General features: G+C 65.2%; 30 protein-coding genes and 5 tRNA genes (1 of these 35 only partly in view). 13 read left to right on the forward strand and 22 right to left on the reverse strand.

Features of this window, described 5'->3' with window-relative positions; genetic code table 11:
* From QZ294_RS02545 to QZ294_RS02555, 3 genes are all read left to right on the forward strand, one after another.
* Positions 1–706: the 3' portion of a tetratricopeptide repeat protein gene (locus tag QZ294_RS02545; protein WP_297046313.1), read on the forward strand. It extends 215 nt beyond the left edge of the window; the window shows 706 of its 921 coding nt (coding positions 216–921); the start codon falls outside the window, past its left edge; the stop codon is at positions 704–706.
* Positions 690–1,226: a DUF4125 family protein gene (locus tag QZ294_RS02550; protein ID WP_297046316.1), complete on the forward strand. Its 537-nt coding sequence runs from the start codon at positions 690–692 to the stop codon at positions 1,224–1,226. The genes QZ294_RS02545 and QZ294_RS02550 overlap by 17 nt, the downstream gene beginning before the upstream one ends.
* A 628-nt stretch (positions 1,227–1,854) precedes the next feature.
* Positions 1,855–3,336 (forward strand): SLC13 family permease, encoded by a 1,482-nt coding sequence (locus QZ294_RS02555; RefSeq protein WP_297046318.1) that lies wholly within the window; start codon positions 1,855–1,857, stop codon positions 3,334–3,336.
* Here QZ294_RS02555 and QZ294_RS02560 read toward each other — a convergent pair.
* A complete protein-coding gene (locus QZ294_RS02560) occupies positions 3,333–4,385 on the reverse strand; it encodes a LysR family transcriptional regulator (protein ID WP_297046321.1) in 1,053 nt (350 codons plus the stop codon). The genes QZ294_RS02555 and QZ294_RS02560 overlap by 4 nt on opposite strands.
* 170 nt (positions 4,386–4,555) lie before the next feature.
* Between QZ294_RS02560 and QZ294_RS02565 the strand changes: the two genes are divergently transcribed.
* The 5 genes from QZ294_RS02565 to QZ294_RS02585 all read left to right on the forward strand — a co-directional run bounded on the left by QZ294_RS02565 (position 4,556) and on the right by QZ294_RS02585 (position 11,694).
* On the forward strand, positions 4,556–6,229 hold the full coding sequence (locus QZ294_RS02565) for an FAD-binding protein (RefSeq protein WP_297046325.1): 1,674 nt from the start codon (positions 4,556–4,558) through the stop codon (positions 6,227–6,229).
* Positions 6,230–6,252: 23 nt separating this feature from the next.
* Positions 6,253–7,920, forward strand: coding sequence for an FAD-dependent oxidoreductase (locus QZ294_RS02570; protein WP_297046328.1), 1,668 nt, complete (start codon positions 6,253–6,255; stop codon positions 7,918–7,920).
* Positions 7,921–8,048: 128 nt separating this feature from the next.
* Positions 8,049–9,623, forward strand: coding sequence for an outer membrane homotrimeric porin (locus QZ294_RS02575; protein WP_297046331.1), 1,575 nt, complete (start codon positions 8,049–8,051; stop codon positions 9,621–9,623).
* 83 nt (positions 9,624–9,706) lie between these two features.
* The gene (locus QZ294_RS02580; protein WP_297046333.1) at positions 9,707–9,952 is read left to right on the forward strand and encodes a ferredoxin family protein; all 246 of its coding nucleotides are present in this window, start codon (positions 9,707–9,709) and stop codon (positions 9,950–9,952) included.
* Positions 9,949–11,694, forward strand: coding sequence for an FAD-binding protein (locus tag QZ294_RS02585; protein ID WP_297046336.1), 1,746 nt, complete (start codon positions 9,949–9,951; stop codon positions 11,692–11,694). Before QZ294_RS02580 ends, QZ294_RS02585 begins: the two co-directional genes overlap by 4 nt.
* Before the next feature lie 144 nt (positions 11,695–11,838).
* Here QZ294_RS02585 and QZ294_RS02590 read toward each other — a convergent pair.
* Positions 11,839–11,925, reverse strand: a tRNA-Leu gene (locus QZ294_RS02590).
* A gap of 361 nt (positions 11,926–12,286) precedes the next feature.
* Here QZ294_RS02590 and QZ294_RS02595 point away from each other — a divergent pair.
* The 5 genes from QZ294_RS02595 (at position 12,287) to QZ294_RS02615 (ending at position 17,817) form a co-directional block, all read left to right on the forward strand.
* Complete coding sequence (locus tag QZ294_RS02595; RefSeq protein ID WP_297046339.1) at positions 12,287–13,300, forward strand: TRAP transporter substrate-binding protein; 1,014 nt, start codon at positions 12,287–12,289, stop codon at positions 13,298–13,300.
* 350 nt (positions 13,301–13,650) lie between these two features.
* Positions 13,651–14,229, forward strand: a complete 579-nt coding sequence (locus QZ294_RS02600; RefSeq protein WP_297046342.1) for a TRAP transporter small permease — start codon at positions 13,651–13,653, stop codon at positions 14,227–14,229.
* Positions 14,230–14,238: 9 nt separating this feature from the next.
* Positions 14,239–15,525, forward strand: coding sequence for a TRAP transporter large permease subunit (locus QZ294_RS02605; RefSeq protein WP_297046345.1), 1,287 nt, complete (start codon positions 14,239–14,241; stop codon positions 15,523–15,525).
* Positions 15,526–15,691: 166 nt separating this feature from the next.
* Complete coding sequence (gene trmFO, locus QZ294_RS02610) at positions 15,692–17,050, forward strand: methylenetetrahydrofolate--tRNA-(uracil(54)-C(5))-methyltransferase (FADH(2)-oxidizing) TrmFO (RefSeq protein ID WP_297046347.1); 1,359 nt, start codon at positions 15,692–15,694, stop codon at positions 17,048–17,050.
* Between the two features lie 23 nt (positions 17,051–17,073).
* Positions 17,074–17,817, forward strand: coding sequence for a trans-aconitate 2-methyltransferase (locus QZ294_RS02615; RefSeq protein WP_297046349.1), 744 nt, complete (start codon positions 17,074–17,076; stop codon positions 17,815–17,817).
* A gap of 78 nt (positions 17,818–17,895) precedes the next feature.
* Here QZ294_RS02615 and rpoC read toward each other — a convergent pair whose 3' ends face one another.
* The 20 genes from rpoC to leuS all read right to left on the reverse strand — a co-directional run.
* Entirely contained in the window at positions 17,896–22,065 is a 4,170-nt protein-coding gene (rpoC, locus tag QZ294_RS02620; protein WP_297046352.1) for a DNA-directed RNA polymerase subunit beta', read from the reverse strand.
* Between the two features lie 103 nt (positions 22,066–22,168).
* Positions 22,169–26,305 carry a DNA-directed RNA polymerase subunit beta gene (rpoB, locus tag QZ294_RS02625; protein ID WP_297046355.1) on the reverse strand — a complete coding sequence of 1,379 codons (4,137 nt, stop codon included), beginning with the start codon at positions 26,303–26,305 and terminating at the stop codon, positions 22,169–22,171.
* A gap of 430 nt (positions 26,306–26,735) precedes the next feature.
* Entirely contained in the window at positions 26,736–27,743 is a 1,008-nt protein-coding gene (locus tag QZ294_RS02630; protein ID WP_297046358.1) for a glycosyltransferase, read from the reverse strand.
* 119 nt (positions 27,744–27,862) lie between these two features.
* Positions 27,863–28,252, reverse strand: a complete 390-nt coding sequence (gene rplL / locus QZ294_RS02635; RefSeq protein WP_297046361.1) for a 50S ribosomal protein L7/L12 — start codon at positions 28,250–28,252, stop codon at positions 27,863–27,865.
* Between the two features lie 48 nt (positions 28,253–28,300).
* Positions 28,301–28,828 carry a 50S ribosomal protein L10 gene (gene rplJ, locus QZ294_RS02640; RefSeq protein ID WP_297046364.1) on the reverse strand — a complete coding sequence of 176 codons (528 nt, stop codon included), beginning with the start codon at positions 28,826–28,828 and terminating at the stop codon, positions 28,301–28,303.
* Between the two features lie 190 nt (positions 28,829–29,018).
* On the reverse strand, positions 29,019–29,726 hold the full coding sequence (gene rplA, locus QZ294_RS02645; RefSeq protein WP_297046367.1) for a 50S ribosomal protein L1: 708 nt from the start codon (positions 29,724–29,726) through the stop codon (positions 29,019–29,021).
* A 141-nt stretch (positions 29,727–29,867) separates the two neighbouring features.
* Positions 29,868–30,290, reverse strand: coding sequence for a 50S ribosomal protein L11 (gene rplK, locus QZ294_RS02650; protein ID WP_297046371.1), 423 nt, complete (start codon positions 30,288–30,290; stop codon positions 29,868–29,870).
* Positions 30,291–30,343: 53 nt separating this feature from the next.
* On the reverse strand, positions 30,344–30,940 hold the full coding sequence (nusG, locus tag QZ294_RS02655; RefSeq protein WP_297046374.1) for a transcription termination/antitermination protein NusG: 597 nt from the start codon (positions 30,938–30,940) through the stop codon (positions 30,344–30,346).
* An 8-nt stretch (positions 30,941–30,948) separates the two neighbouring features.
* Positions 30,949–31,188: a preprotein translocase subunit SecE gene (gene secE / locus QZ294_RS02660; protein ID WP_297046377.1), complete on the reverse strand. Its 240-nt coding sequence runs from the start codon at positions 31,186–31,188 to the stop codon at positions 30,949–30,951.
* Positions 31,189–31,213: 25 nt separating this feature from the next.
* Positions 31,214–31,290, reverse strand: a tRNA-Trp gene (locus QZ294_RS02665).
* A gap of 45 nt (positions 31,291–31,335) precedes the next feature.
* Positions 31,336–31,485, reverse strand: coding sequence for a 50S ribosomal protein L33 (rpmG, locus tag QZ294_RS02670; protein WP_297046380.1), 150 nt, complete (start codon positions 31,483–31,485; stop codon positions 31,336–31,338).
* A 4-nt stretch (positions 31,486–31,489) separates the two neighbouring features.
* The gene (gene tuf, locus QZ294_RS02675; RefSeq protein ID WP_297046383.1) at positions 31,490–32,683 is read right to left on the reverse strand and encodes an elongation factor Tu; all 1,194 of its coding nucleotides are present in this window, start codon (positions 32,681–32,683) and stop codon (positions 31,490–31,492) included.
* Positions 32,684–32,846: 163 nt separating this feature from the next.
* A tRNA-Gly gene (locus QZ294_RS02680) sits at positions 32,847–32,922 on the reverse strand.
* 168 nt (positions 32,923–33,090) lie between these two features.
* Positions 33,091–33,176: transfer RNA gene (locus QZ294_RS02685), tRNA-Tyr, on the reverse strand.
* Between the two features lie 44 nt (positions 33,177–33,220).
* Positions 33,221–33,296: transfer RNA gene (locus tag QZ294_RS02690), tRNA-Thr, on the reverse strand.
* 77 nt (positions 33,297–33,373) lie between these two features.
* Positions 33,374–34,228: a peptide chain release factor N(5)-glutamine methyltransferase gene (prmC, locus tag QZ294_RS02695; protein ID WP_297046386.1), complete on the reverse strand. Its 855-nt coding sequence runs from the start codon at positions 34,226–34,228 to the stop codon at positions 33,374–33,376.
* A gap of 17 nt (positions 34,229–34,245) precedes the next feature.
* Complete coding sequence (gene lon, locus QZ294_RS02700) at positions 34,246–36,783, reverse strand: endopeptidase La (RefSeq protein ID WP_297046406.1); 2,538 nt, start codon at positions 36,781–36,783, stop codon at positions 34,246–34,248.
* An 80-nt stretch (positions 36,784–36,863) separates the two neighbouring features.
* Positions 36,864–37,556, reverse strand: coding sequence for a RadC family protein (locus QZ294_RS02705; RefSeq protein WP_297046388.1), 693 nt, complete (start codon positions 37,554–37,556; stop codon positions 36,864–36,866).
* 473 nt (positions 37,557–38,029) lie between these two features.
* Positions 38,030–38,953 (reverse strand): DNA polymerase III subunit delta, encoded by a 924-nt coding sequence (gene holA, locus QZ294_RS02710; protein WP_297046391.1) that lies wholly within the window; start codon positions 38,951–38,953, stop codon positions 38,030–38,032.
* Between the two features lie 103 nt (positions 38,954–39,056).
* A partial coding sequence (gene leuS, locus QZ294_RS02715) for a leucine--tRNA ligase (protein ID WP_297046396.1) occupies positions 39,057–41,392 on the reverse strand: 2,336 nt, incomplete at its 5' end.

The following is a 41,392-nucleotide window of genomic DNA, read 5'->3' on the forward strand; positions in this document are numbered from 1 at the left end:
CGCGGCCCTGCGCGCGGCTGTGGACACGCTGGCGGCCGCCACCGGCGCCCGCCTCCCGCAGGCCGGCGCGGCCCGTGCAGGCGGCGATGCCGGGGCCGCGCTCGTTCCCCTCCGCTGCCGGGCGCTCCAGAACCTGTGCTTTGCTCTGGCCGAGACCGGCGCCGTGGAGGAAAGCGCGGCCGTGGGCGAGGAGGCGGCCCGGCTCGCCGAAGCCCTCTTCGGTCCCCAATCGCCCGAGCTTGCGGGCGCGCTGCTGCGGCTCTCCTCGGCCCCCTACCGCGCCCGCGACCTTGACGCCGCCGAGGCGCTCATCCGGCGCGCCAGGGACATATGGGAGGCGCAGCCAGGACCCACGCCCCAGGAAGTGGGCACCTGCCTGAACAATCTCGGTCGCATCCATGAAGAGCGCGGCGACATGGCGGCGGGCATCGCCTTCCACCGGCAGGCGGTGGCCTTTCGCCGCACCCTGCCGGACCGGGAGGATCTGGCCTTTTCGCTGGGCAATCTCGGCGTCGCGCTGGCGCAGGACGGCCAATGGCGCGCGGCGTGCGCGGCGCTGGAGGAAGCACTGGAACTGTATGCCGCCCTCGGCAAGGGGAGCGGACCCGAAGCGCGGGGCTATGCGGACAATCTGGCCGTCTGCCGCCGCGCCCTGCTTGCGGAAACCGCGGAAACCACAGGAGACACCCATGAACAGCAGCACTGAGCGCGACGCGCTCCTGGACGAGATCATCGACCGCGAACTTGCCATGTTTCTGGAAACGCCCAATGAAGGCGGCGTCGCCTCCTGCCAGCAGCGGCCGGAGACCTTCCGCGTCATGCGGCGCATGGCCCATGTGACGCACGATGACGAGACGCTCCGGTCCTATCTTGAGGACCTGCGCGCGGCGGAGTCCAGCGGCCGCAACTTCATGCTGGAAAAATATGCGCGCATGGACGACAGGCTGCCTCCCCTTTCCGACAGCCCGCTCCTGGACGAGATCGCCGATGCGGAAAACGCGTTTTTGGAAGAGGCGGCGCGCCTGCGCCCGGACCGCGTCAAGCGCAACGGCTCCGGCATGTTCCGCCGCTACCTGCGTTGCGAGCTGGAGACCCTTTCGCCCAGGACCCTTGCCCTCTACGCGCGGGAAGTCCGCCGCGCGCGGGAGGAAGGCCGCAATCCGGTGCTGGAGCGGCACGACTGGCTGGCCGGCTACCTGGCCTCCACCCCCCGCACCGGAATGTGACGCCACGGCGGCGAAAGTTCCCGCTCCGCGGCCTTGCGCCCATGCCCACCCGACGGTCGCCCCCTCGCGGGGCGCCGGTTTTCGCCGTCCGCATGCGCGGCCGGCGGCGGCGTTCTTTCGCCAGAGCGGTTTGGATGCTTTCCTTGTCAAACAGCTCTAATAAGGCGGAAAATCTCGCTTTTCCCTCGGAGTGACGGCAACGGGACCTGATGCGGCCCTCTGTCTTGCGGAGCGTTGCATCAGAAAAATGTCCTCGTGAACGACGCCGCCGTTTTCGCCGCCCCGTTTCAGGCCGGAACGCCGTCAGGACTCCATCCCCGCCACGTTCCTCCGCCATCCCGAACATCCCGCGTTTTTACGGCACGATACGTCCGCGCTCGGCATCGCAGCCGCGCATGGCCGGCCGCCCGAACTGGCGGCGGGACAGGGCGGAACACGGACGGCGCTATTTGATTTAATCGAACACTATTGCTTTTTTTTCAATTTGACAGAACAGCCTCCTCGCCATGATACCATTTTCACAAAAATGGTGACCGACTGGGCAGCGGTCAGCCGAAACCCCGGCGACAGCCTCCCCCCATGCGGACAGGGGAAGCCGCCGGAGACAGACGCAACGAGGATGCTCGTCATGACGCAGAGTTCCGCTTCCGCAGCGGGCGCCGCGGCGCCCAAAAAGGCCGTTTCGCCGCTTTATCTGGTGCATGCGGCCGTCTGCCTGATCATCATGTTCGGCTTTGGTCAGCTTCCGCCCTTTGAGCCGCTCACGCCCCTGGGCATGAACCTCATCGGCATCTTTCTCGGCGTGCTCTATGGCTGGATCTTCATCGAGATCGTCTGGCCGAGCCTGCTCGGCCTGCTGGCGCTCATGCTCATTGGCGGCATGAAGCCCGTCCAGCTGCTCAACAAGAGCTTCGGCGACCCCATGGTGCAGATGATGTTCTTCATTTTCGTTTTCTGCGCCACCATCAACTATTACGGCCTTTCCCGGTTCATTTCGCTGTGGTTCATCACGCGCAAGTGCCTGGCCGGGCGCCCGTGGCTGTTCACCTATGTGTTCATGGGTTCCATCTTCATCCTCGGCGCGCTGACCTCGGCCTCGCCGGCGGCCATCATCGGCTGGTCCATCCTCTACGGGGTGTGCGACGCCTGCGGCTACAAGAAGGGCGAGGGCTATCCCACCATGATGGTCTTCGGCATCGTCTTCGCGGCGCAGGTGGGCATGTCCATCATCCCCTTCAAGCAGGTGCCGCTCACCGTGCTCGGCGCCTATGAGAACATGAGCGGCGTGAGCATTGACTACGCCAGCTACATGATCCTCGCCGTCGCCATCTGCGCCCTCTGTTCCGGGGCCTTCATCCTGCTTGGCAAGTACATCTTCCGGCCGGACATGAGCAAGCTGCTCAAGCTCGAGGCCGAAAAGCTGGATACCGAGGGCAGCCTCAACCTGAACAAGGTCCAGAAGACGGTGCTCGTTTTCCTGTTCCTGCTCGTCCTGCTCCTGCTGGCGCCCAATTTCCTGCCCAAGGGCTTTTTCGTGACAAAGTTCCTGCGCTCCATCGGCAATACGGGCATCGTCATCCTGCTGGTCACCGTCATGGCGGCCATCAAGGTGGATGGCAAGCCCCTGCTCAACTTCAAGGCCATGGTGGATTCGGGCGTGACCTGGGGCATCATCCTCCTGCTCGCCATCGTCCAGCCGCTGGCGGCGGCCATGGCCCACACGGACAGCGGCATCACGGCCTTTCTCATGAATGCCATGGAACCCATCTTCAGCGGCAGCACGCCCATGACCTTCGCCATCATCATCGGCTTCGTAGCCACGGCCCTGACCCAGGTGATGAACAACGGCGCCACGGGCATCGCGCTCATGCCCATCGTGCTCAGCTACTGCCAGGCCTCGGGCGCCTCGCCGGACCTGGCGCTGGTGATGGTCGTCATGGGCTGCCACTTCGCCTTCCTCACCCCGGCGGCCAGCGCCAGCGCGGCCCTGCTGCACGGCAACGAGTGGGCCAGCGCCAGCTCCATCTGGCGCACGGCGCCGGTGGTGGTCCTGGTCTCCTGGCTGGCGACGGCTCTGGTGGTCGTCACTCTCGGGGCGGTCGTGTTTTAACCTTCGACAGGACGCGCGCGTTCCTTTCCGGGCCGGGCCTTGCGCCCGGCCTTTTCCTTTTTCTCCTCCCGGCCTTCCGGGATCTGGCGGGCGCTTTGCCACACGGTTTCCGCATCCAGCGAGGGGAGCGAAAGGAAAAACTCGCGCAACGCCTGCATGAGGGCGGCCGCCTGGGGACTGACGCGCTTGTTGCGGCGCAGGAGCAGGCCGTAGAGCCGGTTGGGAAAAAGGTGGTCCAGCGGGCGCGCGCCGATCTGCTCCCACTCCGCCCCGAAATTGGTGGCCTGGAGGCACAGCTCGTCCATGATGCTCACGCCGAGCCTGTGCCACACGAAGCGCATGATCAGGTGGTAATTGTTGACCCGGATGGCCGCGTTCTTCTGGATGAAATCGCCCATGCCCGAATTCCGGCACCAGCAGCCGAGGTCGTCCGGGTCCTCGTCATTGGCGAAGGCCACATAGGGCAGACGGCGCAGGTCCTCGAGGTCCGGCACCAGGGGGATGTTCCAGGGATTGTCGCGGCGCATGACCAGAAGGGGCCGCGCCTTGAAGACCACGTCCAGCCGGTCGTCCTCGGGCCTGCTGATCACCGGCAGCAGGCCGAAATCCACGCGGGATTCGGCCACCGCCTTGCGGACGTCCGAGGAGGGGCCGCGCTCCACCGCCAGTTCCACGCCGGGATGCTGCCGCAGAAAATCCACGGTGGTCGGCACGGAAAGCGTGGCGATGGGCAGCGTGGCCGCCACGGTGACCGCCCCCTTGAGCGCGCCGTCCGCGCTTCCCACCGAGGAGCGCATGCTCTGCAGGGCCTCAAAGGTGGTGATGGCCCAGTCCAGAAGCTTTGTCCCCTCCGGCGTGATGCGGAGGGATTTTTTGTAGCGGTCGAAGAGGACGGTATCCAGCTCCTCCTCCAGCGAGCGGAGCTGGTAGCTGATGGTGGAGGGGTTGCGGTGCATGCGCTCCGCGGCGCGGCGCACGCTGCCCGTCTTGGCGACCCAGTAAAACCCGCGCAGCCACTGGAGAAAATCACCATTCAGCTCATCGATCATGGCCCGGCGCTCCTGTTGGGTTTTTTTGTACAATGCGTGATTTTTATTTATTTGACAATACAGCGCCGCCATATGATTTTTCCTTCACAAAGTCCGGACGGCCCCGGTGGGGGGCATGCCCACGCCCGGACGAACGCAGTGTCCGCACACCTTCATCCCAGGATATCGGCATGAGAACGACCAGGCACAGTCTGGGCACGCTCGTGGAAACCGACGTGCTCGTCATCGGCTCCGGGGCATCCGGCTGCGGCGCGGCGCTGGGCGCACGCGACCAGGGCCAGGATGTCGTCATCATCGACAAGGGCAAGCTTGAGAGTTCGGGCTGCATCGGCGGCGGGAACGACCATTACATGGCCGTTCTCGACGAGCCTGGCGAACCCTTCGACACGGCTGACGACCTTGTGAAATTCTACGCCAAGCCGCTCAACGGCTGGACGCGGAACATGCTCGTCAACGGCTGGTACAACCACATGCGCCATTTTCTCGATATCCTCGGCGCGGCGGGCGTGGACTTCGGCCGCAAGAGCGACGGCACCTATGTCCGCACGCAGGGCTTCGGCCAGCCGGGGCGCTGGTGGGTCCACATCTCCAACGGCATGACCATCAAGCGGGTCATGGCGCGCCTGGTGCACGAGAGCGGCGTCCATGTGCTCGACCGCATCATGGCTATGCGCATCCTCACGGATCACGGCAAGGCCTGCGGCTGTCTCGGCTGGAACGTCCGCACCGGCGAGTATGTCATCATCCGCGCCAAGACCGTGGTCTCCACCCAGGGGCGTTCGGCCACGCGCGGCACGGACAATTCCACGCACAACGCCTTCAACGTCTGGATGTACCCGTACAACACCAGCGCGGGCGTCGTCCTCGGCTACCAGGCGGGCGCCGCCGTCACCGAGCTGGACACCTACCAGCGCGCCACCCTGCTGCCCAAGGGCTTCGGCTGCCCGGGCATGAACGGCATCAACAGCTCCGGCGCGCACGAACTCAACGCCCTGGGCGAGCGCTTCATGTGCAAGTACGACCCCATGTGCGAGAACGGCGTGCGCAACAACCAGATCCAGGGCACCTTCCAGGAACAGATGGAGGGCGCAGGCCCGCCGTTCTACATGGACATGCGCCATGTGGACCCGGAGGTCGTGCGGGAACTCCAGTACGTCCTCATGCCCGGCGACAAGGCCACCTTCGGCGACTGGGCGGACTGCACGGGCACGGACTTCCAGCACAAGCTGCTGGAAGTGGAGATCGGCGAGCTGATCTTCGGCGGCGCCATCGCCGTCAATGACGCGTTCGAGTCCAGCCTGCCCAACCTCTTCAGCGGCAGCGTCTTCCTCTACTGCTCCGGCGCCATGTGCGGCGGCTACGAGTCCGGCCGCCAGGCCGCCATGCGCGCCTCGGGCATGACCGAGGCCGGACAGGTGGACGAAGACATGGCCCGCGACGTCAAAAACGAGATTTTCGCGCCCATGGCCGAACCCGTGGGCGACCCCGTGAGCTACGAGGAGCTGGAACAGGCCACCCGCAACGTCATGGACTACTACATGGGCTTCCGCCGTTCCATGGCGGGCATGGAGCGGGCGCTGGAGAAGATCCGCTTCCTCTCCGGACAGGCGGGGCGGCTGCATGCCACGACCCTGCGCGAGCTTATGCGCTGCCACGAAAGCCGCGACATCCTCGCCGTCTGCGAGCTTGCCATCCAGGCCACCATGGAGCGCAAGGAATCGGGCCGCTGCGTTTACCGCGTGCGCGAGTTCCCGGATCTCAATCCGGAAATGGCGAAACCGCTCCTCCTCATCCGGAGCGAGAACGGCCCCCGGTTCCAGTGGGGCAAGGCGCCGCTGCTGTAATCATTGCCGCAAGGAGTTCACATATGCCTCCCAAGTACAGCCGAGAATTGCGCCAGCCCGTGGCCCACGGGCCGCGCCTGAAGGAACAGTTCCGCACCTCGCCCTGCGAGGCCGCCTGCCCGGCGGGGACCTCCATCCAGAAGATGCAGGCCCTGGCGGAAAAAGGCGAGTTCACCGAGGCCCTGCGCTACCTGCGGGCCAAAAACCCCTTCCCCGGCATCACGGGCCGGGTCTGTCCGCACTTCTGCATGGGCGCCTGCAACCGCAACCATATGGAAGGCTGCGTCAATACCCGCGCCCTTGAGCGCGCGTGCGCCGACCTGGCCGAACGCGGCGCCGTGCTGTTCCGCAACCGGCCGTCCACCGGCAAAAAGGTGGCGGTCATCGGCGGCGGACCCGCCGGACTTACCAGCGCCTACTTTCTCGCCCTGCTCGGCCATGCCGTCACGGTGTACGAGGCCGAGCCGATGCTCGGCGGCGTGCCGCGCTATGGCGTGCCCAATTTCCGCCTGCCCCGCCATGTGGTGGACCGCGAGGTGGGCCTCGTGCTGGAGACCGGCGTGCGCGCCCATGTGAACACCCGCGTGGGCGTGGACATCAGCATGGACGAGATCCGCGCCCGCTTTGACGCCGTCATCATCGCCACGGGCGTGCCCGCCGAGAACAGCCTGCCCATCCCCGGGGCGGACAAAGCCGTGCGCGCGGTGGAGTTTCTCCGCGAGGCCGCCATGGGCCGCGCCGCCGGCAAGGTGGGCAAGAAGGTGGTCGTCATGGGCGGCGGCGGCGTGGGCTTTGACTGCGCCTTCACGGCCAGACGCCTGGGCGCGGAGGAAATCCACGTCATCTGCCTGGAAAAGCCCGGCGAGATGCGCGCCCCGGCCGAAGACCTGGAACTGGCCGCCAGAGAGGGCATCCAGATCCACAACTGCTGCACCATGTCCGGCATCCGCACGGACAACGACGCCGTGACCGGCGTGGACTTTTACGAGGTCAAGGAATTCCGCTTCGACGACGCGGGCCGCCCGGTCTTCGACCCCGTGCCCGGCGGCAGCCACACCCTTGACTGCGACACGGTCATCTTCGCCGTGGGCATGAAGACCGACCTGGGCTTCCTCGGCGAAAACGCGGGCGGCCTCGCGCTCACCCCGCGCCGCTGGATCGTGGTGGACGAACGCCAGGCCACGAGCTGCGAAAAGCACTACGCCGCCGGCGACGTGGGCAACGGGCGGCGGGCGGCCTTTGCCGTCCACGCCTTCCTGACCGGCGAGGACGCGCGCGTCTGGGTCATCAACGAGGAAAACATGCTCGAGCCGCGCGACGACATGGCAGGCACGGCCGACCCCTATGTGGTGCCGTTTGAGGAGATCTACGGCATCAGCCAGTACGCGCCCGCCCAGCCGGAAAAGGAAGCCGTCAACGACTGCGCCAAGCCCTTCGCCGAACTCAACCTGGGCCTCACGCGCGAACAGGCCATGACCGAGGCGGCGCGCTGCCTGCACTGCGGCCACTGCAAGGCCTGCGGCACCTGCGTGGACGACTGCCCCGGCTATGTGCTGGAGATGGTGCCGTGCGGCGGCCTTGAACGCCCGCAGGTGGAACACGGGGACGAATGCTGGCATTGCGCCAACTGCCGCACCAGCTGCCCCACCGGCGCCATCGGCTTCGCATTCCCGCTCAGGATGCAGGTCTAGGCATTTCTTCCGCCGTCCGGGGGAGGACGGCGGGACCGCCGCCGGGATGCCCGACCGGGCATCCCCGGCGCATCGGACGGCACGAGACTGTTTTCAACGCCCCGCAGGGGCGCACAAGGGGGATATGCATGCTTTCCTGTTTCTGTGCATCGCGCAAACTGGTTCTGGGTTTTCTGGCGGCGGCCCTTGCCTCGGCCGCCCTGCTCGGCGCGCCGCTCAAGGCCGAAGCCATCGACTTCAAGGCGCACGGCTGGTGGCTGTTCAGCGCCCAGTACGGCCAGAACGGCAACTTCAGCAACAAGGGACACACCGGCTATGACAGCCTGGAAGACGACTTCGAGGCCCGCTCGCGCGTGCGCCTCCAGTTGGACGCCGTGGCTTCCGAAAGCCTGAGCGGCCAGGTCTATTTCGAGATCGGCAAGTTCATCTGGGGCAAGGCCAGCGGCGCCCAGAGCGGCGGCGCGCTGGGCGCGGACGCCACCAACATGATCAAGCTCAAGCGGGCCTTCATCGACTGGATGGTGCCCAATACCGACCTTTCCGTGCGTATGGGCATCCAGGCCTTCCGCTCGCCGTTCTTCGCCCTGGACGGTCCCACGGTGCTCACGGCCGACGGCGCGGGCATCACGGCCAGCTACAAGGTCAACGACAATCTCTCGCTCACCGGCTTCTGGATGCGGCCCTACAACGACAACTATACTTCCGAAAACGGCTCTCAGGACGGCTTCCTCGACAATGTGGACTTCGGCGGCCTCTTCGTGCCCCTGCGCTTTGACGGCGTCGCCATGACGCCCTGGGGCATTTACGGCGCCATCGGACCCAATGCCTTCCGCAGCGGGAAAAACTTCTTCCGCCCGGCCTTCGGCAACAAGGTGGACACCACCTATTTCTACAGCGGCATGTTCCCGCTCCTGGCCGACAAGAAGGCCATCAACCGCAAGACGCCCAGCGAGTACGGCAACGCCTGGTGGGCGGGACTCACCGGCGAGCTGACCCTGTGGGACCCCTTCCGCATCGCCTGGGAATTCACCTACGGCGGCGTGAACTGGATGGACGACCCGGCCATGGACCGCAAGGGCTGGATGGGCGCCCTGCTCTTCGAATACAAGACGGACTGGGGCGTTCCCGGCATCTACGGGTGGTACGCCTCGGGCGATGACGACGACCTGGGCAACGGCTCCGAGCGCATGCCCTATATCGTCAACGACTTTGGCGTGTCCGGCTTTTCCGACACCTTCGCCGGGCCGGACATCAACGGCCTGGAGCGCGACCGCGTGCTCGCCAATACGCTCATCGGCACCTGGGGCGTGGGCGCGCGCCTGAAGAACGTGAGCTTTTTCCACAATCTCCGACACACCCTCCATGTGAGCCTGTGGGGCGGCACCAACAGCTCGGGCATCCTGGAGAAGATCCATGACCGCACCGGCAAGTGGATGTCGCCCAACGTCAATGATTCCACCAACTTCACGGTGCCCGTGGGCCGCGACAACATCTACCTCACGGACAAGGACTATGCCCTGGAGATGGGCCTGCTCAACCAGTACAAGATTTACGAGAACCTCTCGGTCAATCTTGAGGCGAGCTATGTCCACCTCATGCTGGACAAGTCCGACGACACCTGGGGCCTTGCCACCACCGGCGGCGGCAAGCGCGGCATCCGCGACGCCTGGAACGTGAGTGCCCTCTTCATCTATTCCTTCTAATCAGGCAGCCCTCCCTCCAGCCTGTGCGGCGCGGGTGGCCCTTTCCCCGGAAAAGGCGCCATCCGCGCCGGGAGAAACCACGCATGATCAAGAGCATCGACCCTGAAACCTGCATCGGCTGCGGCGCCTGCGTGCGGATCTGCCCGCTGGACGCGCTGCGCATGGGCGAGGACAAGAAGGCGTTCATCGCCTATCCCGAGGACTGCATGACCTGTTTCCTCTGCGAGCGGGCCTGCCCTTCCGGGTCCATTGACGTGGACCCGCTGCGCGAAGTGCTGCCGCCCACCTTTCCCGACGTGCCCGTGGAGCTTGGAGGAGGCCGCGCATGAAGACCGCCATGAAGATCAACCGCGTTGACACCGACCTGCTCATCCTCGGCGGCGGCTCCGCCGGACTCTGGGCGGCGCACCGCTTTGCCGAGCTTATGCCGGGCCGGAAAATCTGCATCGTGGACAAGGGACCCCAGGACTGGGGCGGACTCATGACCATGGCCGGGGGCGATTTCGAGGCCGTCCTGCCGCCCGACACCGTGGACGGCTGGCTGGAAGACCTGGTGTACTACTTTGACGGCCTGTGCGACCAGCCGCTCATGGAGGCCCTGCTCTCGCGCTCGGCCGACCGCATGCGCGACTATGAGCGCTTCGGCTGCGAATTTTTCCACACGCCGGACGGCAGGCTCAAGAGCGTGCCCCAGCGCGGTCTGCCCCACGTCAAGCTCTATCCGGCCCAGTTCAAGGGGCGCGGCGGCGAACTCATGGTCAGGAGCCTGGTGGCCCGGCTCAAGGATGCCGGCGTCACGCGCCTGGGGCGCATCATGCTCACGGACTACCTTGTGCAGGATGGCCGCATCACCGGCGCCGTGGGCTTCCACAGCATCAGCGGCGAAGGCTACATTTTCAGGGCCGGCGCCGTGGTGGCCGCCACGGGCATGGGCGGCTGGAAGACCTCCTACGGCAAGAACACGCCCACCGGCGAGGGCATGCGTATGGCCTTCGAGGCGGGCGCCGAGCTGCAGGACCTGGAATTTGCGCGCGTCTGGAACATGCCGCGCCTCTTCGCCTGGGAAGGGCAGACCCATCTTTTCCCGCTGGGCGCGCGTTTCGTGAACCGCCTGGGCGAAAATTTCATGAGCCGCTACTCGCCCGTGCTCGGGTCCAATACGGACCCGCACTTCACCACCATCGGCATGGCGCTGGAGATCCGCGCAGGGCGCGGTCCCATCATCTTCGACGTCAGCCCCCTGCGCGACGAGGACATGGTCCTGCTCAAGCCCCAGACCGGCTGGCAGAAGCTCAACTATGAAAAACTGTGCAGGCTCGGCCTGGACCTGTTCAGGGACAATACCGAATGGGTGCCGCAGATGACCGTTTCCCACGGCGGCATCCGGGCGGAGATCGACGGTTCCACCGCCGTGAAGGGGCTTTTTGCCGCGGGCACGGCGCGCAGCCTCGAGCCGGGGGTCTATGCGGGCGGCTTCGCCCTCATGACCACGGCCGTCACCGGGCATATGGTGGGCGAAACGGCCGCCGCATGGCTCAAGGACGCGGACGCCGCGCCCGCCCTGGACGAGGCGCGGGCCGAGGCCCTGCTGGAACGGGCCTTTGCGCCTCTGCGGCCCGCGGCCGCGGACAGCCTGACGCCCAAGCAGGTCCTGACCAGGATCCAGGCGGCCGTCTTCCCCTACGATGTCTCCATCGTCAAGAACGGCCCGGCTCTGGAGCGGGCGCTGGCCGAGATCCGCCGCCTGCGCGCGGAGGAACTGCCGCGCATGACCGCCGCGGACCCGCACTATCTGCTCAAGCTGCATGAAGTGGAGTCCGTGGCCTTTGTGAGCGAGCTTTTCGTGCGCGCCTCGCTGGAGCGCAAGGAGAGCCGGGCCGGGCACTTCCGCGAGGATTTCCCGCGGATGGACCCGGCGGGACCCGCGTGGCTCTTCATCCGGCACGGAACCGACGGCCGGCCGGAGTTCGCGCGCGAACGCGTTCCGCTGGAAAAGTGGCGCGTTCCGCTCACGCGCTGCTATCAGGACAATTTCACCTTTATGGAACCGAAGCCGGCGGAAAACGCCTAGCCAACGTTCCAGCGGCAAACGAAACAGGCCGTCCCCGCGGGGATGGCCTGTTTCGTTTGCCGTGGCGATGATGATACACAACGACGATGCAAAAATACGCCGCAAAAAAGGGACCGCATTGCCGCGATCCCTTGCCTGCTGTTCTGGTACCGGGAGCGAGACTTGAACTCGCAAGGGCGTGAACCCGGCGGATTTTGAGTCCGCTGCGTCTACCAATTCCACCATCCCGGCACGGGCGAAACCCCAACGTGCCTGTCGGCACTGGGATTTTCTAGTCCGGTGCGCGCGATTCGTCAAGCGCTGTTCCCTGCCGCCGGGGCGCACGCGCGCTGAACGCATGCGGAGGGCTTCCGCCCGGGTGCGGCGGTGCCAAAAAATTTTCTCAAAAAAAGCATTGAATTTTAACCGCCACGTCAAGTAAAATTGGTTCCAAGCGATAGCTCCACGGATCTTTGCGATCCATCCTGGCGCGGCATGGGCGCCACCGGAAAGCCGGTGGGGCTTCCGCAATGCCCCGCCGCCACGTCTCCCGGTCGGTACGCGGCGGAAACGGCGGGGCAGCCGGGTTCACCATCAAAGGAGGATTTCTGTGATGAAACGTCTTCTCGCCATGTGCGTGGCGCTGGGTCTGTTCTGCGGTCTGGCGCTCTCCGTTGCCCCCTCGGCGGAGGCCAAAACGATCATCAAGATCGCGGGCATGAAACCCGAGGGCGAGCCGGAAACCATTGGCATGCACAAGTTCGGGGAATATCTGGAAAAACTTTCCAATGGCAAGTACGAAGTCAAGGTTTACCCCAACAGCCAGCTGGGCAAGGAAGACTCCTACATCGACCAGACCCGGCGCGGCACCATCCAGATGTGCGCCACGGGCACCCAGATGTCCAAGTTCCATCCGGCCATGGCCATGCTGGAAACGCCCATGCTCTATGAAGACCTTGACCATGCCCATCGCGCCATGCAGGGCGACACCTTCAAGCTCATCACGGACGGCTTCACCGAAAAGTCCGGCATGCGCACCATGAACGTCTTCCCGCTTGGCTTCCGCCACTTCTACACCAAGAAGCCCGTGAAGAGCATCGACGACATCAAGGGCCTGAAGATGCGCGTGCCCAATATTCCGCTCTACACCAACTTCGCCAAGGAGGCCGGCATCTCCGGCCAGCCCATGCCCTTCGCGGAAGTCATGACCTCCATCGAGTCCGGCGCCATCGACGGCGGCGACAGCCCCCTGAGCGACATCGCCTCCACCGGCGTGTACGAGTACGCCCCCGAAGTGACCAAGACCGGCCACATCCTGGTGCTGCACTCCCTGTTCATCAATGACAAGTTCTACAAGAGCCTGCCCGAACAGGACCGCAAGTGGTTCGACCAGGCCGCCAACCAGGCCGCCGAGGACGTGTGGAAGCTGATGGTCCAGGCCGACGAGGACGCGGCCAAGAAGATCACCGCGGGCAAGGGCCATATCTCCGAGCCTACCCCCGAACTGAAGAAGTACATGACCGAAGCCGGCGAGCGCAGCTGGACCCTCTTCACCGATCCGAAGAGCAAGCAGCATGTGCCCAACGCCAAGGAGATCCTCGAGAGCGCCAAGCGCTACGCGAAGTAGGTCCCGTTCCTCCGGGGTCCCGTGCCGGAGGCATGGGACCCCGTTTGCCCTGTCCCGCCCGGTCGCGGCCCGCCCCACGGCGGCCACGCGGGCGGAGAGACATGAGCGGCCGTCGGCCAGCGGCACGGCAACGGCGGCCCGCACAGGCTTCCTGCCTGCGTGCGGCGGCAGCCGGAGGCAGCCGGCACATGCGGCCCCGGGCGGCCCTTCCGCGCGGAGGCAACGACGGCCGGGCTGCCAGAGGGCCGGGCCACTGCGGTTTTGCGGCGCACCGGCAACGCCGGCGCTGGATGTTCCTGCGGAAATTTCCGCTCCCTCTCCACTCCCGATCATCCGTTGATGAGGTCATTATGCCAACACAGCCCGACAAGGAAACGCAGGACAGCGCCAGAGACCCGGCCGAATACGCACAAGTTCTGGATACGGTTCCGGAGTCCGAGCCTGCTCCCAAGCAGGATACCGTTGGTGAATTTCTCTTCCAGATTTTTTGCGCCGTCATCTTTCTGGGCATGATCGGTCTTGTGTTCTACAACGCCATGCTGCGCTACCTGTTCTCTTCCAGCTATCCCCCCAGCGAGGAATGGGCCAGGTTCCTCTTCATCTACATCACGTTTTTCGGCTCCATCGAGGCCTTCTACCGGAAAAAGCACATCGCGGTGGACATGTTCGTGGACATGCTCCACGGCGTCTCCCGGAAGACCGTCGAGATCATCGCGAGCCTCGTCGGCATGGCGGTCGTGGGCGTCCTGCTGTGGGGCGGCGTGGTCTATGTGATGTCCACCTATGACCAGGAATCGGTGTCCACCGGCGTGAACATGACGTTCATTTACGGCACCCTGCCGATCATGGCCGCCGCGGCGCTCATCATCCAGCTGCGGGACTTCATCGCGCTGCTGAGGCGCCCCGTCTCCGAATTCGAGAAGGCGTAGGGGGGAACCATGGAACTGTTCATCTTTCTTGCGACCCTTTTCTTCTTTCTCGCCTTCGGCATTCCCATCTGTCTTGTGCTGGTGATCTGCGCCCTGGTGCTCATGGCCTATTCGGGCTTTTTCGACCCGATCATCATCGCCACCACCATGCTGGACGGGGCCAACAACTATCCGCTCATGGCTATCCCCTTCTTCGTCTTCGCGGGCGAGATCATGGCCGCGGGCGGCCTTTCGCAGCGGGTCGTCCAGCTCGCCCAGCTCATGATGGGCCGGGTGCGCGGCGGCCTCGGCTATGCGGCCGTCGTTTCCAGCATCATCTTTGCCGGTCTCATGGGCAGTTCCGTGGGCGAGGCCGCGGCCCTCGGCTCGCTGCTGCTGCCGATGATGAAAGAAGTGGGCTACAAGCCGGGCCGGGCCGGGGCCATCATCTCCTCCGGCGCCATCCTTGGTCCCATCATCCCGCCTTCCACCAACTTCATCCTCCTGGGCGCGACGGTGGGCGGCCTTTCCATCACCAAGCTGTTCATGATCGGCCTGTTCCCGGGCATCTTCATCGGCCTGGCGCTCATGACCGTGTGGTTCTTCATCGTCCGCATCGACGGCTACAATGAGACCATCACCTTCACCCGGCAGGAAAAGATCAAGATCATTCTCGATTCCACCCCGGCCTTCCTCATGCCGGTCCTGCTTCTGGGCGGCATCCGCTTCGGCATCTTCACCCCCACGGAAGGCGGCGCCTTCGCCTCCGTCTATGCCATTGTGGTCTGCGTGCTCTACTACCGCGAGCTTACCGTCAAGCAACTGCTGCGGGTGAGCGCCGCGGCGGCCCGCACCACGTCCGTGGTCATGCTCATCGTAGCCACCGCGTCGGCCGTGGGCTATTTCATCACCTCCGCCGACATTCCCCAGCAGATGGGCGCGCTCTTCGAGCCGCTGATGGATTCCCCCATCCTGCTGCTCCTGTGCATCAATATCTTCCTGTTCCTCATCGGCATGGTCATGGATCTTACGCCCAACATCCTGATCTTCGCCCCGGTCTTCTTCCCCATGATCCAGCAGGCCGGCATCGATCCCTACTACTTCGGCCTGCTCTTCATCCTCAACCTCGGCATCGGCGTCATCACGCCGCCGGTGGGCACGGTGCTCTATGTCGTCTGCGGCGTGGGCAACATCAAGATCGTGGAACTGGTCAAGCATCTGATCCCCTTCCTGCTGATGGAGATCTTCATGCTCTTCCTGCTCCTCTTCTTCCCCAAGCTCTCGCTCGCGCCCATGAACTGGCTGATGGGCAACTAGCCCCTCCCGCCCCGTTCCGCTCCCTGACCCCGGCCGCTCAGCGCGGCCGGGGTTTTTCAGCGCCTTTTCCCCTCATGCGCGGCGATGCGGGAGAGCGCCCCCCCGGCTTGCCATCCGCCGTGTTTTCCTCCATGCTGCGTGAAACCGGAAACCAGCAGGAGCCTCCATGCCTTCTTCTTCCTTTGCCGTGGTCGGCGCCGGCCTTGCGGGCTGCGAATGCGCCCTGCAACTGGCGCGCGCGGGCCATGCGGTGACGCTCTTTGAGCAAAAGCCCCTTTTCCGTTCCCCGGCGCATGTGAGCGACCTGTGCGCGGAGCTGGTGTGCTCCAATTCCCTGCGCTCGGACGAACGCACCTCCGGCGTGGGCCTGCTCAAGGCCGAGATGCGCGTCCTGGGCAGCGTTTTCCTGTCCACGGCGGATGCCTGCCGCGTGCCCGCGGGCAAGGCGCTGGCCGTGGACCGCGAGGCATTCGCCCGCGCCATGACCGGGGCGGTGGAAGCCCACCCGGGCATCAGCGTGCGGCATGCGCGCATCGAGAGCCTGGACGACCCGGAGCTGGCCCGCCACGGTGGCGCGGGCATCGTCATTGCGGCGGGTCCCCTGGCTTCCGACGGGCTTTCCGCCGCGCTGGGCGCGGTCATCGGCAGGGAATACTGCTATTTTTATGACGCCATCGCGCCCATCGTCTGGACGCACTCGCTGGACAGGTCGGTGGTTTTCCGCGCTTCGCGCTACGGCGCGGAAAACGGCGAGGCCGAAGGCGAGGGCGACTACCTCAACTGCCCCATGAGCCGCGAGGAATACGAGACCTTTTTCGCGGCGCTGTGTGCGGGACGCGTCATGGAGACCCGGGACTTCGAGCGGGAAGTCCACTTTGAAGGCTGCATGCCGCTGGAGGCCCTTGCCCGGCGCGGCCCGAGGACGCTGACCTTCGGGCCGCTCAAGCCCGTGGGCTTTGTGGACCCGCGCACCGGACGGCGGCCATGGGCCGTGCTTCAGCTCCGGGCGGAGAATGCCAATGCGGAGACCTGCAATCTGGTGGGCTGCCAGACAAAGCTCCTCCAGGCGGAGCAGGAGCGCATCTTCCGTCTGGTGCCCGGCATGGAAAATGCCGAGTTTGCCCGCTATGGCAGCATGCACCGCAATACCTACGTCAATGCGCCGGAAGCGCTCACCCCGGAGCTGGAGCTGAAAAACCGGCCCGGCGTCTTCCTTGCCGGGCAGATCTCCGGCGTGGAGGGCTATGTGGAATCCGCGGCCAGCGGACTCTGGCTTGGCCTGTTCCTCGCGGCGCGCGCTGGCGGCCGCAGCCTGCCCATGCCGCCGCCGGAAACGGCTCTGGGCGCGCTGCTTGGACATCTGCGGCGGCCGGAGAAACGCTTCCAGCCGTCCAATGTCCATTTCGGCCTCATGCCGGAGCTGGAGGAACACGCGCGCAAAAAGGAACGCAAGGCCCTCTACGCCGCCCGCGCCGAAGCCGCGTTTGCCCGCTGGCTGGCCGCAAGCGGCCTACGGAACGGATGACTTTCCCAACCCTGGAGAAATCCATGCAATGGGATTCCGCGCTGTATGACACACAGCATGACTTTGTGGCGGAATACGGCAAGGGGCTTCTGGAATGTATCGCTCCCGATGCATCCCAGTCCATTCTTGACCTCGGCTGCGGCACCGGGACACTGACGGACCAGCTGGCCGCCCGTGCGGGCAGCGTTGTGGGCATTGATGCATCGCCGGAGATGATTGGCAGGGCAAAACAGCGCTTTCCGCATCTTGCCTTCATGGTCGGTGACGCGCTGAGCCTGCCCTTTGAACGCCAGTTCGATATCGTCTTTTCCAATGCCGTCTTTCACTGGATACCCGACCACGACCGCCTGCTGAAAAGAATTCGCCGCGCCTTGAAGGCCCAGGGGCGGCTGATATGCGAGTTTGGCGCGCGAGGAAACGTGGCGACTATCGAAGAGGCCTTTTCCCGCGCCTGCGGAGAGCATGGTTATGCCTATACCGGCAGGTTCACGTTTCCCACGGCGGAAACGTTTGCGAGTCTCCTTGTGGACAACCGTTTCACCTGTGAGCAGGCAGTGGCCTATGACCGCCCAACGCCCCTGCGCGGCGGCGAACAGGGCTTGCGGAACTGGATGCGGCAGTTTTTTGCCGCCGACCTGGGGACGATGCCTGAAAGACGGCAAGAAGCGCTTCTGGAGCGCGTGGAAGAACTGACGCGCCCCCGCCTGTGGAACGGCAGCGTCTGGATGGCGGATTACAGGCGATTGCGGGTGGTGGCGCGGAGCTGAGCGGCACAGGTAGCGCGAACCGTAAAGGACCCGACCGTTTCCGGACGGGTCCTCTGCGTCATGTCTTTCAGGCAGCGCCTAGCGGGACAGGTCCACCATGACCGGATTTTCTTCCAGTTCCTCCAGGAACTTGTCCGGGCGTTCCTTCTGTTCGGGCACCTCGATCTCGCCGTTGACGTATTCGCGGTAGCCCGTGCCCGCCGGAATGAGGCGGCCCACGATGACATTCTCCTTGAGGCCGCGCAGGTGGTCCATCTTGCCCTTGAGCGAGGCTTCGGTGAGCACCTTGGTGGTTTCCTGGAAGGACGCCGCCGAGATGAAGGAAGAGGTCGTGAGCGAGGCCTGCGTGATGCCCAGCACCAGCGGTTCCGCCGTGGCGGGCGCGCGCCCCTCGGCGATGGCCTTCTGGTTCTCCTGCCGGAACTCGGCCTTGTCCACCTGCTCGCCCACCAGGAAGCTCGTGCCGCCCGCGTCGAGGATGGTCACCTTCTTGAGCATCTGGCGCACGATGACTTCGATGTGCTTGTCGTCAATGCCCACGCCCTGGAAGCGATAGACTTCCTGGATCTCGTCCACCAGATAGCGCGCCAGGAACTTTTCGCCGCGGGTACGCAGGATGTCGTGCAGCTCGGGGTAGCCTTCCGTGAGCGCGTCGCCGGCTTCCACAAAGTCGCCATCGGCCACGGTGATGTGCTTGCCCTTGGGCACAAGGTATTCCTTGGCTTCGCCGATCTCCGGCGTGACCACCAGCTTGCGCTTGCCCTTGGATTCGCCCTCATAGGTGACGGTGCCGGCGATCTCGGAGATCTCGGCCTTGTCCTTGGGCTTGCGGACCTCGAAAAGCTCGGCCACGCGCGGCAGACCGCCGACGATATCCTTGGTCTTCGAGGTCTCGCGCGGCTTGCGGGCGATGATGTCGCCGGCCTGGATGGCCTGGCCGTCCTTGACCATGATGATGGAACCCACAGGCAGGGTATAAACGGCGGCCGCGGAACCGTGCCCGCGCTTTTTCACCGTGCCGTCCTCATCGCAGATGGAGATGGCCGGCCGGAAGTTGGTGGTGCGGTACTCCATGATGGTCATGGAGGCCTGGCGCGTCACATCGTCCACCTTTTCCTGCACGGTCTTGCCGTCGATGATGTCCGAGAAGCGGACGACGCCCTCCTCCTCGGCCACGAAAGGCTCGTTGAACGGGTCCCATTCGGCGAGCACCGCGCCCTTGGCGATCTCTTCGCCGTCGTGCACCATGAGGCGCGCGCCGTTGGGCAGGATGTACTTTTCGCGCTCGCGTCCCTGCGGGTCAACGATGGTCAGCTGGCCGCTCTTGCCGAGCACGAGCTGGGCGCCATCGCGGTTGGTGACGGCGCGCACGCGGTTGAGGATGACGCGGCCCGCGTTCTGGGCCTCGAACTTGTTTTTCTCGATGGTGCTCGATGCCGTGCCGCCGATGTGGAAGGTACGCATGGTGAGCTGGGTGCCCGGCTCGCCGATGGACTGCGCCGCGATGATGCCCACGGTCTCGCCGGTATTGACGAGGTGGCCGCGCGCCAGGTCGCGCCCGTAGCAGAGGGCGCAGATGCCGCGTTCCGACTGGCAGGTCAGCGGCGAACGCACCGTCACCGAGGAGATGCCCTTCCTGTCGATGAGCCTGGCCTCGGCCTCGGTGATGAGCGTGTTTTCGGGCAGGAGCACGGTCTCGGGTTCGTCCGGGTCCATGACCGGGTAGAGGAGGACGCGGCCCACCACGCGCTCGGAGAGCGGGGTCTTGATGTCGCCGCCCTCCTTGAGGTGCGTAAGCTCGATGCCATCCACCGTGCCGCAGTCATGCTCGGAAACGATGACATCCTGCACCACGTCCACCAGGCGGCGGGTAAGATACCCGGAGTTGGCCGTCTTGAGGGCCGTATCGGCCAGGCCCTTGCGCGCGCCGTGGGTGGAGGTGAAGTACTGGAGCACCGAAAGCCCCTCGCGGAAGGACGAGGTGATGGGCGTCTCGATGATCTCGCCGGAAGGCTTAGCCATGAGGCCGCGCATGCCGGCAAGCTGGCGCATCTGGTCCTGATTGCCGCGCGCGCCGGAGTTGGACATCATGAAGATGGGGTTGAAGCTCTGGTTTTCCTCCGTGCGGCCCGTCACCGGGTCGGTGACGACATCGTGGGAGATCTCCTTGGTCATTTCCGCGGAGACATCCTGGGTGGCCTTGGTCCAGACATCCACCACCTTGTTGTATTTCTCGGTGCGGGTGATGATGCCGTCGCGATACTGACGCTCGATGTCATCGACCTCGGCCTGGGACTTGGCGAGGATGTCCTTCTTGCTCTCCGGGATGGTGAGGTCCTTGACGCCGATGGTCACGCCCGCGCGGGTGGCGAACTCGTAGCCCATGTCCTTGAGCCGGTCGCAGAGGATGACCGTGGACTTGATGCCGCAGCTGCGGTAGGCCGCGCCCACGAGCCGGGCGATGGCCTTCTTGGTGAGCACGGTGTTCACCGTTTCAAAGGGCAGCTCGGGCGGCAGGATGCCGCTCACGAGGACGCGGCCCGGTGTCGTGTCGTAGAGCTTGCCGTCAGGCATGCGCACCCTGACGCGGGCATGCAGCGAGACCTGGCCCGCGTCGTAGGCGCTCTCCACCTCCCACGGGGCGCAGAAGGTCATGCCCTCGCCCTTTTCAAAGCTGCGTTCCACGGTCATGTAGTAGAGGCCGAGCACGATGTCCTGCGAGGGCACGATGACCGGGCCGCCATTGGCCGGGGAAAGGATGTTGTTGGTGCTCATCATGAGCACGCGGCACTCGATCTGCGCCTCCACCGAGAGCGGGATGTGGACGGCCATCTGGTCGCCGTCGAAGTCCGCATTGTAGGCGGTGCAGACGAGCGGATGCAGACGGATGGCCTTGCCCTCCACCAGGAGCGGCTCAAAGGCCTGGATGCCCAGGCGGTGCAGGGTGGGCGCGCGGTTGAGCAGGATGGGATACTCGCGCACCACTTCCGAAAGGATGTCCCAGACCACCAGTTCCTCGCGCTCCACCATCTTCTTGGCGCTCTTGATGGTGGAGGCGTAGCCGCGTTTCTCCAGCTCCGAATAGATGAAGGGCTTGAACAGCTCCAGGGCCATCTTCTTGGGCAGGCCGCACTGGTGCAGCTTGAGGTACGGTCCCACGGTGATGACCGAACGGCCGGAATAGTCCACGCGCTTGCCGAGCAGGTTCTGACGGAAGCGGCCCTGCTTGCCCTTGATCATGTCGGAAAGGGACTTGAGCGGGCGCCCGTTGGTGCCGGTGATGGCGCGGCCGCGGCGGCCGTTGTCGAACAGCGCGTCCACGGCTTCCTGGAGCATGCGCTTTTCGTTGCGGATGATGATCTCCGGCGCGCCCAGCTCCATGAGCCGCTTCAGACGGTTGTTGCGGTTGATGACGCGCCGGTAGAGGTCGTTGAGGTCCGAGGTGGCGAAACGGCCGCCATCCAGCGGCACCAGGGGCCGCAGTTCCGGCGGGATGACCGGGATGACCTCCATGATCATCCATTCCGGCTTGTTCTGCGACTCCAGGAAGGCCTCCACGATCTTGAGGCGCTTGGTGATCTTCTTCTTGCGGGTCTGGCTCTTGGTGGACTCGCCCTCTTCGCGCAGCTCCACGCGCAGCTTCTCCAAGTCCAGCTCTTCCAGCAGGGTGCGGACGGCCTCGGCGCCCATGCCCACGGTGAGGGCGTCCTCGCCGTAGCGCTCGATGATCTGGAGGTACTGGTCCTCGGAAATGACCTGCTGCTTCTGGATGCCGGGCACCTGGCCGGGGTCCAGCACGATATAGGAGTCAAAATAGAGCACCTTCTCGAGATCGGCCATGGTCATGTCGAGCAGGGTGCCGATCTTGGAGGGGAGCGTCTTGAGGAACCAGATATGCGCCACGGGCGCGGCAAGCTCGATGTGGCCCATGCGCTCGCGCCGCACCTTGGAGGCAATGACCTCCACGCCGCACTTTTCGCAGACGATGCCGCGGTGCTTCATGCGCTTGTACTTGCCGCAGTTGCACTCGTAGTCCTTGACCGGGCCGAAGATCTTGGCGCAGAACAGGCCGTCGCGCTCCGGCTTGAACGTGCGGTAGTTGATGGTCTCCGGCTTTTTCACCTCGCCGTACGACCATTCCCGAATGGCCTCCGGCGACGCGATGGAGATCTGGATGGCCTTGAGGTTGCGGATATTGGTCGCGTTGGTGGAGGTGCCGCGTGCCGTGAACAGATCGTCCAGACTCATATATCTCTACCCTGCCTTGTGAAAAGCTCGTTGAGGGTCTTCGCTCCGCCGCTTCCGGGCGGCCGCGCCGGGGTCCGGGGCCGCAGCGCAGCCCAGGAGCCGCCTATTCGGCGTCGTTGCCGCCATCGTGCATCCAGCCCACGCGCCGGGGCTTCTTGCCTTCTTCCTGGTGAAGGTTGACGTCCAGACCAAGGCTCATGAGTTCCTTGACAAGCACGTTGAAGGATTCCGGCAGGCCGGCTTCAAGGAAGTTGTCGCCCTTGACGATCTTCTCGTACATCTTGACGCGTCCGGCCACGTCGTCGGACTTGACCGTGAGGAATTCCTGCAGGAGGTACGCCGCGCCATAGGCCTCCAGCGCCCAGACTTCCATTTCGCCGAGGCGCTGGCCGCCGAACTGCGCCTTGCCGCCCAGGGGCTGCTGGGTGACGAGGGAATAGGGACCCGTGGAACGGGCATGGATCTTCTCGTCCACCAGGTGGTGCAGCTTGAGGATATACATGACGCCCGTGGTCACGCGGTTTTTGAAGGGTTCGCCCGTGCGGCCGTCGTAGAGGACGGTCTTGCCGTCGCTGGCGAGGCCCGCCTTTTCCAGCCAGCCCCAGATCTCCTCTTCGGTGGCGCTGTCAAAGACCGGCGTGCGCGTGACGATGCCGTTACGCAGCTTTTTGACCGAGGCCACGAACTCCTCGTCGTCCATGCCGTCCACCAGGGCGTCGATCTCGGGCGACTTGAAGACCGCCTTGACCTCCTTGCGGACGGAATCGAGCATGGCGCCGGAATCCACCAGCTCGGCGAGCTGGCGGCCAAGCTCCTTGGCGCCCCAGCCGAGGTGGGTCTCCATGATCTGGCCGATATTCATGCGCGAGGGCACGCCCAGGGGGTTGAGCACGATGTCCACGGGGCGGCCGTCGGCGAAGAAGGGCATGTCCTCCTCGGGCAGGATGCAGGAAACCACGCCCTTGTTGCCGTGGCGGCCCGCCATCTTGTCGCCCACCGAGAGCTTGCGCTTGATAGCCACATAGACCTTGACCATCTTGATGACGCCCGGCGCGAGGTCGTCGCCTTCCGAGACCTTTTCGCGCTTGGAATCGTAGATGCCGTGGAGGTAGTCCACCTCGCGGTCATAGTCCTTGAGCAGGGCGGCCACTTCGTCGTTGACTTCCTTGCTCTTGAACAGGCCGGCCAGCTTCTTCACCGGCAGTTCCGCCAGTTGCGCGGCGGTCAGCGCGGCGCCGGCCTCCACCAGGATCTCGCCCTTCTTCCTGCCGGCGACGGAGGACGCGGTCTGCTTGCCGAGCACATGGGGCGCGATCCTCGCGCGGGTGCGCTCGCCCAGGGCGCGCATGTGGTCGGCCTCTTTCTGGTCCAACACGGCCGTATCATGCGCCTCGATGGCGAGGGTGCGCTCATCCTTCTCGCCCGAGCGGCGGTTGAAGACCTTGACGTCGATGATGGTGCCCTCCACTCCCGGCGGCACCTTGAGGGACGTGTTCTTCACGTCGCGGGCCTTCTCGCCAAAAATGGCGCGGAGGAGCTTCTCTTCCGGGGTGAGCTGGGTCTCGCCCTTGGGCGTGATCTTGCCCACGAGGATGTCGTCCGGCTTGACCGGCGCGCCGATGCGGATGATGCCGCTCTCGTCAAGGTTGCGGAGCATGTCCTCGCTGACATTGGGGATGTCGCGGGTGATCTCCTCGGGGCCGAGCTTGGTGTCGCGCGCCACCACCTCGAATTCCTCGATGTGGATGGAGGTGAAGGTGTCGTCGCGCACGGTGCGCTCGGAAATGAGGATGGAGTCCTCATAGTTGTAGCCGCACCAGGGCATGAAGGCCACCACGAGGTTCTTGCCCAGCGCCAGCTGGCCCTCGTCGATGCCCGGGCCGTCCGCCAGGATCTGGCCCTTTTTCACCATGTCGCCGGGGCGGCAGGTGGGCTTTTGCCCGAAGCACGAATTCTGATTGGACTTGTGGTACTTGAGCAGGTCATAGGCGCGCACGCCGCCCTGCTCCTTGTAGATGTCGCCCTCGTAGGCCACCACGATGCGGTCCGCGTCCGCGTATTCCACGCGGCCGTCGGCCGGGGCCACGATGCAGGCGCCGGAGTCGCGCGCCACGTCCGTTTCCATGCCGGTGCCCACCAGGGGCTTTTCCGAACGCAGGAGCGGCACGGCCTGGCGCTGCATGTTGGAACCCATGAGCGCGCGGTTGGCGTCGTCATGCTCCAGGAAGGGAATGAGTGCGGCCGAGATGGAGACCATCTGGCTTGGCGAGATGTCCATGAGCGTCACCTCGTCGCGGTGACGCATCTCCACCTCGCCCTTGACGCGCACGGTGACGTATTCGTCCAGCAGATGCCCGTCCGCGTCCATGCGCGCGTCGGCCTGGGCCACCACTTCGTCGCCCTCGCGCGAGGCGTCCAGATGCACCACCTCGTCCGTGACCGCGCCGCCCCGCACCACGCGGTAGGGCGTTTCGATGAAGCCATAGTCATTGACCTTGGCATAGGTGGTCAGCGAAACGATGAGTCCGATGTTCGGGCCTTCCGGCGTTTCGATGGGGCAGATGCGGCCATAGTGCGAGGTGTGGACGTCGCGCACCTCAAAGCCCGCGCGCTCGCGCGTGAGGCCCCCGGGTCCGAGGGCCGAAAGGCGGCGTTTGTGCGTGACCTCGGAAAGGGAGTTCGTCTGGTCCATGAACTGCGAGAGCTGGGAGGTGCCGAAAAACTCCTTGAGCACCGCGGCCACGGGCTTGGGATTGATCAGATCGTGCGGCATGAGCGTGGAGATCTCCTGAAGGCTCATGCGCTCCTTGATGGCGCGCTCCATGCGTACCAGGCCGATGCGGTATTGGTTTTCCACCAGCTCGCCCACCAGGCGCACGCGGCGGTTGCCCAGATGATCGATGTCATCGGCGGGTCCGTGGCTGTCCTTGAGCTGGACCAGCACCTTGATGGCGGTGAGGATGTCCTCGTCGCTCAGAACGCGCAGGTCCGCCGGTTCGTTCAGCCCCAGGCGCTGGTTGAGCTTGTAGCGGCCCACCGGCGAGAGGTCATAGTAATCGGGATTGCGGAACAGGTTGTCGAAAAAGCTGGCCGCGATCTCGGGCGTGGGCGGAGAAGAGGGCCGCAGCCTGCGGTAGATCTCCTCCTGGGCCTTCTGCTGGTCGGGGATGCGGTCCTGCACCAGGGTGTCGCGGATGGACGAGGAGGTGTCCGTGCCCTTGGTGTGCAGGACGGAGATGCGCCGGATGCCGGCCTCGCGGCAGCGTTCCAGAAGGCCCTGCGTGATCTCGTCGGCGGCTTCGGCCAGCACCTCGTGCGTTTCGGGGTCGACCGCGTCCTCGGCGAGGAACATGCCGTCCAGCAGATCGGGGCGCACCTCGATGGCCGGGATGCCCCCCTCGCAGATCTGGCGCCAGGCCCGCTTGGTGACGGGCTTGCCCGCCCGGACCAGCACATTGCCTTCCTTGTCGGTGATGTCGGCGTAGGCCGTGTCCTTGCGGTACAGGTCCTTTTCCACTTCCCAGAGCAGGCGGCCGCCGTCTTCGAGCAGATAGTGCTCGCGGGTATAGAAGTAGTTGAGGATCTGCTCCTTGCTCATGCCCATGGCCTTGAACAGGATGGTGGCCGGCATCTTGCGGCGGCGGTCGATGCGGACATAGAGGATGTCCTTGTGGTCGAAGTCGAAATCGAGCCACGAGCCGCGCATGGGGATGATGCGGCAGGAGTAGAGCACCTTGCGGCTGGTGTGCGTCTTGCCGCCGTCATGCTCGAAAATGATGCCCGGCGAACGCTGGAGCTGGTTGACGATGACGCGCTCCGTGCCGTTGATGATGAAGGTGCCCTTCTCGGTCATGAGCGGCAGCGTGCCGAAATAGATGTCCTGCTCCTTGATGTCGCGGATGGTGCGGTTCCCCGAGGTCTCGTCCGTATCATAGACTACCAGCCGCACCCGGATACGCACCGGGGCCTCGTAGGTCAGGCCCTTGGAAATGCACTCGGCCTGGTCGTACTTCGGCTCCTGGATCTCATAGGAGACAAACTCGAGGCTCGCGGTCTTGTTGAAATCCTCGATGGGAAAGACCGTATGAAAAACGCCTTCAAGCCCCTCATTGCGATCGCGGTCCGCCTCGGGTACACCTTCCTGAAGAAACTTCCGGTAGGAATCGATCTGGAGATTCAGCAGATGGGGAATGGGCAGGGAAGTCTTGATTTTGCCGAACTGTTTGCTGAGCTGGCTCATGAGTACCTCAAGAGGTCTAGCGGTTGCGTCCGCCACGGGAAAAAGGGGACTCGCGCCGTGGCTGTGCCGGGAACGCGCGTCGGGGGAAACGCCAAACACTACCTGCCGAACGCGACAAAGACGACAAAAACCCATCCCTGCCGGACCGCAGGGCCTGGGTCATTGCGCCATGTATTTAAAAAAACCTTCTTTTGCAGCAGGTTATCGAAAGCAGAACTGCACCCTCCCGCATGCTTCGTGAACGAAATCAAATATCCACAATTTCAACATTTGGCAAGTGCGCGGAAAAAGAAATTTTCGGGACGGCCGCGCAACGCCCCCGGCCGCCGTCCGGTGCCCTCCCCTTTCCCGGACTTTTGCGATCTCCCCGCAGCGCGGGCGGGGCGGCCGGCCCCCTGTCCGCACGCGCGCCGCGCAGGACCAAGAGCGGTCAGCGGGTGGCGATATGGAGGAAAAAGTCGCGGTAGGGGCGCCATTTTTCCCCGTCCAGTTCAGCGGCCAGCATGCCAAAGGCCACGCGGGCATGAACGCGATGGCTTTGGGCCGCGCCCAGGCGCTGGCAATGCTTTTTGGCTTTCCGCAGTCCGTCGATCATCTCCAGCAAGCTCCGGGCGCGGCTGGTGACATCGTGCCGCGAGATCGCCAACTGACGCCCGTTGGCGGCGATCTCCGCCAGCGCCTGCGGCCGTTTCAGATAGATGGAGGCGATCCTGGCGGCCTCGGCCGCGTTGTTGCGCGTATATGTGGGCAGGATGTTTTCGCCCGGGCGGAAAAGCTCGTCCATGCCATTGCCGCATTTTTCCATCAGCAGCGCCGCGCCCAGGGCCATGGCCTCAAAACAGCGGAAATTGATCTCCGAAAAGGCGGTCTGGTTGAGCACGATCTTGCTGTCGGCAAAAACGGGACGAAAATCGCCGCTGTGAAAATCGAGCGGCAGCAGGGCATCGAAGCGCTCGAGAAACGGCTTGCGGTCCGGATTGTTCCTGTGCCCCAGCGTGCCCACGAAAGAAACCGGCACCCGCCGCTCCGCGAAGGGACGGTCCTCCCCGTGCAGCATGCAGAACAGGGGCAGCCAGCGGGCGTCCTGACCATCCTCCCGGAACAGGGGCACAAAATCCTTCTGGGCGACGCAGACCATGTCGAAAGTGTGGGCGTAGGGCACATGCCAGGGATTGCAATAGGTATCTATGGAATAATACACGGCCGGGCAGGGGATGGCATAGGGGTCGAGCAAAAAGGGCAGGTTGCCGTTGTCGGTATAGATCACCGCGTCGGGAACGAAACCCGCGGACCGGAGCGCCCGTTCGATCCGCTGCCAGACGACCGGATGCTCGAGCGGCAGATCGGCATCGGCGACATGATCCGCCCCCATGACGGCATGTCCCAGCGCGCGCAGGGGCGCATTGAGCACTTGCAAGCCCAGACTCAGGATATTCATGTCCATGCCCCCGGAGCCTATACATGCGGATTTCCCCGGTTCCGGCGCAAAAACGGCGACCCCCGGGGGGGCCGCCGTTCCAGCAAGATATCCGGGTGCCGCCCAGCGGCGGCCCAGGCTTACTTGATCTCCACTTCGGCGCCGGCCTCGGTGAGCTGCTTCTTGGCTTCCTCGGCCTCTTCCTTGGAGACGCCCTCCTTGAGGGTGGAGGGGGCGCCGTCCACCTTCTCCTTGGCTTCCTTGAGGCCAAGGCTGGTCAGGGCGCGCACGACCTTGATGACGCCGATCTTGTTGGCGCCCGCGGCCTTGAGCACCACGTCGAACTCGGTCTTCTCCTCGGCGGCGGCAGCGGCATCGCCACCAGCGGCCGGAGCGGCCATGACCATGGCGGCAGCCGGGGCGGCAGCGGAAACGCCGAACTTCTCCTCAAGCTCCTTGATGAACTCGGAAAGCTCGAGGACGGTCATATTGGAAATGAATTCAACCACTTCTTCTTTGGTAACGGCCATGATGAATCTCCTGATCTTTGGCTGGATGGTTACGCGTCCAAACCGCCGCTAGGCCGCGGCCTTGCCCTTCTGCTCCTCAATAGCCTTGAGGGCGTAGAGCAGGCCACGCAGCATATTGGCGAAGAGCGACACAAAGTTGGTGGGCACGGCGTTCATGGTGCCGAGCAGCTGGCCGAGCAGCTGCTCCCTGCCGGGCAGCTTTGCCAGGGCCTCGACCTGGTCGGCGGACATCTCCTTGCCGTCCAGGCTGGCGCAGCGCAGGCTGAACAGCTTGCTCTGCTTGGCAAAGTCACTCAACGCCTTAGCCACCGCCACAGGGTCGTCGAACCCAAAGGCCACGCCGCAATTCTCATGGAACTTGTCCTTGATGGCGTCGTGGGTGCCGCCGGTAAGAGCGATCCGAGCCAGGGTGTTTTTGACGACATGATATTCGCCGCCCGCATCGCGCAGGCGCACCCGGAGGTTCGTCAGCTCTTCCACCGGCATGCCCTTGAAGTCCGTGAGCGCCGCAAAGGAGGCCACGTCAGCGCGTGACTTGATGGACTCGATGATTACGGCTTTTTCAGACCTGTTCACGTGATACCTCTCACGTCAGGGGTGCCTGGTGGAATGCCGAGCCAAAGATGAAGTCTGGGCAGGAAATTGAGGGCAAGCCCGCCTGCCGTCTTCGACCCGCATTCCGTTTCCTCAGCCAGTGGTTGCAAAGCAACCCCTGAAAGCCGGACCCGGAGGGAAAAACTCCGGGCGGGCGCGGAAATGCCGCGCCCTAGCCTTCAAGAAATTTTTTCACCTGGGTCATGTCGACCTTGAGTCCGGGACCCATGGTGGTGGAAACAGCCATGGAGAGCATGTAATTGCCCTTGGCCGCGGAAGGCTTGAGGCGGTTGACCGCTTCCAGCAGGGCCTTGAGGTTGCCCAGCACCTTTTCAGGCCCGAAGGAGACCTTGCCCAGCGGCGCGTGCAGCACGCCCGCCTTGTCCACCTTGAAGTCCACGCGGCCGGCCTTGAGTTCGTTCACGGCCTTGGCAACGTCAAAGGTGACGGAGCCGGTCTTGGCATTGGGCATCAGCCCGCGCGGGCCAAGCACGCGGCCGATCTGGCCCACCAGGGCCATGACGTCCGGGGTGGCAACGGCGGCGTCGAACTCCAGCCAGCCTTCCTTGATCCGGGCCACAAGGTCCTCGGCGCCCACCACATCGGCGCCGGCGGCCTTGGCCTCGGCCTGCTTCTCGCCCTTGCAGAACACGGCGACGCGCACCGTCTTGCCCAGCCCATGGGGCAGGGTCACGGCGCCGCGCACCATCTGATCGGAATACTTGGGGTCCACACCAAGGCGCAGGGCCACGTCCACGGTCTCGTCAAACTTGGCGAACGCCGCGCCCAGGGACTTGCTCACCGCGTCCTCGACGCTGTAGCGCTCCTGCACGTCGCAGGACTCGACCGCCTTACGGAAATTCTTGCCATGCTTGGGCATGTTACAATCCTTTGCTTATCTCCTGACGTCGCCGGATCTGGGTCGGCGCGGCAGTACGAGTGATGGTCAGAAAACGGCGCCTTTGCCGGAAGCGCCATGCGGCGGCCTGTTACGGCCGTGCGCGCGGCGCGGCCCATGCCGCTATCTGATGTCGATGCCCATGCTCCGGGCCGTGCCCGCGATGGATTTCATGGCCGCCTCAAGGCTTGCGGCGTTGAGATCCGGCAGCTTGAGCCTGGCGATCTCTTCCACCTGGGCCTGGGTGAGGCTGCCGACCTTGGTGCGGTTCGGCTCGCCGGAACCCTTTTCGATCTTGGCCGCCTTCATGATCAGCACCGCCGCGGGAGGCGTCTTGGTGATGAAGGTGAAGGAACGGTCGGCATAGACGGTGATGACCACCGGAATGATCATCCCCTTCTGGTCCTGCGTCCGCGCATTGAATTCCTTGCAGAAACCCATGATGTTCAGGCCGTGCTGGCCCAGGGCCGGACCCACCGGGGGCGACGGATTGGCGGCACCGGCGGGAATCTGCAGCTTGATCTTGGCAACTTCTTTTTTAGCCATTTCTCACATCCTTCATCTCAGACGCGCCCCGAAACGAACGGCGCGGGGCAGGTTCACCCCTTGGAGACCTGCCCGAAATCCAGCTCCACCGGGGTCTGCCGCCCGAAAATGGACACCGAGACGCGCAGTTTCCCCTTGTCGTGGTTCACATGCTCCACAACGCCATTGAACCCGTCGAACGGCCCTTCAATGACGCGCACATCATCGCCGACCTCAAAGTTGAACTTGGGACGCGGCGTTTCCTGACGCATCTCCATGAGCCTGAGGATGCGCTCCGCCTCACCGTCGCGCATGGGCGCGGGCCGGTTCTTGCCGCCCACGAAGCCCGTCACCTTGGGGATGGACTGCACGAGATGCCAGGAAAGATCGGTCATGACCATGCGCACCATGATGTAGCCGGGATAAAACTTGCGCGTGGTCGTGCGGGATTTTTCGCCGTGGCGGCTCGGCTCCTGCACCTTTTCGGTGGGCACCACCACTTCCTCGATGAGTCCCTGGTCCTGCCCGGTGCGGCACATTTCGGCAATGGTCTTCTGCACGCGCTGCTCGAAGCCCGAGTAGGTGTGCACGATATACCAGCGCGCCTTCTTCCCGGCTTCCGGCGCGCCGGCCTCCCCGCCGGGGACGGTTTCGTCAACGGAATCGTTCATAGCGGCCTTCAGGACAGTATGGTCTTGATCAGGCTCGACAGGCCAAGGTCTATCAGGCCCAGAATGACGGCCATGACGGCCACGAAGCCCAGGACCGCCAGCGTCGCCTTGCGCGTCTCCTTGAGCGTGGGCCAAGTGACCTTGCGCAGTTCAGCCTTGGCGGCTTCCACATAACGGATGAAGCGCGTGATGGGATTCGGCGTCTTTTCGGCCCTGTCGTCCACGGCCTGCGCCTGCTTCTTTGCCATAGCGTGCATCCCGGAAGATAAAAAATGGCAGGGCAGGAGGGATTCGAACCCCCAACTTGCGGTTTTGGAGACCGCCGCTCTAGCCGTTAGAGCTACTGCCCTGCGCGCCGCCGGGGGAAGAGGGTCCCCTCCCCCGGCGGAAAGTGACTACCTGGTTTCGCGATGCAACGTGTGCTTCTTGTCCCAGGGGCAATACTTTTTCATTTCCAGACGCCCGGTGGTGTTCTTCTTGTTCTTCCGGGTGCTGTAGTTGCGCCGCTTGCACTCGGTGCAAGCCAGAATGACGTTGACTCTCATGGCCCTACTCGATGATCTCGGTCACAACGCCGGAACCCACGGTGCGGCCGCCTTCACGGATGGCGAAGCGCAGGCCGGCCTCCATGGCGATGGGCGCGATAAGCTCGACGATGAACTGCGAGTTGTCGCCGGGCATGACCATTTCCACGCCTTCGGGCAGGTCGATGACGCCGGTGATGTCCGTGGTGCGGAAGTAGAACTGCGGCCGGTAGCCGGAGAAGAACGGGGTGTGGCGGCCGCCTTCCTCCTTGGAGAGGACATAGACCTCGGCCTTGAACTTCTTGTGCGGCGTGATGGACTTGGGAGCCGCGAGCACCTGGCCGCGCTCCACTTCGTCACGCTTGGTGCCGCGCAGAAGGACGCCGATATTGTCGCCGGCCTCGCCCTGGTCGAGCAGCTTGCGGAACATTTCCACGCCGGTGCAGGTGGTCTTCTGGGTGGGCTTGATACCCACGATCTCCACTTCATCGCCCACCTTGATGACGCCGCGCTCCACACGACCGGTCACGACGGTGCCGCGGCCGGAGATGGAGAACACGTCTTCGATGGGCATGAGGAAGGGCTTGTCGATGTCGCGCACGGGATCGGGGATGAAGCTGTCGCAGGCGGCGAGCAGCTCATCGATGCACTTGGCGGCGGGGGCGTCGGCCGAGTCGCACTCCAGCGCCTTGAGGGCGGAGCCGCGGATGACGGGCACGTCGTCGCCGGGGAAGTCATAGGAGGAAAGCAGCTCGCGCACTTCCAGCTCCACCAGCTCGAGCAGCTCCTCGTCGTCCACGAGGTCGCACTTGTTGAGAAAGACCACGAGCTGGGGCACGCCCACCTGACGGGCGAGCAGGATGTGCTCGCGGGTCTGCGGCATGGGACCGTCGGTGGCGGCCACCACGAGGATGCCGCCGTCCATCTGGGCCGCGCCGGTGATCATGTTCTTGATGTAGTCGGCGTGACCGGGGCAGTCCACATGGGCGTAGTGGCGCTTGTCCGTCTCGTATTCCACATGGGCCGTGGCGATGGTGATGCCGCGTTCCTTTTCTTCGGGGGCCTTGTCGATCTCGTCGTACGAGACGAAGCTGCCCTCGCCCTTGAGACCGGCGATCTTGGTGATGGCCGCCGTGAGGGTGGTCTTGCCGTGGTCGATGTGGCCGATGGTGCCGATGTTCACATGCGGCTTCTTGCGTTCGTATTTCGCTTTGCCCATCTTACGTCTCCCTGGAAAAAAATTGCTGTTTCGGTTCCACTCCGCCGCCGCCGGCAGGGCAACGACGTCTGTCGCGTAACCAGGGGCGCGGCGCGCCCGAATCTTTCCCTGTTCCCAGGGAAGCGCATCGGCGGGGAGTCAGGATCGGGAAACCCTGCAGGAATGGAGCGGGAAACGGGATTCGAACCCGCAACCCTCAGCTTGGAAGGCTGATGCTCTAGCCGTTGAGCTATTCCCGCACAGTGGCGGCGCATTTTCGCGCACCGGGCGCATCACCCGGCGTCCGCCGCGCCGTAGTTCCCCGACAGTCTCACTGTCTCCTACAGCCAAGGCAGCCATATCGTCTCCCCGCATCGCCCGTCCGGGCCGGAAACGGAAGCCGCCCGGCTTCCGCAGGATGCAAGGGATGGTGGAGGGGGGTGGATTTGAACCACCGAAGTCTCACGACGACAGATTTACAGTCTGTTCCCTTTGGCCACTCGGGAACCCCTCCCCACATGCCGCAAAAGCCGCGCAGGGCCTTTGTTCAGCGTCTCGTGGAGCTGGCGATGGGACTCGAACCCGCAACCTGCTGATTACAAATCAGCTGCTCTGCCAGTTGAGCTACGCCAGCGGCAAGTTGCTTTCTTAACCACTTTCACTTTTCTTGGCAAGCAAAAAATATGTTTTCCGCCGCAGGAAACTCCGGTTTCAGCGCCGCCGGGCCACGGTGCAGCGCGCATGCCCGGCAAGATCCGCGCGCGTGCGCGGTCCGTCCAGGCCTTCGGCCGCCAGCAGGCCGCGCACCGCCGCCCCCTGTCCGGCGCCGTGCTCCACGATGACATGTCCCCCCCGGCGCAGCAGGCGGCGCGCCCCGGCGCAGACCGCGGCCAGATGCGCCAGCCCGCCGCGCGGCGAAAACAGCGCCGCCGCCGGCTCGAAGCGCAGCACTTCGTCCATGACTTCTCCGCGCTCGGACTCGCCTATATAGGGAGGATTGCTGATCACAAGATCAAAGGAATGTTCCCGCAGCGGCGGCGCGAAAAGATCGCCCCGCGCAAGCGCAATCCGCGCGTCCTCCCCGGGGGGCAGGAGCGCCACGGCGTTTTCCCGCGCCACGGCGAGCGCCTCCGCGCTTGCCTCCAGCAGGATGCCCCGCCAGGCGGGCCGCTCGCAGACCAGGGTGAGTCCGATGCAGCCGCCCCCGGCGCCGAGATCGACAAAATCCACCGGCGTCGGCGGCAGAAGCTCCAGCGCGGTCTCCACAAGAAGCTCTGTTTCCGGACGCGGCACGAGCGTATGCCGCGTGACGCGAAAATCCCGGCTGAAAAATTCCCGCTTCCCGAGGATGTGGGCCAGGGGTTCGCCCGTGGCGCGCCGCGCCGCCAGCGCCTCCAGCCTGTCGGACTCGGCCGCGCTCAGCGGGCGTTCCGGCAGGAGCGCCACGCCGAGCTTGTCCAGCCCCAGGGCATGGGCGCAGAGCAGGCGCGCGCAAAGGCGGGGGCTGTCCACCCCCGCCTTGTGCAGACGTTCGGCAATATCGCGTTCATGGTCGGCCAGGCGCATGGCTCTCGGCGTTGGGTTCAGGCCGAAGGCCTGTCTGGCAGGCGGGTGACCGGGGTCCTTCTCCGGCGCGGCAGGGGCGCCTCGCCCGTTTTTTTGCCGCTCCCGGCGGCGCGCTTGCCGTTGACGCCGGCGGCCGCGCCGCCCGCGAAGGCCAGGGCCAGCACCTCATCATACCGGCGCACGGGATGCACCCTGATGCGCTTGAGCAGGTCGCCGGGAACGTCCTCAAGGTCCTTGACGTTCTGGTGCGGGATGATCACATGCCCAAGCCCGCGCGCCACGCCGGCGAGGATCTTTTCCTTGATGCCGCCCACGGGCAGCACCCGGCCCCGCAGGGTGATCTCGCCGGTCATGCACAGGTCGGCGCGCGCCGGCCGCCCGGTGAGCGCGGAAATGAGCGCCGTGGTCAGCGTCACCCCCGCCGAGGGGCCGTCCTTGGGGGTGGCGCCGGCGGGCACATGGATGTGCAGGTCCTGCTTGCCCGCAAAGGCCGGGTCCAGCCCCAGGATCTCCGCGCGGGAGCGGATGTAGCTCAGGGCCGCCTGGGCGCTTTCCTTCATGACATCGCCGAGCTGGCCCGTGAGCAGGAGCGCCCCCTTGCCCTTGACCGCCGAGGCCTCCACGGTGAGGACTTCGCCGCCCGCGGGCGTCCAGGCGAGGCCCAGGGCCATGCCCGGATCAAGCTCTGCCTCGGACTCGTCTTCCAGAAAGCGCGGCGCGCCCAGCAGCTTTTCCACCTCCGCCGGGGTGACGCGGAAGGGTCCCCTGGCGCCCTCGGCCTTGCGCCGCGCCAGTTTGCGGCACACGGCGCCGAGTTCGCGCTCCAGATTCCGCACCCCGGCCTCACGCGTGTATTCGCTGATGATCTTGTCCAGGGCGGCGTCGGCCAGGCGCACGTCGCCGGGCTTGAGTCCGGCGTCGGCCACGCGTTTGGGCAGCAGGTGGCGCTTGCCGATCTCGGCCTTTTCCTGCCGGGTGTAGCCCGGAAGGGTGATGACCTCCATGCGGTCGCGCAGGGCCGCCGGGATGGTGTCCACATGGTTGGCGGTGCAGAGGAACAGCACGCGCGACAGGTCGAAGGGCACGTTGAGGTAGTGGTCGCTGAAGGTGTTGTTCTGCTCGGGGTCCAGCACTTCCAGCAGCGCGGAGGAGGGATCGCCGCGAAAATCCGCGCCGAGCTTGTCCACTTCGTCAAGGACGATGACCGGGTTGCGCGTGCCCGCCTGGCGCAGGGCCTGGAGTATCCTGCCCGGCATGGCGCCGATATAGGTGCGCCGGTGACCGCGGATCTCGGCCTCGTCATGCATGCCGCCAAGAGAGAGACGCTGGAACCTGCGCCCGAGCGCCCGGGCGATGGAGCGGCCGAGCGAGGTCTTGCCCACCCCGGGAGGGCCGGAAAAACAGAGGATGCTTCCCTTGGAGCGGGGGTTGAGCTTACGCACGCTGAGAAACTCGAGGATCCGCTCCTTGACCTTGTCAAGCCCGCAGTGGTCCTCGTCGAGGATGTCACGCGCGCGGGCGATGTCGAGCCGGTCGCGGGACTGCTTTTTCCACGGCAGCTCGGCGAGCCATTCCAGATAGGCGCGCAGGACGGAGGCCTCGGAGGAGTCCGCATGCATGGACGCCAGACGCCGGAGCTGGCGGTCGGCCTCGGCGCGGGCCTCTCCGCTCAGGCCGGCCTTGTCCAGGGCTTCCCTGAGGGACGCCATGTCGTCGTCGGACTCGTCCTCGGCGTCGCCCAGCTCGTGGCGGATGGCCTTGAGCTGCTCCCGGAGGAAATACTCCTTCTGCGCCTTGTCCATGCCCTCGCGGGCCGCGCCCTGGATGCGCGCCTGCACGGTGGCGACCTCCAGCTCGTGCTGGAGGCGCTCATGCACCAGGCGCAGGCGCTCCACCGGGTCCACGGACTCGAGGATGGCCTGGGCATCGGCCATCTTCATCCGCAGGTTGGCGGCGATGATGTCCGCCAGGCGGCCGGGATCGTCCACGCCCTGGAGCACGCCGAGAATATCCGGCGAGGAGATGCCGCGCAGGGAAAGCACCTTTTCGCTCTGCTCGCGCACGGCGCGCAGCAGGGCCTCCACGTCGGCGCCCTCCGCCACGGGCGGTTCCGCCACATGCTCCACGCGGGCCTCCAGATACGGCTCGGCCTGGCGGTATCCCGCCACGCGCGCGCGGCTCACGCCCTGGACGAGCACCTTGAGGCGCGAATCCGGCATCCTGAGCATCCGCATGACCTGCACCACGGTGCCGGTCTCGTAAAGATCGGCCGGGCCGGGATCTTCCACGCCCTCCTCGCGCTGGGCCACCACCAGCAGGTGCCGTCCGCGCCGCACCGCCGCCTCCACGGCCCTGACGGATTTTTCCCGGCTGATGAAGAGCGGCAGGATCATGTAATTGAACACCACCACATCGCGCACGGGCAGCACCGGAAGCACGGGCGGCAGGGTCCGCTCCGCATCGGCGGGTCCGCCGGTTTCGCCGTCCTGACGCGCGGCGTCGGCGGCGGCATCGGCCGCGAGGGCTTCGCCGGGTGCCCCGGCCCGAGGGTCCATATCGTCATCCGCAGGGCTTGCGCCCTCCGGGAAGGTATCGGGATTCTTGGTATCGTCGGCCATGGTTTCCCCCTGAAAACTCAGAGAACCTTGCACTGTGTGATGCTGTAGCAATCGCCATCGGTGATGATGACGTGGTCCAGAAAGCGAAGCCCCAGGCACGGGGCGAGACGTTGCAGCTCCGCCGTGAGCGCCAGGTCGGGCTGCGAGGGGTGCGTGTCGCCGCCCGGGTGATTATGCACAAGGATGATGCCGCTCGCCTTGCGCGCCAGCGCAACTTCCAGCACATCGCGCGGCTGGACGGCCACCGCGCTCACACCGCCCCGGTTCAGACGCTCCCAGGCGGTGAGCCGGTTCTGCGCGTCCACCAGGGCGATCCACGATTCCTCATGCGGACAGGCCGCCAGCCGCTCCCGCGCCATATGGGCGACAGCTTCAGGAGAGGCCAGCACTTCCCGCCGGCGGAGCGGCGAGGACGCGCGCCGCGCCAGCACCTCGCGCAGCAGCTGCCAGAAGGCCAGCAGGCCGGGTCCGAAGCCCGGCACCTGCGCCAGCTCGTCGGGCCTGGCGTCCAGCGCGCCGCGGATGCTCCCGAAACGGCGCAGCAATTCCTTGGCAAGCGGTTTCGTATCCTTGCGGCGCAGGACATGGCCCAGCAGAAGTTCCACGACCTCGTAATCGGCCACGGCCTGCGGCTCGCGGACGAGCCGCTCGCGGAGACGGGCGCGGTGGCCGGCATGGGCAGGCGGGGAAGCCTCGGCGCTGGCTGACATAGAGTAAGCAGTCCTGGACGTTTGACAAGGGCGGCCCCGGCGGATCAGCGGGCCGGACGGGCCTGTCTACCGCACTTCGGGGCAAAAGCAAAGGCTCTGTCAGACAATATGGCAATATGGTTGGTGGATATTCCGGATTCCGTCTGGAGCGAAGCGACAGACGGGTGCTGGTGCCGGAAGAATCCGAAAAAATACGATGCTTCGAGGCTGGCAAGGAAGAGAAAATTTTTCGCAGGGAGTGTACTCACGTACTCGACCAAGAAAAATTTTCTCTGACGCAGCCCGCATCGAAGCCATTCGGAGGGCGCGCCGCAGGCGCGTTTGCGTTGCCGCGCGAAGCGCGGCTTACGCAAATGGACCGCAACGCGCAGTTGTTTTTGACGGATAATTTCGGCAGTACCCACACAGCACAGGCGCGTCGCCAACTCAAAGAGTATAGCAAAACAAAAAACAAAGCGGCGGCGCCGGAAGCCTCAGGAACTGCGCGCCGGAGCGCAGAGCGTCGCCAGTTCAACGGCGAGGCTCTCCAGCGCCTGCGCGGGGCTGCGCCGCCCGCTCTTGACCTGCCATTCCGCATCCGCCAGGACGGCGAAACCGCGGGCAACGCCGGCGGCGCCCAGGCGTTGCGCCAGCGCCCGCTTGGCTGCGGCATCCGAGGGATGGAGCCGCACATCCTCGCCCGCGAGGAGCTGCCAGAGCAGGCGCCAGTCACGGGCCAGGAGCGCCAGCAGGGAAAAGAGCAGCCGGTCATCGTCTTCGCCGCGCGCGAGTTCCCGCCATGCGCCCGCAAGGTCGCCCTGCTCCAGCCGGCGGATGCAGGCAAAGACATTGCATTCCGGGCTCCAGCCGGCCGTGGCCGTCATGGCGGTGTCCACCGTCGCCCCGCCGGCCATGAGCAAAAGCTTGCGCAGCTCGTTCTCGATGGCGAGGCCGTCCGGGGGCACGGAGGCGCAGAACTGTTCCAGCGCATCCGGCGCGAACGAAAGGCCCAGTGCCCGCGCCCGCGCCCGCACATGACGGCCCAGGTCGCGCTCGCTCAGGCCCTCCCCGCGCCAGACCCAGCCGCGTCCATCGGCAAAGGCGAAACAGCGCAGACGCGTGATATGGGCCGGGAGCCTGGGGCGACGCTTCTCCCATTCGCCCTCGAGGCAGAACAACGGCCACGCGCGCGCCGAGGGCCGGGCAATGGCCCGCGAGAGTTTTTTCCACACCGCCGCGGGCCAGAGCTGCGCCTGCCGCACCACGATGGCGCGCGACGCCCCGAAAAGCTCCTCAAGGCTCAGGAGTTCCCAAAAGCGGGGCGCCGGTTCCTCGTCCCCCCAGAAAACATGCCGTTCCCAAGCGCCGCGTTCCGGCGGCCATGCCGCCAGCGCCTCCTCCAGGGCGCAGCGAAGCATGTGGCCGTCCGGACAGACAAAAAAACTGAAGCCCGGACGCTCCCCGCCCGGCCCGGCCGGGGATGCCGCGTTCTGGGCACCGGACGCCGCCATGAGGACCCCGCTAGCCCGCCACGATGTTGACGAGCTTGCCGGGAACCACCACCACCTTGCGCACGGTCAGGCCCGCAAGGTGCCGCTGCGCCGCCGGATCGGCCAGCGCGGCCGCTTCCAGCGCGGCCTTGTCCGCCCCGGCCGGTGCCTCCAGCGTGCCGCGCAGCTTGCCGTTGACCTGCAGGGCCACAGTGATGGTGTCCCGCGCAAGGGCGCCTTCATCCCACACGGGCCACGGCTCGGCGCCCACGTCGCCGTCATGGCCGAGACGCTCCCAGAGTTCGGCGCAGATATGCGGCGCCACCGGCGACAGAAGCGTCAGCACCGTAGCCATGACCGAGGAGAAGACGCGGCGCTCCGCCTCGTCGCGTCCGAGTTTTTCGCGGGAGAGATACAGGGCGTTGACCAGTTCCATGACCGCCGCGATGGCCGTATTGAACTGGAAACGGCCCACGGCCATGTCCGCCGAGACCTTTTTTACGGTCTCGTGCTCCTTGCGGCGCAGATCGCGCGCGGCGGCCGATGCGGCGTCCGCCGCCGTGGCGCCGCAGGCATGCAGCGGCAGGAGGCGCTCCCGCTCTTCCATGAAGAGCCGCCAGATACGCGAGAGAAAGCGCGAGGCGCCCTCGATGCCCGCATCCGTCCATTCAAAATCGCGCTCCGGCGGCGCGGCGAAAAGGCAGAACAGGCGCACCGTGTCGGCGCCGTATCTGGCGATCATTTCCGACGGGTCCACCACATTGCCCTTGGACTTGGACATCTTGCTGCCGTCCTTGAGCACCATGCCCTGGGTGAGCAGGCGCGAGAACGGTTCGGAGAGGTCCGGGGGGTAAAAGCCCAGGTCGCGCAGGGCCTTGGTGAAGAAACGGGCGTACAGGAGATGGAGGATGGCATGCTCCACGCCGCCGATATAGAGGTCCACGGGCATCCAGTAGGCAAGCGCCTCCGGGTCGAAGGGCGCCCCGGCCTCACGGGCGGCGGTATAGCGCGAGAAATACCAGGAGGATTCCACGAACGTGTCCAGGGTATCGGTCTCGCGGCGCGCCGGGCCGCCGCAGCGCGGGCAGGCGCAGTCAACGAAGGACGGCGTCTCCGGCAGGGGCGAGCGGCCATCGTCGCGCACCTTGACATCCAGCGGCAGGATGACCGGCAGGTTTTCCTCCTTTTCCGGCACCATGCCGCAGCGTTCGCAATAGACCACCGGAATGGGCGCGCCCCAGTAACGCTGGCGCGAGATGTTCCAGTCCCTGAGGCGGAACTGGATGGCGGAACTCCCCTTGCCTTCGGCTTCCAGGGCCGCCACCACGGCCTTCTTGCCCGCCTCGTTGTCCATGCCGTCGAAGCGGCCCGAATTGACCATGACGCCCGGGCCGGTATAGGCGCCCTCCATGGTTTCGGGGTCCAGATGCGCGCCTTCAGGCTCCACCACCACGCGCACGGGCAGCCCGTACTTGCGGGCGAACTCGAAATCGCGCTGGTCGCCGGAAGGCACCCCCATGACCGCGCCCGTGCCGTAGCCTGCCAGGACGAAATTGCCGAGCCAGATGGGCACGCGGGCGCCCGTCAGCGGATGGACGGCATAGGCGCCGGTGAAGACGCCCTCCTTTTCCAGCGTGTCGGACTGGCGCTCCAGGCGGTCCATGTTGCGGATGCGTTCCACAAAGGCGCGCACCTCCTCCGCCTGGGGCAGGCCCTCGATGAGCCGTTCCACCAGCGGATGCTCGGGCGCCAGGGTCATGAAGGTGACGCCGAACAGCGTGTCCGGCCTGGTGGTGAAGACCTCCACATGGTCCATGCCGTCATAGTCGCGCTCCAGACCGAAACGGATGCGCGCGCCTTCCGAACGGCCGATCCAGTTGCGCTGCATGGTGATGACCCGGTCGGGCCAGCCGCCCTCCAGGCGGTCGAGATCCGCGAGCAGCTCGTCGGCGTAGGCCGTGATGCCGAGAAACCACTGGGTGAGTTCCTTCTGCTCCACCACGCTGTCGCACCGCCAGCAGCGGCCTTCCTCCACCTGCTCGTTGGCGAGCACGGTATGGCACGAGGGGCACCAGTTCTGCGGCGCCTTCTTGCGGTAGGCAAGCCCCTTTTCCAGCATACGCAGGAAAAAGAGCTGTTCCCAGCGGTAATATTCCGGCCGGCAGGTGGCGATCTCGCGCGACCAGTCATAGGAAAAGCCCATGCGCCTGAGCTGGGCGCGCATCTCGGCGATATTGCCGTAGGTCCAGGCGGCGGGCGGCACATGGTGCTTGATGGCGGCGTTTTCGGCGGGCAGGCCGAAGGCGTCCCACCCCATGGGGTGCAGGACGTTGAAGCCCTGCATGCGGCGCATGCGCGCCACCACGT

Source organism: uncultured Desulfovibrio sp. (assembly GCF_910584445.1).
Classification (GTDB): Bacteria; Desulfobacterota; Desulfovibrionia; order Desulfovibrionales; family Desulfovibrionaceae; genus Desulfovibrio.

Coding starts and splice junctions, on each gene's coding strand:
- lon (WP_297046406.1), bottom strand. CDS start 36,783: ATGGACCCTCGGGCCGGGGCACCCGGCGAAGCCCTCGCGGCCGATGCC.
- QZ294_RS02585 (WP_297046336.1), top strand. CDS start 9,949: ATGAAGACCGCCATGAAGATCAACCGCGTTGACACCGACCTGCTCATC.
- QZ294_RS02595 (WP_297046339.1), top strand. CDS start 12,287: ATGAAACGTCTTCTCGCCATGTGCGTGGCGCTGGGTCTGTTCTGCGGT.
- QZ294_RS02580 (WP_297046333.1), top strand. CDS start 9,707: ATGATCAAGAGCATCGACCCTGAAACCTGCATCGGCTGCGGCGCCTGC.
- rplA (WP_297046367.1), bottom strand. CDS start 29,726: ATGCCCAAGCATGGCAAGAATTTCCGTAAGGCGGTCGAGTCCTGCGAC.
- prmC (WP_297046386.1), bottom strand. CDS start 34,228: ATGCGCCTGGCCGACCATGAACGCGATATTGCCGAACGTCTGCACAAG.
- QZ294_RS02550 (WP_297046316.1), top strand. CDS start 690: ATGAACAGCAGCACTGAGCGCGACGCGCTCCTGGACGAGATCATCGAC.
- QZ294_RS02575 (WP_297046331.1), top strand. CDS start 8,049: ATGCTTTCCTGTTTCTGTGCATCGCGCAAACTGGTTCTGGGTTTTCTG.
- QZ294_RS02705 (WP_297046388.1), bottom strand. CDS start 37,556: ATGTCAGCCAGCGCCGAGGCTTCCCCGCCTGCCCATGCCGGCCACCGC.
- QZ294_RS02605 (WP_297046345.1), top strand. CDS start 14,239: ATGGAACTGTTCATCTTTCTTGCGACCCTTTTCTTCTTTCTCGCCTTC.
- secE (WP_297046377.1), bottom strand. CDS start 31,188: ATGGCAAAGAAGCAGGCGCAGGCCGTGGACGACAGGGCCGAAAAGACG.
- rplL (WP_297046361.1), bottom strand. CDS start 28,252: ATGGCCGTTACCAAAGAAGAAGTGGTTGAATTCATTTCCAATATGACC.
- QZ294_RS02560 (WP_297046321.1), bottom strand. CDS start 4,385: ATGATCGATGAGCTGAATGGTGATTTTCTCCAGTGGCTGCGCGGGTTT.
- QZ294_RS02555 (WP_297046318.1), top strand. CDS start 1,855: ATGACGCAGAGTTCCGCTTCCGCAGCGGGCGCCGCGGCGCCCAAAAAG.
- rpoB (WP_297046355.1), bottom strand. CDS start 26,305: ATGAGCCAGCTCAGCAAACAGTTCGGCAAAATCAAGACTTCCCTGCCC.
- nusG (WP_297046374.1), bottom strand. CDS start 30,940: ATGAACGATTCCGTTGACGAAACCGTCCCCGGCGGGGAGGCCGGCGCG.
- rpoC (WP_297046352.1), bottom strand. CDS start 22,065: ATGAGTCTGGACGATCTGTTCACGGCACGCGGCACCTCCACCAACGCG.
- QZ294_RS02600 (WP_297046342.1), top strand. CDS start 13,651: ATGCCAACACAGCCCGACAAGGAAACGCAGGACAGCGCCAGAGACCCG.
- QZ294_RS02615 (WP_297046349.1), top strand. CDS start 17,074: ATGCAATGGGATTCCGCGCTGTATGACACACAGCATGACTTTGTGGCG.
- tuf (WP_297046383.1), bottom strand. CDS start 32,683: ATGGGCAAAGCGAAATACGAACGCAAGAAGCCGCATGTGAACATCGGC.
- holA (WP_297046391.1), bottom strand. CDS start 38,953: ATGCTTCGCTGCGCCCTGGAGGAGGCGCTGGCGGCATGGCCGCCGGAA.
- rpmG (WP_297046380.1), bottom strand. CDS start 31,485: ATGAGAGTCAACGTCATTCTGGCTTGCACCGAGTGCAAGCGGCGCAAC.
- QZ294_RS02565 (WP_297046325.1), top strand. CDS start 4,556: ATGAGAACGACCAGGCACAGTCTGGGCACGCTCGTGGAAACCGACGTG.
- QZ294_RS02630 (WP_297046358.1), bottom strand. CDS start 27,743: ATGAATATCCTGAGTCTGGGCTTGCAAGTGCTCAATGCGCCCCTGCGC.
- trmFO (WP_297046347.1), top strand. CDS start 15,692: ATGCCTTCTTCTTCCTTTGCCGTGGTCGGCGCCGGCCTTGCGGGCTGC.
- QZ294_RS02570 (WP_297046328.1), top strand. CDS start 6,253: ATGCCTCCCAAGTACAGCCGAGAATTGCGCCAGCCCGTGGCCCACGGG.
- rplK (WP_297046371.1), bottom strand. CDS start 30,290: ATGGCTAAAAAAGAAGTTGCCAAGATCAAGCTGCAGATTCCCGCCGGT.